The 57,553-nt window shown below is 70.3% G+C and carries 53 protein-coding genes (1 of these 53 cut by a window edge); 9 read left to right on the top strand and 44 right to left on the bottom strand.

The genetic code is table 11. The annotated features are described in order from the left end of the window. The 15 genes from pheS to ACWD0F_RS44310 form a co-directional block, all read right to left on the bottom strand. Positions 1-423 carry the start of a phenylalanine--tRNA ligase subunit alpha gene (pheS, locus tag ACWD0F_RS44380; protein ID WP_449888041.1) on the bottom strand. It extends 618 nt beyond the left edge of the window, so 423 of the gene's 1,041 nt are visible here — the first part of the coding sequence; the start codon lies at positions 421-423; its stop codon lies beyond the left edge, outside the window. 131 nt (positions 424-554) lie between these two features. Beyond that, positions 555-1,601: an ATP-binding protein gene (locus ACWD0F_RS44375; RefSeq protein WP_449888039.1), complete on the bottom strand. Its 1,047-nt coding sequence runs from the start codon at positions 1,599-1,601 to the stop codon at positions 555-557. 98 nt (positions 1,602-1,699) lie between these two features. Beyond that, positions 1,700-2,503: a TrmH family RNA methyltransferase gene (locus ACWD0F_RS44370; protein ID WP_449888005.1), complete on the bottom strand. Its 804-nt coding sequence runs from the start codon at positions 2,501-2,503 to the stop codon at positions 1,700-1,702. Positions 2,504-2,569: 66 nt separating this feature from the next. Next, entirely contained in the window at positions 2,570-2,953 is a 384-nt protein-coding gene (rplT, locus tag ACWD0F_RS44365) for a 50S ribosomal protein L20 (protein ID WP_449888004.1), read from the bottom strand. 24 nt (positions 2,954-2,977) lie between these two features. After that, entirely contained in the window at positions 2,978-3,172 is a 195-nt protein-coding gene (rpmI, locus tag ACWD0F_RS44360; RefSeq protein WP_393175469.1) for a 50S ribosomal protein L35, read from the bottom strand. A gap of 125 nt (positions 3,173-3,297) precedes the next feature. Next, positions 3,298-3,984, bottom strand: coding sequence for a translation initiation factor IF-3 (gene infC / locus ACWD0F_RS44355; RefSeq protein WP_449888002.1), 687 nt, complete (start codon positions 3,982-3,984; stop codon positions 3,298-3,300). Between the two features lie 259 nt (positions 3,985-4,243). After that, positions 4,244-5,128 (bottom strand): shikimate dehydrogenase family protein, encoded by an 885-nt coding sequence (locus ACWD0F_RS44350; protein ID WP_449888000.1) that lies wholly within the window; start codon positions 5,126-5,128, stop codon positions 4,244-4,246. Between the two features lie 153 nt (positions 5,129-5,281). Then, entirely contained in the window at positions 5,282-6,439 is a 1,158-nt protein-coding gene (gene mltG / locus ACWD0F_RS44345; RefSeq protein WP_449887998.1) for an endolytic transglycosylase MltG, read from the bottom strand. Between the two features lie 211 nt (positions 6,440-6,650). Beyond that, entirely contained in the window at positions 6,651-7,697 is a 1,047-nt protein-coding gene (gene mltG / locus ACWD0F_RS44340) for an endolytic transglycosylase MltG (RefSeq protein ID WP_449887996.1), read from the bottom strand. 377 nt (positions 7,698-8,074) lie between these two features. Continuing rightward, positions 8,075-8,554: a Holliday junction resolvase RuvX gene (ruvX, locus tag ACWD0F_RS44335; protein WP_449887994.1), complete on the bottom strand. Its 480-nt coding sequence runs from the start codon at positions 8,552-8,554 to the stop codon at positions 8,075-8,077. A gap of 1 nt (position 8,555) precedes the next feature. Continuing rightward, positions 8,556-11,240: an alanine--tRNA ligase gene (gene alaS / locus ACWD0F_RS44330; RefSeq protein WP_449887992.1), complete on the bottom strand. Its 2,685-nt coding sequence runs from the start codon at positions 11,238-11,240 to the stop codon at positions 8,556-8,558. Positions 11,241-11,257: 17 nt separating this feature from the next. Continuing rightward, complete coding sequence (locus ACWD0F_RS44325; RefSeq protein WP_449887990.1) at positions 11,258-11,488, bottom strand: hypothetical protein; 231 nt, start codon at positions 11,486-11,488, stop codon at positions 11,258-11,260. Beyond that, positions 11,485-11,874, bottom strand: a complete 390-nt coding sequence (locus ACWD0F_RS44320; protein WP_449887988.1) for a DUF948 domain-containing protein — start codon at positions 11,872-11,874, stop codon at positions 11,485-11,487. Before ACWD0F_RS44320 ends, ACWD0F_RS44325 begins: the two co-directional genes overlap by 4 nt. Before the next feature lie 159 nt (positions 11,875-12,033). Further along, positions 12,034-13,275 (bottom strand): replication-associated recombination protein A, encoded by a 1,242-nt coding sequence (locus ACWD0F_RS44315; protein ID WP_449888038.1) that lies wholly within the window; start codon positions 13,273-13,275, stop codon positions 12,034-12,036. A 69-nt stretch (positions 13,276-13,344) separates the two neighbouring features. After that, on the bottom strand, positions 13,345-13,827 hold the full coding sequence (locus ACWD0F_RS44310) for a DUF2231 domain-containing protein (protein WP_449887986.1): 483 nt from the start codon (positions 13,825-13,827) through the stop codon (positions 13,345-13,347). A gap of 165 nt (positions 13,828-13,992) precedes the next feature. On the opposite strand from ACWD0F_RS44310, the gene ACWD0F_RS44305 reads away from it, so the two are divergent. Next, positions 13,993-14,886 carry a peptidylprolyl isomerase gene (locus tag ACWD0F_RS44305; RefSeq protein WP_449887985.1) on the top strand — a complete coding sequence of 298 codons (894 nt, stop codon included), beginning with the start codon at positions 13,993-13,995 and terminating at the stop codon, positions 14,884-14,886. Between the two features lie 52 nt (positions 14,887-14,938). Here ACWD0F_RS44305 and aspS read toward each other — a convergent pair whose 3' ends face one another. From aspS to ACWD0F_RS44290, 3 genes are read right to left on the bottom strand one after another with little or no spacing between them, the layout of a single operon-like run. Continuing rightward, positions 14,939-16,675, bottom strand: coding sequence for an aspartate--tRNA ligase (aspS, locus tag ACWD0F_RS44300; RefSeq protein WP_449887984.1), 1,737 nt, complete (start codon positions 16,673-16,675; stop codon positions 14,939-14,941). Between the two features lie 55 nt (positions 16,676-16,730). After that, the gene (hisS, locus tag ACWD0F_RS44295; protein WP_449887982.1) at positions 16,731-17,990 is read right to left on the bottom strand and encodes a histidine--tRNA ligase; all 1,260 of its coding nucleotides are present in this window, start codon (positions 17,988-17,990) and stop codon (positions 16,731-16,733) included. Beyond that, positions 17,990-18,592 carry an MBL fold metallo-hydrolase gene (locus tag ACWD0F_RS44290; protein ID WP_449887980.1) on the bottom strand — a complete coding sequence of 201 codons (603 nt, stop codon included), beginning with the start codon at positions 18,590-18,592 and terminating at the stop codon, positions 17,990-17,992. The genes hisS and ACWD0F_RS44290 overlap by 1 nt, the downstream gene beginning before the upstream one ends. Between ACWD0F_RS44290 and ACWD0F_RS44285 the strand changes: the two genes are divergently transcribed. The 3 genes from ACWD0F_RS44285 to ACWD0F_RS44275 all read left to right on the top strand — a co-directional run bounded on the left by ACWD0F_RS44285 (position 18,533) and on the right by ACWD0F_RS44275 (position 22,145). Further along, positions 18,533-19,681 (top strand): peptidylprolyl isomerase, encoded by a 1,149-nt coding sequence (locus tag ACWD0F_RS44285; RefSeq protein WP_449887979.1) that lies wholly within the window; start codon positions 18,533-18,535, stop codon positions 19,679-19,681. The two genes, ACWD0F_RS44290 and ACWD0F_RS44285, sit on opposite strands and share 60 nt — an antisense overlap. Positions 19,682-19,743: 62 nt before the next feature. After that, a complete protein-coding gene (locus tag ACWD0F_RS44280; protein ID WP_449887977.1) occupies positions 19,744-20,973 on the top strand; it encodes a DUF349 domain-containing protein in 1,230 nt (409 codons plus the stop codon). Positions 20,974-21,053: 80 nt separating this feature from the next. After that, positions 21,054-22,145 (top strand): cupin domain-containing protein, encoded by a 1,092-nt coding sequence (locus ACWD0F_RS44275; protein ID WP_449887975.1) that lies wholly within the window; start codon positions 21,054-21,056, stop codon positions 22,143-22,145. Positions 22,146-22,179: 34 nt separating this feature from the next. Here the strand turns inward: ACWD0F_RS44275 and ACWD0F_RS44270 are convergent, their stop codons facing one another. The 21 genes from ACWD0F_RS44270 to pgsA all read right to left on the bottom strand — a co-directional run bounded on the left by ACWD0F_RS44270 (position 22,180) and on the right by pgsA (position 45,344). Further along, positions 22,180-24,372: a RelA/SpoT family protein gene (locus ACWD0F_RS44270; RefSeq protein WP_449887973.1), complete on the bottom strand. Its 2,193-nt coding sequence runs from the start codon at positions 24,370-24,372 to the stop codon at positions 22,180-22,182. Between the two features lie 202 nt (positions 24,373-24,574). Beyond that, positions 24,575-25,093 (bottom strand): adenine phosphoribosyltransferase, encoded by a 519-nt coding sequence (locus ACWD0F_RS44265; protein ID WP_449887971.1) that lies wholly within the window; start codon positions 25,091-25,093, stop codon positions 24,575-24,577. 287 nt (positions 25,094-25,380) lie between these two features. After that, positions 25,381-26,367, bottom strand: a complete 987-nt coding sequence (secF, locus tag ACWD0F_RS44260) for a protein translocase subunit SecF (protein ID WP_449887969.1) — start codon at positions 26,365-26,367, stop codon at positions 25,381-25,383. Position 26,368: 1 nt separating this feature from the next. Continuing rightward, a complete protein-coding gene (gene secD, locus ACWD0F_RS44255) occupies positions 26,369-28,117 on the bottom strand; it encodes a protein translocase subunit SecD (protein ID WP_449888036.1) in 1,749 nt (582 codons plus the stop codon). A 127-nt stretch (positions 28,118-28,244) separates the two neighbouring features. Then, a complete protein-coding gene (gene yajC, locus ACWD0F_RS44250) occupies positions 28,245-28,625 on the bottom strand; it encodes a preprotein translocase subunit YajC (protein WP_449887968.1) in 381 nt (126 codons plus the stop codon). A 211-nt stretch (positions 28,626-28,836) separates the two neighbouring features. Continuing rightward, complete coding sequence (gene ruvB, locus ACWD0F_RS44245; protein WP_449887966.1) at positions 28,837-29,868, bottom strand: Holliday junction branch migration DNA helicase RuvB; 1,032 nt, start codon at positions 29,866-29,868, stop codon at positions 28,837-28,839. A gap of 183 nt (positions 29,869-30,051) precedes the next feature. Beyond that, on the bottom strand, positions 30,052-30,672 hold the full coding sequence (gene ruvA, locus ACWD0F_RS44240; RefSeq protein ID WP_449887964.1) for a Holliday junction branch migration protein RuvA: 621 nt from the start codon (positions 30,670-30,672) through the stop codon (positions 30,052-30,054). A gap of 121 nt (positions 30,673-30,793) precedes the next feature. After that, a complete protein-coding gene (ruvC, locus tag ACWD0F_RS44235) occupies positions 30,794-31,327 on the bottom strand; it encodes a crossover junction endodeoxyribonuclease RuvC (RefSeq protein ID WP_449888035.1) in 534 nt (177 codons plus the stop codon). A gap of 135 nt (positions 31,328-31,462) precedes the next feature. Then, the gene (locus ACWD0F_RS44230; protein ID WP_449887962.1) at positions 31,463-32,605 is read right to left on the bottom strand and encodes a GNAT family N-acetyltransferase; all 1,143 of its coding nucleotides are present in this window, start codon (positions 32,603-32,605) and stop codon (positions 31,463-31,465) included. Between the two features lie 11 nt (positions 32,606-32,616). Then, positions 32,617-34,530 carry a hypothetical protein gene (locus ACWD0F_RS44225; RefSeq protein WP_449887960.1) on the bottom strand — a complete coding sequence of 638 codons (1,914 nt, stop codon included), beginning with the start codon at positions 34,528-34,530 and terminating at the stop codon, positions 32,617-32,619. A gap of 275 nt (positions 34,531-34,805) precedes the next feature. Continuing rightward, positions 34,806-35,558, bottom strand: coding sequence for a YebC/PmpR family DNA-binding transcriptional regulator (locus ACWD0F_RS44220; protein ID WP_449887959.1), 753 nt, complete (start codon positions 35,556-35,558; stop codon positions 34,806-34,808). Between the two features lie 3 nt (positions 35,559-35,561). Beyond that, on the bottom strand, positions 35,562-36,176 hold the full coding sequence (pdxT, locus tag ACWD0F_RS44215) for a pyridoxal 5'-phosphate synthase glutaminase subunit PdxT (RefSeq protein WP_449887957.1): 615 nt from the start codon (positions 36,174-36,176) through the stop codon (positions 35,562-35,564). Between the two features lie 44 nt (positions 36,177-36,220). After that, entirely contained in the window at positions 36,221-37,408 is a 1,188-nt protein-coding gene (locus ACWD0F_RS44210) for an MFS transporter (protein WP_449887955.1), read from the bottom strand. A gap of 43 nt (positions 37,409-37,451) precedes the next feature. Then, positions 37,452-37,916: a MarR family winged helix-turn-helix transcriptional regulator gene (locus tag ACWD0F_RS44205; RefSeq protein WP_449887953.1), complete on the bottom strand. Its 465-nt coding sequence runs from the start codon at positions 37,914-37,916 to the stop codon at positions 37,452-37,454. Positions 37,917-38,013: 97 nt separating this feature from the next. Further along, on the bottom strand, positions 38,014-39,696 hold the full coding sequence (locus ACWD0F_RS44200; RefSeq protein WP_449887951.1) for an alkaline phosphatase D family protein: 1,683 nt from the start codon (positions 39,694-39,696) through the stop codon (positions 38,014-38,016). A gap of 286 nt (positions 39,697-39,982) precedes the next feature. Next, positions 39,983-40,897: a pyridoxal 5'-phosphate synthase lyase subunit PdxS gene (pdxS, locus tag ACWD0F_RS44195; RefSeq protein WP_449887949.1), complete on the bottom strand. Its 915-nt coding sequence runs from the start codon at positions 40,895-40,897 to the stop codon at positions 39,983-39,985. A 114-nt stretch (positions 40,898-41,011) separates the two neighbouring features. Then, positions 41,012-42,025, bottom strand: a complete 1,014-nt coding sequence (locus ACWD0F_RS44190; protein ID WP_449887947.1) for a DUF3048 domain-containing protein — start codon at positions 42,023-42,025, stop codon at positions 41,012-41,014. Positions 42,026-42,087: 62 nt separating this feature from the next. Next, positions 42,088-42,630, bottom strand: a complete 543-nt coding sequence (locus tag ACWD0F_RS44185) for a hypothetical protein (protein ID WP_449887945.1) — start codon at positions 42,628-42,630, stop codon at positions 42,088-42,090. 49 nt (positions 42,631-42,679) lie between these two features. Further along, positions 42,680-43,810 (bottom strand): glycosyltransferase family 4 protein, encoded by a 1,131-nt coding sequence (locus ACWD0F_RS44180; protein WP_449887943.1) that lies wholly within the window; start codon positions 43,808-43,810, stop codon positions 42,680-42,682. Further along, complete coding sequence (locus tag ACWD0F_RS44175; protein WP_449887941.1) at positions 43,807-44,715, bottom strand: phosphatidylinositol mannoside acyltransferase; 909 nt, start codon at positions 44,713-44,715, stop codon at positions 43,807-43,809. The genes ACWD0F_RS44180 and ACWD0F_RS44175 overlap by 4 nt, the downstream gene beginning before the upstream one ends. Next, positions 44,712-45,344, bottom strand: coding sequence for a phosphatidylinositol phosphate synthase (gene pgsA, locus ACWD0F_RS44170; RefSeq protein WP_449887939.1), 633 nt, complete (start codon positions 45,342-45,344; stop codon positions 44,712-44,714). The genes ACWD0F_RS44175 and pgsA overlap by 4 nt, the downstream gene beginning before the upstream one ends. A gap of 164 nt (positions 45,345-45,508) precedes the next feature. Here pgsA and ACWD0F_RS44165 point away from each other — a divergent pair, with 164 nt between their 5' ends. Next, positions 45,509-47,647: an elongation factor G-like protein EF-G2 gene (locus ACWD0F_RS44165; RefSeq protein WP_449887937.1), complete on the top strand. Its 2,139-nt coding sequence runs from the start codon at positions 45,509-45,511 to the stop codon at positions 47,645-47,647. Positions 47,648-47,777: 130 nt separating this feature from the next. Beyond that, positions 47,778-49,334: a glycoside hydrolase family 10 protein gene (locus ACWD0F_RS44160; protein WP_449887935.1), complete on the top strand. Its 1,557-nt coding sequence runs from the start codon at positions 47,778-47,780 to the stop codon at positions 49,332-49,334. On the opposite strand, the gene ACWD0F_RS44155 is transcribed toward ACWD0F_RS44160, so the two are convergent. After that, positions 49,315-49,815, bottom strand: coding sequence for a TetR/AcrR family transcriptional regulator (locus tag ACWD0F_RS44155; RefSeq protein ID WP_449887934.1), 501 nt, complete (start codon positions 49,813-49,815; stop codon positions 49,315-49,317). The genes ACWD0F_RS44160 and ACWD0F_RS44155 overlap by 20 nt on opposite strands. Here ACWD0F_RS44155 and ACWD0F_RS44150 point away from each other — a divergent pair. Both ACWD0F_RS44150 and ACWD0F_RS44145 read left to right on the top strand, forming a co-directional pair. After that, positions 49,808-50,209: a hypothetical protein gene (locus tag ACWD0F_RS44150; RefSeq protein ID WP_449887932.1), complete on the top strand. Its 402-nt coding sequence runs from the start codon at positions 49,808-49,810 to the stop codon at positions 50,207-50,209. The two genes, ACWD0F_RS44155 and ACWD0F_RS44150, sit on opposite strands and share 8 nt — an antisense overlap. A gap of 135 nt (positions 50,210-50,344) precedes the next feature. Further along, a complete protein-coding gene (locus ACWD0F_RS44145; RefSeq protein ID WP_449887930.1) occupies positions 50,345-52,408 on the top strand; it encodes a hypothetical protein in 2,064 nt (687 codons plus the stop codon). Positions 52,409-52,503: 95 nt separating this feature from the next. Here ACWD0F_RS44145 and ACWD0F_RS44140 read toward each other — a convergent pair whose 3' ends face one another. Beyond that, positions 52,504-53,034, bottom strand: coding sequence for an HIT family protein (locus tag ACWD0F_RS44140; RefSeq protein ID WP_449887929.1), 531 nt, complete (start codon positions 53,032-53,034; stop codon positions 52,504-52,506). A gap of 77 nt (positions 53,035-53,111) precedes the next feature. Between ACWD0F_RS44140 and ACWD0F_RS44135 the strand changes: the two genes are divergently transcribed. Beyond that, positions 53,112-53,621 carry an Asp23/Gls24 family envelope stress response protein gene (locus tag ACWD0F_RS44135; RefSeq protein WP_449887927.1) on the top strand — a complete coding sequence of 170 codons (510 nt, stop codon included), beginning with the start codon at positions 53,112-53,114 and terminating at the stop codon, positions 53,619-53,621. Positions 53,622-53,810: 189 nt separating this feature from the next. Here the strand turns inward: ACWD0F_RS44135 and thrS are convergent, their stop codons facing one another. The 3 genes from thrS to ACWD0F_RS44120 form a co-directional block, all read right to left on the bottom strand. Then, entirely contained in the window at positions 53,811-55,775 is a 1,965-nt protein-coding gene (gene thrS, locus ACWD0F_RS44130) for a threonine--tRNA ligase (protein WP_449887925.1), read from the bottom strand. 63 nt (positions 55,776-55,838) lie between these two features. Continuing rightward, positions 55,839-56,444: a glycoside hydrolase family 25 protein gene (locus tag ACWD0F_RS44125; protein WP_449887924.1), complete on the bottom strand. Its 606-nt coding sequence runs from the start codon at positions 56,442-56,444 to the stop codon at positions 55,839-55,841. A gap of 30 nt (positions 56,445-56,474) precedes the next feature. Further along, positions 56,475-57,374: a TIGR03564 family F420-dependent LLM class oxidoreductase gene (locus tag ACWD0F_RS44120; RefSeq protein ID WP_449887922.1), complete on the bottom strand. Its 900-nt coding sequence runs from the start codon at positions 57,372-57,374 to the stop codon at positions 56,475-56,477. Between the last annotated feature and the right edge of the window lie 179 nt (positions 57,375-57,553).

Genomic DNA, 57,553 nt, shown 5'->3' with positions numbered 1-57,553 from the left:
CTTGGCGATGTTGAGGGCGTCGAAGTTGAACCACTCGCCTTCGAGCTCGGGCCCCTCCGCCACCTCGTAGCCCATGGCGACGAAGGCGTCGCCGATGCGCTCCTGCAGCGTGGTGAGAGGGTGGCGGGCGCCGCGCGGCCGCCGGTCCCAGGGCAGCGTGACGTCGACGCTCTCCTCGATGAGCACCCGCGCGTCGCGCTCGGCCTCCAGCTCGGCCTGGCGGGCGGCCAGCGTCTCGTTGATCGCCTTGCGGGCGCCGCCGATGCGCTTGCCCGCCTCCGCGCGGGCGGCCGGCGGCAGGGCGCCGATCTCGCGGTTGGCCAGGGCGATGGGCGAGCGGTCACCCGCGTGCGCCAGCCGGGCCTGCTTGAGTGCGTCGAGGCTGTCGGCCGCCTTGATCGCCGTGAGGGCGTCGGCCTCCATGCGGGACAGCTCGTCGGCATGCAACGGTGTCACCTCGACGGGGTCGTAGTCAGACAAGAGTGAGCTCCGTATCCAGGGCTTGAGCGGAAAAGAGTCTAGTGGGAGCCGCCCACCGGGCCCGAATCCCGCCGTCAGACGGAGGCGGCGAAGTCGGGCGTGCCGGTGGGCACGGTAAATCGGAACTCCGCCCCGCCTTCGGGCGCCCGCTGCACCGTGATCGTGCCTCCGTGCGCCTCGACCAGGCCCTTGACGATGAACAGGCCGAGCCCGGTGCCGCCGCGTCTGCGGCTGTTGCCGCCCCGCCAGAACTGCCGGAAGACGCGCGGAGCCAGCTCGGGCTCGATGCCCTCGCCCTCGTCGCGCACCGACACGGCCACTCCCCATCCGACGGACTCGATCTCGATCGTCACAGTGCCGCGCCCGTGGCGCAGCGCGTTTTCCACCAGGTTACCCAGGATCTGGTCGACCTTGTCCTGGTCGAGCCACATCTCGGGCAGGTGGTCGCCCTCGACCAGCTTGAACCGCTCTTCGGCCTCACCGGCCGCGACCCGGCCCGCGATGAGCCGGCGGGTCCTGGCCGGCACGTCCACGACCTGGCGGCGCACCTCCAGCCGCCCGGACTCGATGCGCGAGACGTCGAGCAGCTCGGTGATGAGCCTGGTGACGCGGTCGGCGTCGTTGTTGACGGTTTCGAGCATGACGCGTTTCTGCTCGTCGGTGAAGCGCGTCCACTTGGCCAGCATCGTCGCCGTGAACCCCTTGACGCTGGTCAGCGGCGAGCGCAGCTCGTGGGCCACGGTGGAGACCAGGTCGGCGCGGCTGCGCTCCAGCCGGGCGCGGGCGCCGCCGTCGCGCAGGGTGATCGTCACCCGCTCGACCTCGCCGCCGCGCTCGGGCTCGCGGACGAGCCTGGCGGCGACGTAGAGCTCCTGGCCGCCCGGCAGGTGCAGTGGCCGCTCCGGCACCCTGCTGCGGATGCGGAGCCCGCCCTCGGGGTCGAGCGCCTTCCACCAGTCGCGCCCGTCATGGTCGCGGAAGGGGAACACGTCGCTCATGGGCCTGCCGACCGCGCGCTCCATGGAGACGCCGGTGAGCCGCGCCGCCGCCCGGTTGACCGCGACCACGCAGCCGAACCTGTCGGTCACGATGAGCCCGTCGGGCAGGTCGTCGATGGCCATCGTGCACGAGGCCGCAACCACTCGCCCGTCGGTGTCTGCGCCGTGCACGACCTTGCCTCCTCCGCCTACATCGCCGACAATAGCGGGTTTCCACCCGGCTAGGGCACTCGCTGCGCTCTAGCCGACGCGTAAAGGCATACCGCCGCCGCGGTCGCCAGGTTGAGGCTCTCAGCCTGGCCGTAGATGGGCACCCGGACCACGTCGTCCGCCTCGGCGAGCACCTCCTCCGGAAGTCCCCAGGCCTCGTTGCCGAAGATCCACGCGGTGGGACCCGACAGATCGACGTCGTCGAGCGTGTGCTTGCCCGTGCCGTCCGCCGCCAGCACGCGCAGCCCCCGCTCCCTGAGTTGACGCACGGCGGAGCTCACCGGTGCACCGATGACGACGGGAAGATGGAACAGGCTGCCAGCGGAGGCGCGGACACACTTGCCGTTGTAGGGGTCGACGGAGGCGTCGGTGAAGATCACGGAGTCGGCGCCGGCGGCGTCGGCGGCCCGCAGCACGGTGCCGGCGTTGCCCGGGTCGCGCACGTGGGCCAGCATCGCGACCAGGCTCGGCGTGCCCGCCAGGGCCTCGTCGAGGGGGACGTGCACGAGCTTGCAGACGGCCACCAGCCCCTGCGGGGTCACGGTCTGGGAGAGCTCCGCCATGACCTCGCCGCTGGCCCGGTGCACGGGGACGCCCTGGAGCGTGGCCTCGGTGATCAACTCGGGATGGCGCAGCTCGGCCTCGGCGGTGCTGAACAGCTCCAGCGTCACGCCGTCGAGCTTGAGGGCCTCGCGCACGGCCTGCGGCCCCTCGGCCAGGAACCTGCGGTCCTGGTCCCTGAAGGCCCGCTTGGTGAGCCGCCTGGCCGCCTTCACCCTCGGCGACCTCACGTTGGTCAGCTCGGACCCCGCCATGCACTCCCCCTGGTGGATACGGCAAAGGGCCCACCGTCGCCGGCGGGCCCCTCGATTAACTGCGCTTCAGCTCGCGGCCGGAGCGTTCACGTCCGCCGGGAGCGCCTTCTTGGCGGCCTCGACGAGCGTGGCGAAAGTCTGGCTGTCGTTGACCGCCAGGTCAGCGAGGATCTTGCGGTCGACCTCGATGTTGGCCAGACGCAGACCCTGGATCAGGCGGTTGTAGGTCATACCGTTCTGACGAGCGGCGGCGTTGATCCGCTGGATCCACAGACGACGGAAATTGCCCTTCCGGTCCTTCCGGTCCCGGTAGGCGTACGTCATCGAGTGGAGCATCTGCTCCTTGGCCTTGCGGTACAGACGCGACCGCTGACCACGGTAACCCTTCGCCCTTTCGAGGACGACCTTACGCTTCTTCTTGGCGTTGAGCGCCCGCTTCACGCGTGCCATTGTTCTTCTCCCCGGGGGTTCGCGCTACTTGCCGAGCAGCTTCTTGATCTTCTTGGAGTCGGCGTCGGAAAGGACGACCTCGTTCTTGAGACGGCGCGTCAGCGTGGACGACTTCCACTCGTTGTAGTGCGCACGGTTGGCGCGGCGGCGCTTGATCTTGCCGGTGCCGGTGACCCGGAACCGCTTCTTCGCACCGCTGTGCGTCTTCATCTTCGGCATGTCGCCGTCTCTCCTCGTTTCGGTCGTGCCACTGGCCGGGCCGGTGCTGGCCGGCCCGGTAGCGGCGTGCTTCGTCTGCCGGTGGCTTAATCGGGGTGCCGTGTAAGGCTAACCCCAACCGCAGGTCACCCTTCCTGTGCGGAAGACTCCCCGCTCTCCACGGAGGGCTCGTCGCTCTCCGGGAAGGGCTCCTCGCTGCCACGCTGGGCCTTGGCCGCGGCCTTCTCGGCCTTGGCCTCGGCCTTCTTCTTGTGCGGACCGATCACCATGATCATGTTACGGCCGTCCTGCTTGGCGTGGGACTCCACGAAACCGAGCTCCTGGACGTCGTCCGCCAGCCGCTGCAGCAACCGGAAGCCGAGCTCCGGCCGGGACTGCTCACGGCCACGGAACATGATCGTGACTTTGACCTTGTCTCCCGCCTTGAGGAACCGCACCACGTGACCCTTCTTGGTCTCGTAGTCGTGCGGGTCGATCTTCGGCCGGAGCTTGATCTCCTTGATGATCGTGTGCGCTTGATTCTTGCGCGCCTCGCGCGCCTTCATCGCGGACTCGTACTTGAACTTGCCGTAGTCCATGAGCTTGCACACGGGCGGTCGAGCCGTTGCCGCGACCTCGACGAGGTCGAGGTCGGCTTCCTGGGCGAGCTTCAGCGCGTCGTGAATGGAGACGATGCCGACCTGCTCGCCGTTCGGGCCCACGAGGCGAACCTCGGGAACTCGGATACGCTCGTTGATGCGGGGCTCAGTGCTGATGGGGCCTCCTAGGTTCGCGATCCCTACGTGCTCGTCGTACGGAAGGCTCTTCGCCACTGACGCGAAAAGCCCCGCACGTCGCGCATGCGGGGCCACTGAGCTCTTCGGCGTCATGGCCTTGAGCTCCCCGGAAGAGTCCGGCGTGATCCTTGACCCGGCCGCCTTTCGGCGACTCAGGTGGGAGGAGACCTCCGCTTGCGCGTCCAGCAAGGAGTGCCGGACCGATCAGAGAGCTACATTACCACAACCACGGGCTCTCCTCGAATCATCCCGCGTGGCCGGGAATGCCGACGCGAGCTGCGGTGACAGCCCGAGATCAAGCCCGCTGAGCCGACCGCCGGAGGATCTCCGCCTCCCCGGCGGCGCGCATGACCTCCACCGGCACATCCGTCCGCCCGGTCATCAGCTCCACCTGCCGCACCGCCTGATGCAGCAACATCCCGAACCCGCCCACCACGGTCCCGCCCCCGGCCCGCACGGCCGCCGCCGCGCGCGTCGGCCAGGGCGCGTAGACGACGTCGAAGAGCGCGGGCACCCCCGCGAGCCGGTCGGCGAAGACGTCGGCCGCCCCGCTGGGCAGGGTCGAGACCACCAGATCCACCCCGGTCAGGGCGTCGAGCTTGTCGAACGTCTCCACCGCCAGCGCCACGCCCAGCCGCTCGGCCACCCCGGCCGTCTCCCCCGCCCTGGACGGCTCACGCACCAGCAGGGTCGCCGAGAACAGCCCCAGGTCCCGCAGCGCCGCCAGCGCGGAGGCCGCCGTGGCGCCGCCGCCCAGCACGGTCGCCGAGCGCGGCGCCGGCACCCCCGCCTCGGCCAGCGCCCGCACGATGCCGCAGACGTCGGTGTTGTCGCCGTGGCCCTTCCCGTCGCGGAACACCACGGTGTTGGCCCCGCCGACCTCGACGGCCAGCTCGGACACGGTGTCGAGCAGGGGCAGCACGGCCCGCTTGAGCGGCATGGTGAGCGAGAGCCCCGCCCAGGCGTCCTCGTCACCGGCCACGTCGCGGCGCGGCGCACCTCCGGCGGCCACCTGCCCGCGCACGGGCACGAGCTCCGCCAGCAATCCGGGCAACCGCGCCTCGTCGCACTCCAGGGCCTCATAACGCCAGCCGTCGAGGCCCATCGCCCGATAGGCGGCCCGGTGCAGGTAAGGCGAGAGCGAATGGCCGATGGGTGACCCCATCACGGCAGCGCGCATCCCCACTCCTTCCGAACGACAGAAACCTTATCGCCAACGCGCGACCACGCGGCGGGCCGCAACGCGCCTCACGGCGAGAGGGCGAAGCCGCACAGAAAGAAGGGTCGCCGCGCACGGAAACGGTGTCAGGCGGGCCTGAAGCCCGCCTGACGATCAGCCCCCGTTGCGTTCGTACTCGGCCAGCAGCGCCTGGCGTTCGGCATCCGTGGTGGCGAACTTGGTGACCGGGCTCTTGGGGTCGGTGGCGACGAAAAAGAGCCAGCTGCCCTTCGCCGGGTTCAGCGCCGCCTCGATGGCGTGGTCACCCGGGTTGGCGATCGGCCCCGGCGGCAGGCCGATGCGCTCGTACGTGTTGTACGGATGCTTGATGTGCGTCTCCGCGAAGGTGGCCGCGGTGCCGTACTTGTTCAGCGCGTACATCACCGTGCTGTCCATCGCCAGCTTCATCTCGGGCTCGTGGGTGAGCCGGTTGTAGATGACGCGGGAGATCTTCGGCATGTCCTCGTGCCGGCCGGCCTCCGCCTGGATGATGCTGGCGATGACGATGATGTCGTGCGGCGTGCGGCCGAGCTCCTTGGCGCCGGCTTCGAGGTCGGTCCGCTCGGCCGTCTGGTTGAAGCGCTTGACCATGGCCGCCAGCATCTGCGACGGCGTGGTCTTCGGCTGGAACTCGTACGTGGCGGGGAAGGCGTACCCCTCCAGCTTGCCCTTGGCGTAGGGCGGCAGGTCGAGCTCGCCGACATCCTTGGCCGCTGCGGTGAACTCCTTGATCGGCTTCTTGGTCTCCTTGGCCAGCGTGGTCAGGGTGTCGGACAGCCGCAGGCCTTCCTTGATCGTCACCGTCTCCAGCAGGCGGTTGTTCGGGACGAGCTGCGCCACCGCGGCGGCGGCCGACATGTTCTTGCGCAGCTGGTACTCGCCGGGCTGCAGCTTGTCGCTCATGTTCGCGTTCGCGATGGCGTTGGTGAACGCCTTGGCGCTCGCCACGACCCCCTGCCGCTCCAGCTCCAGCGCCACGTCCGAGGCGCTCTGGCCGTCCTTGATCTCCACGACGACCTCGCCGCTGCCCTGACCGCTGTAGTCGTCGGGCACGAGCGCGTCGCTGAGCCAGAGATAGCCGTAGTAGCCGCCACCGCCGATGATGCCCGCCAGCACGACGAAGGCGAGCAGCGGCGCCATGAACCCGCCCCGGTTGCGGCGCCTGCGCCGCCGGCGCCCGTTGCCGCGCTTGGCGGAGCCACGCGTGCGGCGCCGGGGCCGACCTTCGTCGTCCTCGGCGCCGAGCAGAGTGTTCAGATCGAGATCGCTCATAGATGCGCTGGCCAATCTCCCGGTACGGCCGGCCAGGCGTCGAGCGGAGCTGCCGAACCGGCTGGAGTAACCGAGCGGAACTGGGGGAACCGCTGGGCAGGCTTTGACGACCAGCGGAGATCACTCTGGGTAGCCATGCTAGCGGACCAGAAGAGGACGAATGCCCCGTTTTGGGGTTTTCGTGCGAGGACAGAGGGGGTCCTGTCGAACATCAGCCCGTCCCGAGGTTCTTGTTCAACTCTTCCCGGTATCTCACGAACTCGCTCTCTTTGTTGGTGAATTTGGTGATTCTATGCGCCGGATCCGTCGTCACAAACCAGTGCCAATCGCCCTCTGCGGGGTTCAGGGCTGCTATCAGCGCCTTCTCTCCAGGATTGGCGATCGGTCCAGGAGGCAGCCCTTTGCGGCGGTAGGTGTTGAAGGGAGAGTTGACTTTGGTGTCGCTCTCCGTGACTTTGATGGTCCGGCGATTCTGCGCGTACAGCACCGTGCTGTCGATCTCCAGCGGGGTGCCCTTCGCCAGGCGGTTGTAGATCACCCGGGAGATCTTCGGGTAGTCCTCGTCGGTCCCGCCCTCAGCCTGGATCATGCTGGCCACGGTGACGGCCTGCAGCGGCGTCAGGTTCACCCGGGCGGCCTGCTCCTCCAGGCCCACCTGCCGGGCCGCGGCGTGGAAGCGCTCGGCCATCGCCGCCAGCACGTCCACGGCCGTGTCCCCCGGCTCGATCTCGTAGGTGGCGGGGAACAGGAACCCCTCCAGGCCCTGGGCGTATTTGGGCAGCCCGACGAGAGCCCGGTCGACGCCCTGCAACTCCTTGAGCGCCAGCCCGGTCTGCTGGGCGACGCGGCGCAGCACCTCGCTCACTCGCATGCCCTCGGGCAGCGTGACCCGCCGCACGACCCTGGAGGCGGGCGCGAGCAGCAGGTCGAGCGCCGCTCCCGCCGCCATGCCCTTGCGCAGCCGGTAGTGCCCCGGCCGCAGCCGGTCGCTCAGCGCCCGGTCCTCGGCCACGTTCACGAAGGACTGCGCGCTGGCCACCACCCCGGCGTCGGCCAGCGCGGAGCCGATGGCGGCCGCGCTGGAGCCGGGAACGATGCGCACGGTCACCGCGCCGTTGCCCGGCCCGTCGTAGTCGTCGGGACTGAGGTACGGCTTGAGCACCGCGATCGCCCCGCCGCCCAGAGCCAGCAGCCCGGCGACCAGCCCGGCCGAGAGCAATCCGGCCTTACGCATGGCCCGCCCACGCTGCGCGGGCACCGCGACGACCTCCGCATCGCCGGCGTCACCAGCCCCGTGTGAGCCTCCGGCACCACCAGCCCGGTCCGGGCCTCCGGCGTCAGCCAGGTCCGAACCTCCCGCACCACCAGCCTGGTGCGGGTCGTCGGCACCATCAGCCTGGTGCGGGCCTCCAGCGCCACCAACTCGGTGCGGGTCTTCGGCGCCACCAGCGCCCAGAGTGTCACCGGTGCCAAGGACGCCGTCCGAGCCGGCACCCGCAGCACCCCCGGCATCAGCGGCGGCGCCATCCCCGGCAGCACCGGTCACAGCGTCGACGTCACCCGTGTCCGCGCCGTCCTCGGAACGGAACGGGATCACGTCGCCGAGGTCGTCCCCGTCTTCGGGTGGAGTGCCGTTCACGACGCAGGTCCGTCGGCCGCTGTAGGCGGTTCGACGGGCCTGCCCGGTGGTCTTTCCGTGGCACGCTCGTTGTCGAGCGCGTCCTGCAGCAGCACGACCGCGGCCGCCTGGTCGACGACACCCCGCTGCTTCTTGGCCTTGACGCCGCTGGCCCGCAGCCCGTGCTGGGCGGCCACCGTGGTCAGCCGCTCGTCGAAGAGCCGTACGGGCGTCGGCGCGAGCCGGGCCGCGAGGGCGACGGCGAAGTCACGCGCCAGCGCGGCCGCCGGCCCCTCACGCCCGGACAGCGACCTGGGCAGCCCGACCACGACCTCGATCGCCTCGTGCTCATCGACGATCGCGGCGATGCGGGCGAGGTCGCCCTTGCCGCGCCTGACGGTCTCGACCGGCGTGGCCAGCATCCCCGAGGGGTCACTGCGGGCCACGCCGACGCGTACGGAGCCGACGTCGACGCCGATCCGTGAGCCGAACCTCATGTCAGCCGCGCTGGCCGGTGATCTGGTCGGCGATGGTCTGGTCGACCACGCGCAGCGCGTCGCCGATCGCCTCCGGCCGTGTGCCGCCACCCTGCGCGACATCGTCCTTGCCGCCACCGCCACCCCCAAGAGCCTTGGCGGCGACGCCGACCAGTTGCCCGGCCTTGAGCCCGCGCTCGCGTCCCGCCTCGTTGACCGTGGCAACGACCACGGGCCGGTCGGAGGGGGCACCGGCGATCACGATGACCGCCGGCCGGTCAGCCGGGATTCTGCCACGCACGTCAAGCGCGAGCTTACGCAGGTCGTCGGCGCCGGTGCCATCAGGCGCGCGGTGTGTCACGACGGAGACTCCGTGCAGGTCACGAGCCTGGGTCGCCAGGTCGCCGGCCACCAGGAGCACCTGCGCCGAGCGAACCTTCTCCAGCTCCTTCTCCGCCGTGCGCAGCCGGGTGACGATGCCCTCGATGCGCTCGGGCAGCTCCTCGCGGCGCGCCTTGAGCTGCTCGGTGAGCTGCGCCACCAGCACGCTCTCGCGGGCCAGGAAGCGGAAGGCGTCGATGCCGACGAGCGCCTCGACGCGGCGCACGCCCGCGCCGACCGACTGCTCGCCCAGCACCTTGACCAGGCCGAGCTGGCCGGAGCTGTGGACGTGGGTGCCGCCGCACAACTCGCGGGAGTAGTCGCCGATCTCGACCACGCGGACCTCGTCGCCGTACTTCTCGCCGAACATGGCCAGCGCGCCCATCGCCCTGGCCTCCGCCTGCGAGGTGTAGAAGGCGTTGACCTTGAGGTCGTTGATGAGGATGGCGTTGACCTCGTCCTCGACGTCACGCAGCACGCTCGGCGGCACGGCTCCCGCCGCGGTGAAGTCGAAGCGGAAGCGGCCGGGGGAGTTTTCCGAGCCGGCCTGGGCCGCCGTCTCGCCCAGCGCGTTCTTGAAGCCGCGGTGCACGAGGTGGGTGGCGCTGTGGCTGCGCGAGATCGCGCGGCGGCGCTCCAGATCGATCTCCGCCTGCGCGTCCTCGCCGACCTTGAGCTCGCCGCTGCGGATCTTGCCGCGGTGCACGACGAGGCCCGCGAGCGGCGACTGCACGTCGGTGATCTCCACCTCGGCGCCGCTGGTGCGGATCACGCCCTGGTCGGCGAGCTGGCCACCGCCCTCGGCGTAGAACGGCGTGCGCGCGAGCACGACCTCCACGGTCGTGCCGGCGCCCACCGCGGGCACGGGCACGCCGTCGACGAGGATGGCGACGATGCTGGTGTCGGCCTCGGTCTGGTCGTAGCCCAGGAACTCGATCTTGCCCGCCGTCTCCAGCAACTGCCCGAAGACGGAAATGTCGGCGTTGCCGGTCTTCTTCGCCGCCGCGTCCGCCTTGGCCCGCTGCCGCTGCTCCTTCATGAGGCGGCGGAAGCCCTCCTCGTCGACCGTGAGCCCGTGCTCGGACGCCATCTCCAGCGTCAGGTCGATCGGGAAGCCGTAGGTGTCGTGGAGCTGGAAGGCCTGGTCGCCGGAGAGCGTGGACGCGGACTTGCGCTTGGTCTCCTCGACGGCCACGTCGAAGATCGCGGTGCCGGTGCGGAGCGTGCCCAGGAAGCTCGTCTCCTCCGCGTCCACGACCGCGTGGATCTGCGGCGCGTCGTTCTTGAGCTCGGGGTACTGCTCGCCCATCACGTTGATCGCGACTTCGGTCAGCTCGTGCATGTAGCGCTCGTCGCCGGAGCCGAGCAGCCGCAGGTTGCGCACGGACCGGCGCAGGATGCGGCGCAGCACGTAGCCGCGGCCCTCGTTGCCGGGCATGACGCCGTCGGCGACCAGCATGGTGCCGGTGCGGACGTGGTCGGCGATCACCCGCAGGCTGACGTCGGCGCGGTGGTCGCGCCCGTAGCGGGTCTTGGTGAGCTCGGCCGCCTTGTCGAGGATCTTGTAGGTGGTGTCGATCTCGTAGAGGTTGTCGACGCCCTGCAGGATCGTCGCCATGCGCTCCAGGCCCATGCCGGTGTCGATGTTCTTGGCCGGCAGCTCGCCCGCCACGTCAAAGTCGATCTTGCTGCGGACCTGGCTGAGCTGATACTGCATGAAGACGAGGTTCCACACCTCGAGGTAGCGGTCCTCGTCGGCGACGGGCCCGCCCTCCTTGCCGTATTCGGCACCGCGGTCGTAGTAGATCTCCGAGCAGGGGCCGCCGGGACCGGCCACGCCCATGTGCCAGTAGTTGTCCTCCAGGCCGCGGCGCTGGATGCGCTCGTCGGGCACGCCGACGCGGTTGCGCCAGATGTCGTACGCCTCGTCGTCGTCGTGATAGACGGTCGCCCAGAGCCGATCCTCGGGAAAGCCGAAACCTCCGTCGGACTCCGACTTGGTGAGCAGCTCCCACGCGAACGGGATCACTTCGGCCTTGAAGTAGTCACCGAAGGAGAAGTTGCCCAGCATCTGGAAGAACGTGGCATGCCGCGTGGTCTTGCCGACCTCTTCGATGTCGGGGGTGCGCACACACTTCTGCGCAGTGGCCAGCCGGGACGCCGGAGGCTTGCGCTGCCCCAGGAAGTACGGCTTGAACGGCACCATACCGGCAGGAACGAGGAGCAGCGTGGGGTCCTCAGCGATCAGGCTGGCCGAGGGCACTACCTTGTGCCCACGCTCCTCGAAGAAGCGCAGGAAGCGGCGGGCTATCTCTGCCGACTCCATCTTGGCCATCCTTTGCGTTAGTGGTTGTCTTCAGCGTTGCCGAGCTCGAAGCGCGCCCGCAACTGTGTTTCGCGCTCGGCGGCCTCGCCGAGCGCGTCGGAAGTAAAGTCTCTCACCTGCCGGAGCATCCCCGCCGCGCCCTGGGCGGTCCTGCGGGCGACATGGTCGGGGTGCAGCGCCTGCAACCTGCGCATCACCCAGAAGGCGAGGAACGCGCCGAGCGACAGGTAGAACAGCCTTCTGATCATCGCGCCCGCCTCGGCCGCACGGTCTTGGGCCTGGACGGCCGGCGGGCCTCGATGGCGCGGCGCACGCCGTAGCCGAGCGACGACACCTTGATCAGCGGCCCGGTGAACATGGTCTGCGTGACCGCGCTCAGCTTGGCGGCGTGCCCGCTGACCTGCTTGACGTCCTTGGCGATGGCCTCGACGGCGATCAGCTGCCTGTTGGTCTCGTTGACCGTGACGCTCATGTCGTCGAGCAGCGGCGTCAGGCGGTCGTTCAGCTCGGAGACCGCCTTGCTGGTCTCGGTGAGCAGCCGGGCCAGCTTGACGAGCACCATGGACAGAACGCAGACCAGGACCACCCAGCCCGTGGCAGCGATCAACCCCGCGACCTCTCCAGCGGTAAGCATCCGCGCATCTCCCTCGTAAGCTGGGCCGGAACGGCATGACCCTATCGCGTTCGAGTGACAACATTAGTGAGGAAGCCGGGCACGATGAGGCCGCCACGACGGCTCCTGGCACTTCCGTGACCGCCTTCATCAGGGCGGCACCCGTGAAAAAGCGCGGTGTCAGGCGCCGCGCAGGAAGTCGCGGATCCTGGCCCATCGGTCGGCCACCGGAGCCTCCGCCCCGTGCCGCGTCGGCTCGTAGTAGCGCCGCTCGCGCACCTGCTCGGGCGCGTAGTCCTGGCGCACCAGCCCATGGTCGAAGTCGTGCGGGTATTTGTAGCCGTCGCCGTGCCCGAGCTTGGCCGCCCCCGGATAGTGGCCGTCGCGCAGATGGCCGGGCACCTGCCCGATCAGCCCGCGCCGCACGTCGCCGATGGCCGCCCCGATGGCCTTGACCACGGCGTTGGACTTGGGGGCCATGGCGCAGTGGATGACCGCGTGCGCGAGGTTGATCTGCCCCTCCGGCAGCCCGATGAGCTGCACCGCCTGCGCGGCGGCGACCGCCGTCTGCAGGCACGCGGGGTCGGCCATGCCGACGTCCTCGGAGGCGAAGATGACGATGCGGCGGGCGATGAAGCGCGGGTCCTCCCCCGCCTCGATCATGCGGGCGAGGTAGTGGAGTGCCGCGTCGGCGTCGGATCCGCGCATCGACTTGATGAACGCGCTGATCACGTCGTAGTGCTGGTCGCCCTGCCGGTCGTAGCGCACGGCGGCCTTGTCGACGGCCTTCTCCACCACCTCGACGGTGATGTCGTCGGCCAGCAGCGCGGCCGCCTCCAGGTAGGTCAGCGATCTGCGCGCGTCGCCGCCCGCGAGGCGTACGAGATGCTCCGATGCCTCGGCGGCGAGCGTGGCGCGCTCGCCCAGGCCACGCGGGTCGGACACGGCCCGCCGCAACACCGCGCGGACGTCGTCGTCGGACAAGGACTCCAGCGTGAGCAGCAGCGAGCGCGACAACAGCGGCGAGATGACCGAGAAGAACGGGTTTTCGGTGGTGGCGCCGATGAAGGTGACCCAGCGGTTCTCCACGGCGGGCAGCAGCGCGTCCTGCTGGGCCTTGTTGAAGCGGTGCACCTCGTCCACGAACAGCACCGTCTGCCGGCCGGACATGCCCAGCTCACGCCGGGCGCCCTCGATGGCGGCCCGCACGTCCTTGACTCCGGCCGAGACGGCGGAGATCTCGACGAAACGGCGCTCGGTGACGTTGGAGACGACGTAGGCGAGGGTGGTCTTGCCGGTGCCCGGCGGCCCCCACAGGAACAACGACATGGGCGCCTCGCTCTCGACCAGGCGCCGCAGCGGGGTGCCGGGGCCGAGCAGGTGCCGCTGGCCGATCACCTCGTCGAGCGTGCGCGGGCGCATCCGCACCGCGAGGGGCTGCGGGGTGGCCTCCTCAGCCGCCGAGTCGAACAGGCTATCCACACCGCGAGATTACATGCCCCACACGGCCCTCGCGCCGGAGTCGCCCGCCTGGAAGACGAAGTAGGCGGCCACCGCGGCCACCGCGAGCGTCAGCCCCGACAGGGTCAGCGTCACGGGACGGCCGAACCGGTCGCCGCCGACCGACGCGCGGGCCGGGCGGGTGGCGACCACGAGCAGCACGGCCGCCACGGCGAGCCCGAGCACCGACAGCAGCAGCGGGGTGGCGAAGCTCTCGTGGGTGGAGATGCGGGTTCCGAGCTCGCCGTCCACGGTGGCGAAGCGGGCCACCTTGAGGCTCTCGCCGCTCTGCTTGGCCGCGAACACCGACACGGGCGCGGCCAGGGAGAGCAGGACCACCGCCCACGCCAGGTACGTACGCCAGCGGGGCAGCAGCGCGTAGACCGCCGCGACGGCGACGAGCAGCGGGGTCAGCACCACGGCGAAGTGGATGATCAGCGCATGGGCCGGCAGGCCCAGGATCTGGTCGAACATGGGGTCTCCTTAGTGCTCATTTCAACTACGCTTCCGGGCACCATAAGGTTCGCGACCCCTTCGACCACACTCGGCAGGCTTTTCCACTTACGTCCGGCACATCACGAAGGCCGGTAGCATGCGCGGAGTTGTTTGGTCATGAGTCGGCAAAATGAAGGAGAAGCGGTGAGCGGCGAAGACCGCCAGAGCGAGCTGGCGCGCGAGCACAAGGAGCGGCAGGAGAAGCGCGCGGCCGAACAGACCTCCAAGGGGAGGCGCAACACCTTCATCGGCGCGGGCGTGGCCGTGGTCGTGGTCGCCGGCGGCATCTTCGCGGCGACCACCCTGGTGGGCAACGACGGCAACAAGACGGCCTCGGCGGCGAGCACGCCCTCGGCCTCCGCCTCGGCCTCCACGTCCCCGGGGCCGACGGAGCTCCCGACCACCACGCCCAAGAAGCCGGGCTCGATCTCCTGCACCTACAAGCGTGACAATTCGGTTCCCCACAAGTACGTGGGGCTGCCCGGCAAGAAGCCCAACATGAAGCTCAGCACGATGACCGTGAGCACGAACCACGGCGACGTCGTCATCGAGGTCGACCCGAACTCCAGCCCGTGCTCGGTCAACTCGATGTCGTTCCTGGCCAAGAAGGGCTTCTACAACGACACCAAGTGCCACCGGCTGGTGACGCCGGAGACGGCCGGGCTGTTCCTGCTGCAGTGCGGCGACCCGCAGGCCAAGGCCGACGGCAAGAACCCCACGGACGGCCAGGGCAACGCGGGCTACGTGTTCGGCGACGAGGCCGTCGGCGTCGTCCCCTACACCAAGGGCGTGGTGTTCCTGACGCAGCCGACGGACGCGGCCGGGCAGAACAGCAGCCAGTTCGCCATCTCGTTGTCGGACGAGAACGCCCAGCTGGAGCCGCAGTACTCGGTGCTGGGCATCGTGAAGTCCGGCCTGGACATCATCGAGAAGGTCGCCAAGGACGGCGTCCTGGTCAACCCCGACGACATCACGGGCGACGGCGGGTCCACCGCGCCGAAGAACCCGATCATCATCAAGAAGGTCACGGTCAAGTAAGCGCGTACGAAAAACGGCAGGCACCGCGGTGCCTGCCGTTTTTTCGTGCGTCCTACACCTCGGCCTTCGGCTTGGCGTCGACGCCCGCCTCCTTGCGCTGCTCCGGCGTGATCGCCGTGGGCGCGGCGGTGAGCGGATCGAACCCGGAGGCCGTCTTCGGGAACGCGATCACGTCACGGATCGAGTCGCCGCCCGACAACAACATGCAGATCCGGTCCCAGCCGTAGGCGATGCCTCCGTGCGGCGGGGGGCCGTACTTGAACGCCTCCAGCAGGAAGCCGAACTTGCTCTCGGCCTCCTCCTTGGAGATGCCCAGCACGTCGAAGACGCGCTGCTGCATCTCGGCCCGGTGGATACGGATCGAGCCGCCGCCGATCTCCATGCCGTTGCAGACCATGTCGTAGGCGTAGGCCAGGGCCTCGTCCGGCTTGTCCTGGAAGTTGTCGGCCCACTCCGGCTTGGGGCCGGTGAACGGGTGGTGCACGGCCGTCCAGCCGCCCTCGCCGTCCTCCTCGAACATGGGCGCGTCCACGACCCACAGGAACGACCACAACGACTCGTCGATCAGGCCGCAGCGGCGGCCGATCTCCAGCCGGGCCGCGCCGAGCAGGTCGCGCGAGGCGCTCCTGGCGCCGGCCGCGAAGAAGATCGCGTCGCCCGGCTCGGCTCCGACCTGCGCGGCGAGCCCGGAGAGCTCCTCCTGTGACAGGTTCTTCGCCACCGGGCCGCCGAGCGTGCCGTCCTCCTGGACGAGCACGTAGGCCAGGCCCTTGGCGCCGCGCGAGCGGGCCCAGTCCTGCCAGCCGTCGAGCTCCTTGCGGGTCTGCGAGGCTCCGCCGGGCATGACGACGGCGCCGACGTAGTCGGCCTGGAAGACGCGGAAGGGCGTGCTCGCGAAGTAGCCGGTCATCTCGACGAGCTCCTGGCCGAAGCGCAGGTCGGGCTTGTCGGAGCCGTAGCGGGCCATCGCGTCGGCGTAGGTCATGCGCGGCAGCGGCAGCGGCAGCTCGTAGCCGGCGATCTCCCGCCACAGCCGGCCGATCAGCTTCTCGCCGACCTCGATGACGTCCTCCTGGTCGACGAAGGACATCTCGACGTCGATCTGGGTGAACTCCGGCTGCCTGTCGGCCCGCAGGTCCTCGTCGCGGTAGCACTTGGCGAGCTGGTAGTAGCGCTCCAGGCCGGCCACCTGCAGGAGCTGCTTGAAGAGCTGCGGCGACTGCGGCAGGGCGTACCAGTTGCCCGGCTGCAGGCGGACGGGCACCAGGAAGTCGCGCGCGCCCTCCGGCGTGGAACGGGTCAGGGTGGGCGTCTCGACGTAGACGAAGCCGAGCTCGTGCATCACCTCGTTGGCCAGGTAGGTGGCCTTGGAGCGGGTGCGCATCGCGCTCGCCACCTGCTGGCGGCGGATGTCGAGGTAGCGGTACTTCAGCCGCGCCTCCTCCGACACCCCCACGTTGCCCTCGATCGGGAACGGCAGCGGCGCCGACTCGCTCAGCACCTCGACCCGATCGGCCACGACCTCGATCGCGCCGGTGGGCAGGTCGGGGTTCGCGTTGCCCTCGGGGCGCACCCGGACCTGGCCGACGACCTGCACGCAGTATTCGGCGCGCAGGTCGTGGGCGTGGTCCTCCTCGCGGAAGACCACCTGCGCCGAGCCGGAGGCGTCACGCAGGTCGATGAAGACGACGCCGCCGTGGTCGCGGCGGCGGGCCACCCATCCCGCGAGCGTCACCTGCTGGCCGGCATGCTCCTCGCGGAGCGACCCGGCCGTATGCGTGCGGATCACTGCACATTCCTCTCGTACGGATAGGGAAGGGGCGGCAGCGGCCCTGACGCGCCGATCACTGCACTTTCCCCTTCAAGAAGTCGACGACCTGAGCCAGCGGGACCTGGGTCTGCTCGGCGGTGGTCAGGTCTTTCACTTGCACGGCCTCGGCCGCCAGGTCACGCTCGCCCAGGATCAGCGCGAACCGGGCGCCCGAGCGGTCGGCACCCTTCATCGCGCCCTTGAGCCCCTTGCCGCCGTAGGACATGTCGGCGCTGACGCCCGCCTCGCGCAGCCCGGCGATGAGCAGGAACATCCGGCGGCGGGCTTCGTCACCCAGCGGGACACCGTACACCTGGACACGCGGCTGCGCGTCCTCGTCGATCAGACCCTCGGCCTCCATGGCCAGGAACGTCCGGTCGACGCCGAGCGCCCACCCCACGCCCGACAGCGGGGGGCCGTCGAGCATCTCGCTGAGCCCGTCGTAGCGTCCGCCGCCGCCGACCGCCGACTGCGAGCCGAGCCCGTCGTGCACGAACTCGAACGTGGTGCGGGTGTAGTAGTCGAGCCCGCGGACCAGTCGGGGATCGTCCTCGAACGCGACGCCGGCGGCGGTCAGCAGGGCCCGGACCTCCTCGTGGTAGGCCTTGCAGGCCGCGCACAGGTGGTCGACCACCAGCGGGGCGCCGGCGAGCTGGGCCTGGACCTCGGGCCGCTTGTCGTCGAGCACGCGCAGCGGGTTGATCTCGATGCGCGCCCTGGTGTCCTCGTCGAGGTCGAGCCCGCGCAGGAACTCCTGCAGCGCGGTGCGGTAGGCGGGACGGCACGTCCTGTCGCCGAGCGTGTTGAGCAGCAGGCGCACGCCCTTGAGCCCGAGCGAGGCGAAGCCACGGGCGCCCAGCAGGATCATCTCGGCGTCGAGCGCCGGCTCCTCGGAGCCGAGCGCCTCGGCTCCGACCTGCCAGAAGTGGCGGTAGCGGCCCTTCTGGGAACGCTCGTAGCGGAACTGGCTGCCGGAATACCACAACTTCACCGGGAGCTGGCCGATGTGCAGGTTGTGCTGGAGCACCGCGCGCACGACCGAGGCCGTGCCCTCGGGGCGCAGCGTGAGGGAGCGGCCCGCCTTGTCGGGGAAGGTGTACATCTCCTTGGAGACGATGTCGGTCGACTCGCCTACGCCCCTGGCGAACAACTGTGTGTCCTCGAAGACAGGCGTCTCGATGTAGCCGTAGCCCGCCAGGCGCAGCGGCTCGGCGAGCGCCTCGCGCACGGCGAGAACCCGCTCGGAGCGGGGCGGCAGCCAGTCGAAGGTGCCTTTCGGTGCTTGGAAGCTCATTAGATCCCTCGTGTGGGACCGGCGTGCGGCGCTGCTTCCTTCAAGTATGGGTTGGTCGAGCGCTCGCGGCCGATCGTGGTCTGTGGTCCGTGGCCCGGCAGGACGACCGTATCGTCAGGCAGCGGCAGACACTTGGTAGCCAGGCTGCGCAGGATGGTCGGGTAGTCGCCCCCGGGAAGGTCGGTGCGTCCGATGGAGCCGGCGAACAGCAGGTCACCCGCGAACATGATCTCGTCGCCGGGCAGCCGGAAGGTCACCGACCCCTTGGTATGGCCGGGCGTGTGATCGACCACGAGCTCGAGGCCCGCCAGCGGGAGCACGGCGCCGTCGGACAGCTCGCGCACGTCGTCGGGCTCGCTCAGCGTCAGACCGGCGAACATCGAGGCGCTGGCGCCGGACCAGCCGGCGGCCGGGTCGGACAGCAGGTGGCGGTCGTCGGGGTGGATCCACGCGGGCACGTCGCGCGCGCCGCAGACCGGGGCGACCGACCAGACGTGGTCGAGGTGGCCGTGGGTGAGCAGGACCGCGACGGGCTTGAGCCGGTGCTCGCGCAGCAGCTCGTCGACGCCTTCCGTGGCGTCCTGGCCCGGATCGACGATCACGCACTCCTCGCCGGGGGCAGGCGCGACAACGTAACAATTGGTCTGGAAGGCCCCTGCGGGGAAGCCGGCGATGAGCATCTGCCTCAGGTGATCTCGTCGAAAAGCCAATGGGAATGTAACCGAAGGGTACCGGTGCGGGTCGCCGGGCTGCGAATCATTACCCGTTGGCCGATACGATTCGCCCACCTCAGTTCGTTGACTATAGGAGGCAAAGCGGTGACCACGGGGAAGGACCGGCAGAAGCAACTGGCGCGCGAGCACCATGAGCGGCAGATGCAGCGCCGCATCGAGCGCGAGCAGAAGGCCAAGCGTACGGCGATCATCGGCTCCACCGTGGGCGTGGTCATCGTCGTCGGTGGCATCGTGGCCGCGGTGGCACTGCTGGGAGGCAACGACACGTCCACCGAGGCCGCGGCCTCGCCCACGGCGTCGGCGGCCGACACCGCCGCGGCGGAGCCGGCCGCGGGCCCGAAGCCGTTCGACGCGGCCACGGGCACCTGCGACTACGTCGCCGACGCGTCCGGCGGGCAGATCAAGGACGTCGGCACGCCGCCGACGAAGGTGAAGACGACGCCGGCCAAGAAGGCGATGACGTTCAAGACGAATGTGGGCGACATCGTGGTCGAGCTCGACAACGCCAAGGCGCCGTGCACGACCAACTCGCTGGAGTTCCTGGCCGGCAAGAAGTACTACAACGGCAGCAAGTGCCACCGTCTCGGCAGCGACAAGTTCCCCATGCTGCAGTGCGGCGACCCGACGGCCAAGGCCGACGGCAAGAGCCAGGACGGCTCTGGCGGCCCCGGCTACGTGATGGCCGAGGAGAACCTCGAAGGCGCCCAGTACAAGCGCGGCGTGATGGCCATGGCCAAGACGCAGGCGAAGGGCAGCACCGGGAGCCAGTTCTTCCTCGTTTTCGGAGACATCGGGCTCACCCCGGATTACACGCCGGTGGGTACGATCACCAAGGGGCTCGACATCCTGGACAAGGTCAACAAAGCGGGCATCATCGCCGACGCCGGAGGGGACGGGACCGGGGCGCCCAAGCAAACCGTCGAAATCAAAAGCGTGACAATCGCCGGCAAGAGCTGACGTAATACAAACTAGGGACGAAGTAGTCCCGAAGGGTCTGATGGATAGTGCGGGAGGACACGGTGAGCACCGACCCGTGGGGCCGGGTAGACGACGACGGCACCGTCTACGTGCGTACGGCTGAGGGAGAGCGAGCCGTCGGCTCCTGGCAGGCGGGTGAACCCGAGGAGGCACTGGCCTACTTCCATCGCAAGTACGACGAGCTGGCCGGGCAGGTGCAACTGCTCGAACAGCGCGTCAGGGGCACCGACCTGGCTCCGGCCCAGGCGGAGGCGAACATCGCCAAGCTGCGCGAGGCCGTCGCCGACGCCCACGCCATCGGCGACCTGGCCGCGCTGACGGCCCGGCTCGACGGCCTGACGGAGCTCGTCGGCCAGCGCCGCGAGGAGGTCAAGGCGGCTCGCGAGGTGGCGCGCGCGGAGGCCAGGACGATCAAGGAGCGCATCGTCGCCGAGGCGGAGCGCATCGCGGACGAGACCACCCACTGGAAGTCGGGCGGCGAGCGCCTGCGCCAGCTCGTCGAGGAGTGGAAGGCCGCCGACCGCATCGACCGGGTCACCGAGGCCTCGCTGTGGAAGCGCCTGTCGGCCGCCCGTACGGCGTTCGCCAAGCGCCGCAAGCAGTATTTCGCGGGGCTGGACGAGCAGCGCGAAGGCGTGCGCTCGGCCAAGGAGCGCATCGTCGCCGAGGCGGAGGCGATCTCCGACTCGACCGACTGGGCCACGACCGCGGCCGTCTACCGCGAGCTGATGCAGCAGTGGAAGACCGCGGGGCGCGCCTCGCGCGAGGCCGAGGACGAGCTCTGGGCCCGCTTCAAGGGCGCCCAGGACCAGTTCTTCCAGGCGCGTTCGGCGGTGTTCGCCGAGCGCGACGCGTCGCTGGCGGCCAACGCGGAGCTCAAGGAGGTGCTGCTGACGGAGGCCGAGAAGATCCTTCCGGTCACCGACGTGCGCACCGCCCGCGGCGCGCTGCGGCACATCCTGGAGCGCTGGGAGGCCGCCGGACCCGTGCCGCGCGAGCAGCGCGACCGGCTCGAAGGCGGGCTGCGCAAGGTCGACGAGGCCGTGCGCAAGGCCGAGGACGCCGAGTGGAAGCGCTCCAACCCCGAGGCCAGGGCGCGGGCGCAGAGCACGGTCGAGCAGCTCCGCACCTCCATCGCGCAGCTGGAGACGCGGTTGTCCAAGGCGCAGGCCGCCGGGCGCGCCAAGGACGTCAAGGAGACCGAGGAGGCGCTCATCGCCCGCCGCTCGTGGCTGGAGGAGGCCGAGCGCACGCTGGCCGAGTTCAGCTAGCCCCGGTGGAGGCGCGTCACCGCCTCCACCGGGCCGCATATCCCCTGCGCGGACCGGGGAGCGCGATCTAGGCTGACGGCATGGATCCCGTCAGCGTCGCGCGCGCCCTCGTCGAAGAGATGTTCCCTGGCGCCCTGTACGCCTTCGCCGGCGGCAGCGTGCTCACCGAGCACCGCACCAGCACCTCCGATCTCGACGTCGTCGTGGTGCTCGACGGGCTGGCCCGGCCCTACCGTGAGTCGTTGCGCTGGCGGGAGTGGCCGGTGGAGTTGTTCGTGCACAGCGAGACCAGCTTGCACGCCTATCTCGACAAGGACTTCGACCGGCGTCAGCCCAGCCTGGCCCGCATGTGCGCGGAGGGCGCGGTGCTGGCCGACCGCACCGGCGGGCGGGCCAGCGACCTGCAGGCCGCCCTCGGCGAGCGGTTGTCGGCCGGTCCCGGCGGCCTGACGAGCTCGCAGGCCGAGCGCGCCCGTTACGCCCTGTCCGATCTCCTGGACGACCTGGAGGGCGCCACGGACCCCGGCGAGCGCACGTTCATCCGCTGGCAGGTGGTGCAGGAGACGGCCAGGATGGCGCTCGGTGTGGGACGCCGGTGGCAGGGCAGCGGCAAGTGGCTGCTGCGCGAGCTGCGCGCGCACGATCCGGCGCTGGCCGAGGAGCTGCTGTCCGCGCACGACGACCCTGAACGCCTGGCCGTGGTCTCCTCGGGAGTCCTGGAGCGGGCGGGAGGGCGCCTCTGGGAGGGTTACCGGGCCGAGGGCGACCCCTTCCACCGGCCGCTGCGTCACGTGCCCTCTGGGGAGCTCTCGGGCGAAACGGCACAAAGCTCCGGCATGCGCAGGCTGGCCGCCATCAGCGGCGCGTCCACCGGATCCGACCGGCTCTGGATGGGCCAGACGCACGTCGCGCCCGCGACCCGCTCATCCGACCACCACCACGGGGCCTCCGAGACGGCCATCTACGTGGTCAGCGGCACGCCGTCGTTCGTGTTCCTGGCGGACGGCGAGGAGGTGCGGCTGGACACGGGGCCGGGCGACTACATCTTCGTGCCGCCGTACGTGCCGCACCGCGAGGAGAATCCGGACCCGTCGCGGGAGGCCGTCGTCGTGATCGCGCGCAGCACCCAGGAGGCCATCGTGGTGAACCTCCCCGACCTGCGGCCCCGCTGAGGCCGAGCTCCCGGCCCCGCCGGGGCCGGGAGGCTCAGGCGCCCGCGCCGCTGACGCGGTAGACGTCGAAGACGCCCTGGATGCTGCGCACGGCCTTGAGCACGTGCCCCAGGTGCTTCGGATCGCCCATCTCGAAGGTGAACTTGCTGATCGCCACCCGGTCGCGCGACGTGGTGACCGAGGCGCTCAGGATGTTGACGTGCTGGTCGGAGAGCGTCCGCGTGACGTCGGACAGCAGGCGCGGCCGGTCGAGCGCCTCGACCTGGATGGCCACCAGGAAGACGCTGTCGTCGCTCGGCGACCAGCTCACCTCGACCAGCCGGTCGGGCTGCGTCTTGAGCTGCTGGACGTTGGTGCAGTCGCCCCGGTGGACGGACACGCCGTGCCCCCGGGTGACGAATCCTACGATCTCGTCGCCCGGCACCGGGGTGCAGCACTTGGACAGGCGTACCCAGACGTCGGCGTCGCCCGCCACGACCACGCCCGCGCCGCCCCCGCCCCGGGGACGGCCGCGCGGCCGGGTGGGCAGCGAGGTCTCGGCGATGTCCTCTTCCGCGCTGTCGACGCCGCCGATCGAGGCGACGAGCTTCTGCACGACGGCCTGGGCCGCGATGTGGCCCTCCCCCACGGCCGCGTACAGCGCGGACACGTCGGGATAGCGCAGGTCGCGGGCCAGCGCCAGGAGCGTCTCGCCGGACATGAGCCGCTGCAGCGGCAGGCCCTGCTTGCGCATGGCCCGCCCGATGGCCTCCTTGCCGGCCTCGATCGCGGTCTCGCGGCGCTCCTTGGAGAACCACTGCCGGATCTTGTTGCGGGCCCGGCCGGACTTGACGAACTTCAGCCAGTCGCGCGACGGCCCGGCGTCGGGTGACTTGGAGGTGAAGATCTCGACCGTGTCGCCGTTGCCCAGCCGCGACTCCAGCGGCACCAGCCGGCCGTTGACCCGGGCGCCGATGCAGCGGTGACCCACCTCGGTGTGCACGGCGTAGGCGAAGTCGACCGGCGTGGCGCCCTCGGGCAGCGGGATGACCTGCCCCTTCGGCGTGAACACGTAGACCTCGGAGACCGACAGGTCGAAGCGCAGCGACTCCAGGAACTCGCCCGGGTCGGAGGTCTCCTTCTGCCAGTCGAGGAGCTGGCGCAGCCAGGCCATGTCGCTGCCGGGCTTGACCTTGCCCGTGGGGCCGGGGGCGCCGACCTCCTCTTTGTACTTCCAGTGCGCGGCCACGCCGTATTCGGCCCTGTGGTGCATGCCGTGGGTGCGGATCTGCAGCTCCACCGGCTTGCCCTCGGGGCCGATCACCGTGGTGTGCAGCGACTGGTACATGTTGAACTTGGGCATCGCTATGTAGTCTTTGAACCGCCCGGGCACCGGGTTCCACCGGGCGTGGATGGTGCCGAGCGCGGCATAGCAGTCGCGCACGCTGTCTACCAGCACGCGGATGCCCACCAGGTCGTAGATGTCGTCGAACGCCACGTCCCGCGCGATCATCTTCTGGTAGACCGAGTAGTAGTGCTTCGGCCGGCCCTTGACCACGGCGCGGATCTTCGCCTCGCGCAGGTCGCCGGAGACCTTCTCGATGACCTCCTGCAGGAACAGGTCGCGCCGCGGCGCCCGCTCCGACACCATGCGCGCGATCTCGTCGTAGCGCTTGGGGTAGAGCATGGCGAAGGCGAGGTCTTCGAGCTCCCACTTGATGGTGTTCATGCCCAGCCGGTGGGCCAGCGGCGCGAAGATCTCCAGCGTCTCGCGCGACTTCTGGTGCCTCTTGTGCTCGGGCAGGTAGCGCATGGTGCGCATGTTGTGCAGCCGGTCGGCCAGCTTGATGATCAGCACCCGGATGTCGCGCGACATGGCGACGACCATCTTGCGCACGGTCTCGGCCTGCGCCGCGTCGCCGAACTTGACCTTGTCGAGCTTGGTGACGCCGTCGACCAGGGACCCGATCGTGTCGCCGAAGTCGCCGCGCAACTCGTCGAGGCCGTAGGCGGTGTCCTCCACCGTGTCGTGCAGCAGCGCCGCGCAGAGCGTCTCGTCGTCGGTGCCGAGCTCGGCCAGGATGGTGGCCACGGCCAGCGGATGGGTGATGTACGGGTCGCCGGACTTTCGCTTCTGGTCGCGGTGGTGGTAGGCGGCGACGTCATAGGCGCGCTCGATCACGCGCAGGTCGGCCTTGGGATGGGTGGCTCGCACGGTCCGGAACAACGGCTCCAGCACCGGATTCATGGCCCCACCCCCAAACCGCCTTCGACGCACCGCCGGAACGCCGGGCGCCTCGGCATTGCCCGAGTCGGTTACGTCAGGCACGACCACATCACGGGGCACACAGACTCCTCACGCAATGGCTCCCTCCGCGATTGCTCCTCACGTCCGGGTCCAGATCCCCCAGTGTATCCAGGCGGCGAACCCGGACCGCCGGGGACCCGGCTCAGACGATCACGAGAGAGTGCAACTCCACTCCCGGCAACCGCTCACGTCCCTTGAGGAAGGCCAGCTCCATGAGCACGGCGATGCCGGCGACCTGGGCCCCGGCCCGCTCCACCAATTCCACGGCCGCCTTCGCGGTGCCCCCGGTGGCCAGCACGTCGTCGACGATGAGAACCCGGTCGCCAGGCGTGAAGGCGTCGCGGTGGACCTCGATCGTCGCGGAGCCGTACTCCAGATCGTAGGACTCCGCCCAGGTCGCGGCGGGCAGTTTCCCCTTCTTGCGCACCGGCACGAACCCGGCGGACGCCCGGTAGGCCACCGGCGCGGCGAGGATGAAGCCGCGGGCCTCGATGCCCACGATCTTGTCGACCTGCTGGAGCCCGGCCAGCGCCTCCACCACGGCGGCCATCGCGACCGGGTCGGCCAGGAGCGGGGTGATGTCCTTGAACACGACTCCCGGCTGGGGGTAGTCGGGGATGTCCCTGATCCGGTCAAGAATCAGAGCGCTCAGCTCACTCATGGGCGTTTCCTCGCATTTCTCCAGCTCCCGATGCGCCGGGCTCCATGATGGTGCATCCCGGCACCCCCTCGGACCGCCTCCGGCGCCGAGGGGCTCCAGGACCGAGCCCGGCCCTGGAGCCCCAGGATGGCCTGGACGCGTCTGAGAGCGCCTCCAAGCTTCGAACGTGCTCAACAGGCACTCTTTCCCCGCACCGGATCCGCCAGGGCGTCCTCAGACGTCTGTGCGGACGCGACGACGCCCCCGCCCCGGTGCGGGGCGAGGGCGTCGGCTGCGCACGGGGCCGGTCAGCCCTTGGCTACCGCCGCGCTTTTGGAGCTCTTGCTCTTGCCGGTCGAGGAGGCGAGCCTCCTGGCGATGGCCTGGTACTTCGGCTCGCGCTCCTTCAGCGTCACCAGCAGCGGCGTGGCCACGCACAGCGACGAGTAGGTGCCGACGAGCATGCCGACGAACAGGGCCAGCGACAGGTCCTTCAGCGTGCCCGCGCCGAGCAGCGTGGTGCCGATGAACAGGATCGCCGCCACCGGCAGGATCGCGACCAGCGAGGTGTTCAGCGATCTGATCAGCGTGTGGTTCAGCGCGTTGTTGGCCGCCATCGAGTACGTCTGCTTGGACGTGTGCCCCAGCTTGGCCGTGACTTCCTTGATCATGTCGAACACCACGACCGCGTCGTAGAGCGAATAACCGAGGATGGTCAGGAAGCCCAGCAGCGTCGCGGGCGTGACCTCGAAGCCCGACCAGGCGTAGATGCCGGCCGTGATGACGAGGTCGTGGATGAGCGCGACGATGGCCGCCAGCGCCATCTTCGGCTCGAACGCCATCGACAGGTACAAGATGATCGCGACCATGAACACGCCCAGGCCCAGCCAGGCCTTCTGGGACACCTCACCGCCCCAGGACGCGCCGATCGACTGGATGTCGACCTGGTTGGCGGGCACGTTGAAGTCCTTGGCGATGGCGGTCTGCACCTGGTTGAGTGTGGTCTCCGACAACGACTCGGTGGTGACCCGCCAGCGGCTGCCGGTCGTCTGCACGATCGGCTGGTGCACGCCCTCTTCGACGAAGGCGGTGCGGATCTGCTCGATGTTGGCGGCGGGCGCCTTGAAGGAGAAGACCGACCCGCCCGTGAACTCCACGCCCAGGTTGAGCCCGTTGAACAGCAGGCCCGCCAGCGAGATCGCGAGCAGCAAGCCGGAAAGGCTGTACCACAACTTCCACTTGCCGACGAAGTCGACGTCGATCTCGCCGCGGTAGAGGCGACGCCCCAATCCCATCTCAGGCCTCCTGCGGAGTGGTCGTGCGGCCGGCCGTGCTGCCGGTCTCGCTCATGCGCTCGGCGTCGAGACCGGACAGCGGATGCCCCTTGGCGAAGAACTTGACCCGCGCCAGCAAGGCGATGAACGGCTTGGTGAACATGAACACCACCACGATGTCGATCAGCGTGGTCAGGCCCATCGCGAACGCGAACCCGGCCACACCGCCCACCGCCAGGAAGTACAGCACGATCGCGGCGATGAACATGACGGCGTCGGCGATCAAAATCGTGCGCCGGGCGCGGACCCAGGCCACCTCGACCGCCGCGCGAAGCGACCGCCGCCCTTCCTTCATCTCATCACGTATACGTTCGAAGTACACGATGAAGGAGTCGGCGGTGATGCCGATGGAGACCACCAAGCCGATGATGTGCGGCAGTGACAACCGGAAGCCGGCGTTGTGGCCGAGGACGACCACGGCCGTGTACGTGATGATCGAGGCCACCACGAGGCTCAGCACCGCCACGATGCCCAGGCCGCGGTAGTAGAGCATCGAGTAGACGACCACGAGCGCGAGGCCGATGATGCCCGCGATGAGGCCGCCCTCAAGCTGGTCCTGGCCCAGGGTCGAGGAGACCGTGTCGATCGAGCTGCGGTTGAACTTCAGCGGCAGCGCGCCGTACTTGAGCTGCTCGGCCAGGTTGGTGGAGCTGATCTGGTCGAAGCCGCCGGTGATCTCGGCCCGGCCGCCGGGGATCGGGCTGATGATGTTGGGCGCGGTGATGACGACGCCGTCGAGCACGACCGCGACCTGGTTGCGCGGCTCCTGGGCGTTGTAGGCGGCCGTGGTGAGCTTGCTCCACTCGGCCGCGCCCTTGCTCTTGAAGTCGAGCTGGACGAGCCACTCGGTGGTGCCCTGGCGCACACCCGACGAGGCCGAGGCGATGTCGGTGCCGACCACCTTGGCGACGTCGAGCACGTACTTGTAGCTGCCGTCGGACTCACAGGCGGCGTACTGCTTGGCCGGGTCGTCCTGGACGCCCTGGCCGCGCTTCTGCGGGTCGGCGCAGTCGAGCTTGCTGAACTGGGCCAGCACCGCGGGATCGATGCCCTCGGTGTTGATGCCCGCGTTCGGGTCCGCAGGGGGCGCGCTCGCCTGGCCGGTGGGCGACGCCGACGGCGTGGCCTTGGCCTCCTGGCCCTTCTTGGTGTCCTGCTTCTGCCCGGTCTTCCCGGTCGACGGCTCGGTGGACGGCTGCGTCGACGACTGGGCCGACGCGGACGCGGCAGGCGTCGGCGCGGTCAGGGCCGACGACAGCGCCTTGCCGGTCGGAGAGGTGCTGGGCTGCGGCGCGGAAGCGGACGCCGACGGCTTGGCCGGCTGAGAGGCGGACGGCTTGGCCGGCTGGCTCGCGGAGGCCGACGGCGATCCGCTCGGCGTGGGCGCGTTGGTGGCCAGGTTTTGCGGGACCTGAGTGGCCGCGATGGCCAGCACCTGGCGGAATCGCAGCTCCGCGGTGGTGGCGACCAGCTTGATGGCCTCGCCCTGCCCGACGCCCGGGATGGAGATGATGATGTTGTCGCCTGACTTGGCGACCTCCGCGTCGGAAATGCCGTTGCCGTTGACTCGGTCGCGGATGATGTTGACCGCGCGGTCAAGGATCTCCTCGGGGGGAGCCGCGTTGTTCTGCGTCACCGGAGACAGAGTCACCGTCGTGCCGCCGGCGAGGTCGAGTCCCAGCTTCGGCGTGTACGCCTGCTGCAGGAACATCGTCCCGCCCAGGGCGAGGATGAGCGCCAGCAGCAGCAGGAGCGTACGCCCCGGTCGGCTGTGGCGGCTGGTCGATCGGGCCACTGGTCGTCAGTTCTTTCAGATAGAGGTTTGTCGCAGAGCTTAGTCAGGACTGCTTGGTGCTGGAGTCCTGGTCGCCGTTGCGGTCCACGGTGGCCTCGGACTCCTTCGTGCCCTCTTCGTCGTCGTGCGCGGCCGGCTCGTCGGCCACGATCGTGTCGCCGGGCGTGATGACCCGGCCGATCGCGGCCTTCACCCAGCGGGTCTCGATCCCTGGCGCCACCTCGAGGACCACGTCCTCATTGTCCACCGTGACCACGGTGGCGAACAGCCCCGTCGTGGTCATGACCCGCGCGCCCGGGGCCAGGGAGTTCTGCATCTTGACCGCTTCTTGCTGGCGCTTGCGCTGCGGGCGGATCAGCAGGAAGTAGAACACCACCACCAGAAGAATCAGCGGCAGGATACTTCCGAGTTGTCCCATGTCCATAAGGGGCGACCTTCCATTGTCGTACAAGAAGTTGACACCGGCCTCGCGCCGGAAATTCCGTGCGTTGCTTCGGGCCGCGCCGCTCAGCCCGTCAGCCTACACAGCCAGCCAAGCCACGGAGTGTAGGCGCTTGTTGCGAAACGCGGCAACGAGGCAGCGTTTCGGCGCGCGGGGAAGTTCCCAATTTGAAACGGTTGCAACCGTTCTGTAATCAGTCGAAAAGCGCGGCTCCGAAGGCGTCCGGAGGCGGCGTCATGCCGAGATGGTTCCACGCCGCCGCGGTCGCGACCCGGCCGCGCGGGGTCCTGGCCAGCAGACCTTGGCGTACGAGGAAGGGCTCGGCCACCACTTCGACGGTCTCCGGCTCCTCCCCCACGGCCACCGCGAGCGTCGACAACCCCACCGGCCCCCCGCCGAACTTCCGCAACAGCGCGCCGAGCACCGCCCGGTCGAGCCGGTCGAGCCCTTCGGGGTCGACTTCGTAAAGATTGAGCGCCGCTGAGGCGATGTCCCGGTTGATCAGCCCGTCGGCGCGCACGTCGGCGAAGTCCCGCACCCGCCGCAGCAGCCGGTTGGCGATGCGGGGCGTGCCCCTGGAGCGCCTGGCGATCTCGTGGGCGCCCTCGGGCGGCAGCGCGACGCCGAGCAGCCTGGCCGAGCGGTAGAGAACCTGTTCGAGCTCGCCGACGTCGTAGAAGTCCATGTGGGCGGTGAAGCCGAACCTGTCACGCAGCGGCGCCGGCAGCAGCCCGGCCCGGGTGGTGGCGCCGACGAGCGTGAACGACGCGATGTCGAGGGGGATGGCGGTGGCACCCGGACCCTTGCCGACGACGATGTCGACCCGGAAGTCCTCCATGGCGAGGTAGAGCATCTCCTCGGCGGGCCTGGCCATCCGGTGGATCTCGTCGATGAACAGCACCTCGCCCTCGGCCAGCGTCGACAGGATGGCCGCGAGGTCGCCGGCGCGCTCCAGGGCGGGGCCGGAGGTGATCCTGAGCGGGGCGTTGAGCTCGGCTGCGACGATCATGGCCAGGGTGGTCTTGCCGAGCCCTGGGGAGCCGCTCATCAGCACGTGGTCGGGCGGCCGCTGCCGCCGCATGGCGCTCTCCAGAACAAGGGACAACTGCTCGCGCACCCGGCCCTGGCCGATGAACTCGCTCAGCCGCTTGGGGCGCAGCGCCGCCTCGATCTGCAGCTCGTCGCCGCCGGCATCGGGCGACACAAGCTCCCGCTCAAACTCCACGCCGCCTCCCGCCCATCCCCGTCCGCGACCACGTCCTCGTCCGCACGGCCGGCTCGGCGCTACGAGCCGAGTCGCCGTTCACCGCAGTATCGGTGCCACCATAGGCGCCAATCGTCACATCCAAATCAGCACCACCGCGCGCACTGGCCGTCACGGCGGAATCGGGGTCACCGCAGGTGTCGGTCATCGGACGCTCAGCGATCGCAGTGCGGCCTTGAGGAGGGCGGCGATCTGCGGCTGCCGGCCCGCCACGAGATCGGCGTCGGCCTCGGGCTCCACCACGGCGATGGCCTCATCGGCGTCCTTGCTGGAGTAGCCCAGGCCCACCAGCCCGGAGTGGACCTGCTCGCGCCACACGGCCACCCGCCGCTCTCCGTTGAGCGCGGCGTTGACGGCCTCCTCCGGCGTGCCGAGCCGGTCCTTGAGCTCCAGCACGATGCGCTGGGCGCCTTTCTGCCCGATCCCCGGCACCTGGGTGAGCGCCTTGAGGTCGGCACTGGCCACCGCCACCCGCAGCGCGTTGGGCGTGTGCACGGCCAGCATCGCCAGTGCCAGCTTGGGCCCGACACCGCTGGCCGTCTGCAGCAGCTCGAACACGGCCCGCTCGTCGTCGGCGGCGAAACCGTACAGGGTGAGGGACTCCTCACGCACCACGAGCGACGTGGCCAGGCGCGCGGCCTCGCCCACCCGCAGCGTGGCGAGCGTGCCCGGGGTGCAGTGGGTGAGGATGCCGACACCGCCGACCTCGATCACGGCTCCGTCGGGAGCGACGGCCGCCACCTTGCCCGCCACTGACGCGATCACAGCCCGCCGTCCTTCCGCCGAACTCCCCTGGCCGGCACGCGGTCGCAGGCTCTCTCAGCCGCCCCGCCCGTCACCACCGGCACCTTCACAGCCCGACATCCTCTCGCACCAGCCGGTGCCGTCATGGCCGGAGGGACTTTCGGGGGGTGGCCTTGGCGACGGCTGCGGCGATGCGGTGCTGGGCGCCGCCACGCCAGACGTGGCAGATGGCCAGGGCGAGCGCGTCCGCCGCGTCGGCCGGCTTGGGCATCTCCGTCAGGCGGAGCAGGCGGGTGACCATGACGCCGATCTGCTTCTTGTCGGCGGTGCCGCTGCCGGTGATGGCGGCCTTGACCTCGGACGGCGTGTGCAGCGCCACGGGCAGGCCGCGCCTGGCCGCGCAGAGCATCGCGATGCCCGCCGCCTGGGCGGTGCCCATGACGGTGCGCACGTTGTGCTGGCTGAACACCCGCTCGACCGCGACCGCGTCGGGCCGGACGTCGTCGAGCCACTGCTCGATGCCCGCCTCGATGCCGACCAGCCGGGCGCCGAGCTCCTCGTCGGCTCCGGTGCGCACCACCCCGACGGCCACCATCGTCAGCGGCGCGCCCGGACGTCCTTCGACAGCTCCCAGGCCGCACCGGGTCAGCCCCGGATCGACGCCCAACACCCGCACCGGCATGCCCTCCCCGCGCCCCGCCGAACATCTGTTCGGCACGAGACTCTACTCCCGCCGACGTGGCCGCGCATCGCCAAAGGCCTTGTGTTGCGGGAAGTCCGGCTTTCTCTCGGTCGAGTACGACGGGTTCGGTCAGAAGTAGTCGAGCATGTACGGCTTGGCGGCGAAGACCGTGTCGAGGGCCTCGTCGTAGCGGTCGTCGCCGGACATGAGCCCGCTCAGCCGCAACGTGGCCGTGGGGATGCCGGCGTACAGGGCGGAGAAGCCGTTCAGGCTGAGGACGGCGCCCGGCTCACCGGCGGGCGTGGCCGTGCCCGAGCCGCCGGAGACCTCCAGGCGCCAGGTGCCGCCGCTCCCGAACGGATCGCCCACGGTGAGGACGGCGTCGCAGACGGCGTGCGACGGGAAGCCCCTGCGCTCCACCGCCGCGGCCACGTCCAGCACCCTGAACATCCACCGCACCTGCTTGACCTGATCCATCGACCGCTCGCGCAGCAGCCACAACACCGGGTCGTCGGGAGCCACGGGCGCGATGACGTGCTGGACGATCGAGGACGAGGTGCCCACCAGGGACCACAACGCCCGGGCGGTCTCGGCGGAGCCGGCGACGAGGCTGCCGACCTCGATGTCGTCGCCGTGCCACCGGTAGATGACGTAACCGTCGTCGGCGAGGTAGAGGAAGTCGTCCTCGTCGCCGAGCCAGCGGCCCCAGGTGCCCTCGTCCCAGGAGACGGGGCCGCTCGCGCGGGCGGCCCCGTGCACGCGGTGCAGGACGGAGACGATCTCGGCGGCGTCGGCGGGGCCCATCCGGCGCAGCTTGACCTGCCCGGAGGGCCGGATCTGGCGCAGCGCCTCGGCGGAGAGCGTCACCTTGTGCTGGGCTCCCGCGTGCTCATAGCCGACCGAACGGTAGATGGGCGTGGTGGCGGGATAGAGCGCGGAGACCGCGTCGCCGAGCTCGGCGCACCGGTCGATGACGGCCCGCATGAGCCGGGTGCCGACGCCGCGGCCCCGGTCCTCCGGGCTGACGGTGACCCCGGCGATCCCGGCCATCGGCTGCGGCCTGCCGTGCCACCACTGGGTGAAGGCGCGCAGCCGCGCGGCGGCGGCCAGCCGGGAGCCGTCGAACACCCCCAGGTAGCGGCCCTCGCTCAGCACCGGCGTCACGGCTCGGCGCCAGTTGTCCCGGTCGGCCTCGGTCAGGGGGCCGAACGCCCGCTTGCGAAGATCGAGCACGCCGTCGAGGTCATCAGGTGTAACGTCACGGATTTCCACGAGAGACCAACCTATGCGGCAGGCGTCCGCGCCTGCGAACCCTTTGTCGTGATGACGAGCCGGTCGAGGTAGAGCAGGTGCGCCGCCACGGCGGCCACCAGCGCGACGGCGACCACGACCAGCGGCGTGGCGGCCCCCACGGCCGGCGTGGAGGCGCCGAAGCCGCCGATCTGCGCCATCTGCGCGACCGGGGCGGTGAACAGGGCGGGCTTCTGGGCGACGAGCATCGGCCAGAGCAGGTCCTGGGCGTTCATCAGCGCGACGGCTCCGGCCAGGATGCCCGCCATGGGCAGCGACGGCAGGAACACGCCGCCGAAGAAGTCCCGGCCGGCCCGCTCGGTCAGACCCTTGCAGAGCAGGGTGAGCACCAGCAGTGCGGGGACGCTCACCAGCACGGGCGGCAGGAGGGCGGCGAAGGTGTCGATGAGGCCGAGGTTGCGCATGTTCTGCCAGTTGGCGACGCCGAGGGGGCCGGTGCTGACGAACAACCAGGGGGCGAACAGCAGCAGCAGCCACTCGCTGTGGCGCCCGAGCGGGCGCAACCCGCCGATGCCGAGGGCGGCCAGGTAGGCGACGCCCACGGAGACGAGCGCGCCGGCGGCGGCGGGCACCCAGGTGTTCACCTGAGTGCGCAGGTCGCCGCCCTCGGCGGCGAGCGAGGCGAGCACGCCGTCGATCCAGGGCCAGGCGCACACGAGGGCGGCGGCCACGAAGACGACCAGCGCCGTCACGCCGAGGGCCACGCCGGCGGCGCGCGGCGACCGGTCGCGCGCGTCTCCCGCGGCCCCGGTCGTCTGCAGCGCGTCCCTGGCGGCCCGGGGCGTGACGGTGACGCGCATGCGGGAGGCCACCGCCACGATGGTCGCGACGATGCCCAGCACGCCGAGGATCACCCCCGTGAAGGCCGCGACGGACGCGCCAGGGCCGAACTGGGCCGCTCTGAAGGCATAGTCGTACTGGAGGCCCGCGAGCGTCTCTGTGACGCGCTGAGGGCCGCCCCGGGTCAGCACGAGGCCGATCGAGAACGCCTGGAGCCCCACGGCGACGACGGAGAGCGCGACCAGGATCCCCACCACGATCATCGCCCCCGCAGCCCCACGGCCGCGCGACGCGGCGCCCGCCGGCACGACGTCGGACGGCACGTACTGCCGGTCCTGCAGGGCGCCGGGATGCAGGCCACCGGACCGCTGCGGGCCAGGGTGCAGGGCAGCGGACTGCTGCGGGCCAAGGTGCACGGCGCCGGACTGTAGAGGGCCGGGGTGCATGGGGCCCGCGTGCGCAGGGCCGGGGTGGGCGGGGCCGGGGAAGGGAGCCGGCTGGAACGGGTCCGGCGACGAGGCGCCGGACGGCTGGAGGCCGGGTGCCGCCGGGGTGCCGGCGCGCAGAGCCGGCAGGAACGCGGTCACCGCGAGCGAGCAGACGATCCCGAACGTGGCCACCGCGACGACGAGCCGGAGCGTTCCAGGGGCGGTGGCCGGCTCGCGCAGTCCTTCGACCAGGCTCAGCAGGCCGGGCGCGTCCGGCACCAGCCCCCGCAGCCAGGCCGCGGCCACCCCCACCGGCGAGAACGTGACGATGGCCAGCGACAACGCGATCCGCCCCGCTCGTCGCGGCCAGGTGCCCGCCCGGTCGAGCGCCAGCGCCAGTAACGGCGCCACCACCACGGCGACCAGCAGCGGGATCACGATCAGCGAGACGGTGAAGCCGAGCGCCCGCCAGAACGTGTCGTCGCCGAGCAGTTCGGTGTAGTTGGCTGTCCCCACATAGGTGCTCTCCCGCAGGACGCCTCCGCTGTGGAGGCTGAGCCAGATCGTCTGGGCCGTCGGCAGCACGAGCGTGATCAGGGTGCCGAGCACCGCGGGCACGACGAGCAGCCAGCCGAGAGCGGGAGCGGAGGTCTGGGGAGGAGGGGCGGGGGAAGTCACGTCGCCCGACCCTACGCTGCCCCGGGCCCTCGCGCACGCCAAGGACACGCCCGATCGCGTACGGCGAAACAGGTCGCGGCGTCCACCCCACGAAGGCCGGCAAGCGCGGAGCAAGCGCCCAAGCCGAGCACGAGCCGGCCACCGTACCGACACGAAGAGGCAGCTCAAGCAGGCGTAGCCAAGCCACCGTACCGGTGTGAACAGGCAGCTCGAGCGGGCGCGGCCAGGCGAAGAGGGCCCGGTGGGGACCGAGCCCTCGCGGGAGGCCGAGCCGGCTAGTCCAGCGCCGCCAGCACGTCGTCCGACACGTCGAAGTTGGCGAAGACGTTCTGCACGTCGTCGCTGTCCTCCAGCGCGTCGATGAGGCGGAAGACCTTCTTGGCCCCGTCCTCGTCGAGCGGCACGCTCATCGTGGGCAGGAACCCGGACTCGGCCGAGTCGTAGTCGATCCCGGCCTCCTGCAGCGCCTTGCGCACCGGCACCAGGTCCCCGGCCTCCGAGACGACCTCGAAGGAGTCGCCCAGGTCGTTGACCTCCTCGGCGCCCGCTTCGAGCACGGCCATCAGCACGGTGTCCTCGTCGAGCCCGGCCTCCTTGGGCACGAGCACCACGCCCTTGCGGTTGAACATGTAGGAGACGGACCCGGGGTCGGCCAGCGAGCCCCCGTTGCGGGTCAGCGCGACGCGGACCTCGGAGGCGGCGCGGTTGCGGTTGTCGGTGAGGCACTCGATGAGCACCGCGACGCCGCCGGGCGCGTAGCCCTCGTACATGATGGTCTGCCAGTCGGCGCCGCCGGCCTCCAGGCCGCCGCCACGCTTGCGCGCCCGCTCGATGTTGTCGTTGGGCACGGAGTTCTTCTTCGCCTTGAAGATGGCGTCGAAGAGGGTGGGGTTGGCGTCCGGGTCAGGGCCACCGGTCCGGGCCGCCACCTCGATGTTCTTGATGAGCTTCGCGAACAGCTTGCCGCGCTTGGCGTCGAGCGCGGCCTTCTTGTGCTTCGTCGTCGCCCATTTGGAGTGGCCGGACATTACCTAGAGCTCCCTCACCATGTCTACGAAGTAACGGTGCACGCGGACGTCCCCGGTGAGCTCGGGATGGAACGACGTCGCGAGCAACGGCCCTTGACGGACCGCGACGATCCTATCCCCAGGCTCGCACCTGCCCAGCACTTCGACGTCGCCGCCGACGGAGTCGACCCAGGGCGCGCGGATGAAGACGGCGTGCACCCGGCCCCCCGCGAAGTCCAGATCTCTCTCGAAGGAGTCGACCTGCCGGCCGAAGGCGTTGCGCCTGACCACCATGTCGATGCCGCCGATCGTCTCCTGCCCGGCGGCGCCGTCCTCGATGCGGTCGGCCAGCATGATCATGCCGGCGCAGGAGCCGTAGGCGGGCATGCCCTCCTTGATGCGCATGCGCAGCGGCTGCAGCATGTCGAAGGTCTCGGCGAGCTTCCACATGGTGGTCGACTCGCCGCCGGGGATCACGAGGCCGTCGACCGCGTCCAGCTCAGCGGGCCTGCGTACGGCCGTGGCCGTCGCGCCGGCCTCCTGGAGCATGCGCGCATGCTCGCGCACGTCTCCCTGGAGAGCGAGTACACCGATCGTGGGCACAGTCGATCCTTCCGTCGAGTCCGGGTTTCGATGCATTAAACACCAGGACGCCCTGGCATCTTCCAACCGGGCCACCGGGCTCAGCCGGCGGGCACGGCCGCGGCGTCGTGGAGGGTGTGGCCGGCGTCCACGCGGGACAGGGCGCGCAGGTGGTGGCGCCTGGTGTACAGGACGGCCATGCCGATCACGCAGCAGACGGCGCCGAGCACGTACGGGACCGAGATGCCGATCTCCTCGCCCAGCTTGGTGGCGATGAAGGGCGCCAGCGCGCCGCCCATCCAGCGGACGAAGTTGTAGCCCGCGGACGCGACCGGCCTGGGCGCGTCGGAGACCTCCATGGCCGATTCGGTGAACACCGTGTTGTTCAGGCCGATGGGGATGCCCGACAGGACGGTGAACACGATGATGCCCGCGTGCAGGCCCGCGTACCCGGACAGCGCGATGCCGATCTGGAGGACGGCGAGCAGGGCCAGGGCCAGGTGCAGGACGTTCACCGAGCCGATCCGGCGTTGCAGCGGCGGCGCGCCGAACACCGAGGCCAGCGCCACGCAGACGCCCCAGCCGAAGAAGACGGCGCCGATGCCGTAGGGGGACATGTTCAGGATGAACGGGGTGAAGGCCAGGAGCGTGAAGAACGCGAAGTTGTAGAACAGCGCGCTGAAGGCCGTGGTGGACAGGCCGCCGTGGGCCAGGGCCCTGATGGGGGCGCTGAGCCTGGTCTTCACGGCCGGCTTGGGCTGGGCCTTCAGCAGGGTGGCGATCAGCACGAGGCCGACGGCCATGAGGGTGGCGGTGCCGAAGAACGGGGCCCGCCAGTTCCAGTCGCCGAGCAGGGCGCCGACCAGGGGGCCGGTGGACAGGCCCAGGCCGAGCGCGGCCTCGTACAGGATGATGGCCGACTCCGCGCCGCCGCTGGCGGCGCCGACGATCACGGCCAGGGCGGTGGCCACGAACAGCGCGTTGCCCAGACCCCAGCCGGCGCGGAAGCCGATGAGCTCGGCGACGCTGGTGGAGGTGCCGGCGAGCGCGGCGAACACGATCACCAGCGCCAGCCCGGCCAGCAGCGTGCGCTTGCCGCCGATGCGGCTGGAGACCCAGCCGGTGATCAGCATGGCCACGGCCGTCACCAGGAAGTAGCTGGTGAACAACAGTGACACCTGGCTCGGCGTGGCGCTCAGCCCCTGGGCGATGGACGGGAGGATGGGATCGACCAGGCCGATGCCCATGAAGGCCACGACCGCGGCGAACGCGGTGGCCCAGACGGACATCGGCTGGCGAAGGATTCCGCCGCCGGTTTGCATGGTGCTCCTATCAGTCGTTGTCGGGGTGGCCCGGCCTCTTCAAGGCGCCGGGGCGTGGAGGACCGAGTTTCGCCAGAACCGGCAGCGCGGCCGCCAGGGCGGCCCGCTCCTGTTCGGTGAGGGCGGCCAGCTCCTGGGTGAGGTGCCCGATCCTGGCCTGGCGTACGGCGAGCAGCCTCGCGCGGCCCTCGCCGGTGAGCTCGACGGTCCTGACCCGGGCGTCGGCGGGATCCGACCCGCGTGCCACCAGCCCCGCCTCCTCCAGCCTGTTGATCTGGACGGTCATGGTGGGAAGCTGCACGGCGTGCTCCTCCGCCAGCTCGGTCATCCTGCGCGGGGCCCACTCCAGCGAGCCGAGCACGGAGTATTGCTGGCTGGTGACGGGCTGGCCGGCCGCCGTGCGCCTGAGCAGGAGGACCAGGTGCCGCAGCACCGATGAGACCTGCTGGGCCAGCTGGGTGGGATCGTCCCTCATACTTAGCCCAACTAAGTTAGCCTGGCTAATATTCCGGCCGGAAGAAGGCCGGACCAGGTCACGCCCGGTCCGGCCGCGGTGCTACGGGTGCTCGGGGCTACGGGCGCTCGGTCTCCAGGCGCACCGTCTCCTCCGCCGTGATCTGCCCCGGGGTGCGCATCGTCGGATCCAGCGGCCGCAGGTACGTCTGCCGCACCCCCGGCACGCGATCCTCCACCACGAACGTGGCCCGCGTGTAGACCTCGGACCCCGGAGTCTGGACCTGCGGCACCACCTTGAAGTCCGCGGTCATCGCCGCGCGCTCGATCTTCGTCAGCACGTATCCGCGCTGGTTGTTGTAGAACTTCAGATGCGGGTTGATCGCCAGGAACGGATGCGTCCCCGGGTCGGAGTCGCCGCCGTTCCCGCCGGTGGAGATCGAGGTCGCCACCAGCTCGGAGCCGACCGTGGGCCCGGTCGGGTCGTCGTAGTCGAGCTTGAGGTCGCTGGCCCAGTGCGCGTGCACGTCGCCGGTCAGCACCACCGGATTGCGCACCTGCGCGTCGACCCAGCCCTGGGTGATGCGCTGCCGGGAGGCCACGTAGCCGTCCCAGGAGTCCTGGCTGGTGACCTTGGCGGGCCCGGCGTTGTTGTCACGCTGGGCGAAGAACACCTGCTGCCCGAGGATGTCCCATTGCGCCCGCGAGTGGCGGAAGCCGTCCAGGAGCCACTCCTCCTGCGGAGCCCCCGTGATGGAACGCGCCGGATCGACGGCGGCCGGGCAGTCGCGGTAGCCGTCGCCGCAGCCCTGGTCGTCGCGGTACTGCCGGGTGTCGAGCATGTGGAAGGTGGCCATGCGGCCCCATTGGACGCGCCGGTAGAGCTGCATGTCGATGCCGCGCGGAATGGAGGTGCGGCGCAGCGGCATGTTCTCGTAGTACGCCCGGAAGGCGGCCTCGCGCCTGGCCAGGAAGCCGGGCTGGGGCACCTCGGGCTTCTCGGGCACCTCGTCGGCCCAGTTGTTGTCGACCTCGTGGTCGTCCCACACGACCAGCCACGGCGCGGCGGCGTGCGCGGCCTGCAGGTCGGCGTCGGCCTTGTACTGCGCGTGGCGCTGGCGGTAGCCGGCCAGCGTCTCGGTCTCCGGGCCCTCGTGGTCGCGGACGTTGCCGCCGGGGATGGTGTAGGTGTTCCTGGTGTACTCGTACTGGTAGTCGCCCAGGTGCAGGATGAGGTCGGGGCACTCCTCGGCGAGCCTGCGGTAGGACGTGAAGTAGCCGTGCTCGTACTGGGCGCAGGAGACGAAGGCCATGGCGAGCGCGCCGCCGTAGGACAGGGGGTGCGGCGCGGTGCGGGTGCGGCCGATCGGCGAGACGTACGGGCCGACGCGGAAGCGGTACCAGTATTCGCGGTCGGGGCTGAGCCCCCGCACCTCGACGTGGACGCTGTGACCCCATTCGGGGGCGGCCACGGACACGCCGGAGCGGACGACGCGGCGGCCGCGCTCGTCGGAGCAGACCTGCCACAACACGGGGAACAGCCGCTGCGGCATGCCGCCGAACCCGTCCTCGGCCAGGGGTTCCTGGGCGAGGCGGGTCCACAACACGAAGCCCTCGTGATCGGGGTCTCCGGAGGCGACGCCGAGCGTGAACGGGTCGGTGCGCAGTCCGCGCGAGGCCAGGCCCTGGGCCGTCTCGGCCGCCGGGTCCGGGTCGGCGTGGGCGGCGGTGACGGGGATGGCCGCGGCGGCGCCGGCAGCTAACCCGGTGACGAGGAAGTGTCTCCGATTCAGGTTGGACACGGGTGACTCCTGGGACGATGAGGGGTGCGGGACGCCCGTAGCCTGACTGAGAATCATGACTACGTGATGAACACCACACAACACGAAAAAGACGACATCCTTCGCGGATGTCGCCTTCTCCGGCAATTTTCACCGTCACCTGGTCAGTGCGGCCCTCGCTCCCGGCGGCGTGCGCCACCGGGCGCTGCCCAGCGTGGCGCCCCCGCCGGGCGAAGATCGATGATCTCCGCCCACGCAGCTGATCGTGCCACACGAAAAGAGCTGTGACCTGCGGCGACGCGCCGATTTACCAGCCGCGCTCGGCCAGGCGGTGCGGCTGCGGGATTTCGTCGACGTTGATGCCGACCATGGCCTCGCCGAGGCCGCGTGAGACCTTGGCGATGACATCGGGGTCGTCGTAGAAGGTGGTGGCCTTCACGATGGCGGCGGCGCGCTTGGCCGGGTCGCCGGACTTGAAGATGCCCGAGCCCACGAACACGCCCTCGGCGCCGAGCTGCATCATCATCGCGGCGTCGGCCGGGGTGGCGATGCCGCCCGCGGTGAACAGCACGACCGGCAGCTTGCCGGCCTTGGCCACCTCGACGACGAGGTCGTAGGGGGCCTGGAGCTCCTTGGCCGCGACGTAGAGCTCGTCCTCGGGCAGCGAGGTGAGCCGCTTGAGCTCGCCGCGGATCGTGCGCATGTGGGTGACGGCGTTGGAGACGTCACCGGTGCCGGCCTCGCCCTTGGAGCGGATCATGGCCGCGCCCTCGGTGATGCGGCGCAGGGCCTCGCCCAGATTGGTGGCCCCGCACACGAACGGCACGGTGAACTGCCACTTGTCGATGTGGTTGGCGTAGTCGGCCGGGGTGAGCACCTCGGACTCGTCCACGTAGTCCACGCCCAGGGCCTGCAGCACCCTGGCCTCGGTGAAGTGGCCGATGCGGGCCTTGGCCATCACGGGGATCGACACGGCGGCGATGATGCCGTCGATCATGTCGGGGTCGCTCATCCGGGACACGCCACCCTGGGCGCGAATGTCGGCGGGCACCCGCTCAAGGGCCATGACCGCGACCGCTCCGGCGTCCTCAGCGATCTTGGCCTGCTCGGGTGTGACGACGTCCATGATGACGCCGCCCTTGAGCATCTCGGCCATGCCGCGCTTGACGCGGGCGGTTCCGGTGACGGGGGTGCTCTCTGGCGTGCTGCTGGACACGGTCATCCTCACGGGCTCTCACGGCGGTCAGTAAGTTCTCAACCCCATCGTAGGTCCTGAGGGACCCCTACCCCGACATGCCAAGATGTCATGATTTTTCGCCATATATCGACAGGATGGCTAGGGGATGACGGGCTTGCGGCTGGCGAGGGCCACCCAGACCTGGCCGGGTGCGAAGTTCATCGGCTCGCCGCTCTCCGTGGTGAACGTCGTACCGCCCTTCTCCGATTCCCGCTCCCAGTTCGCCGTGAAAGCTTTACCGTCGCGCAGCACGACCGCCTTGCCCTTGCCCGTGGTGTGCACGAGCGGCGTGTAGCTCTGGTTCTTGTCGTGGAACTCCGAGCGCTCGGTCTTGGTGTACTGCACGACGATCGTGGGCGCGCCGAGCTGCCCGCCCTCGGCGGCCATGTCCTTCTTGCCGTCCTGCCAGATCAGCCACTGCTTCTTCGCCGCCGACCAGGCGAAGGTGAAGCGCGCGGCGGGCCACTTGACGGTGTACGACTTCTTGTCCACGCCCCCCTCGGCCGGGGCCTCGCCGAAGGTGTAGCCGATGTCCTTGGCCTTGCTCGCCTTGGGCGCCTTGGCCAGGAGCTGCTTGGTGGTGGCGAACAGGTTGTAGGGAGCGAAGCGGCCGGACTCGCGGTAGTAGGCGGCCGGGTTGCGGGTGTCGCCGACGTCGAACAACGACGCCTCGGCGATGAACGGCAACATCTTCGTCTGCGCGCCCGAGTAGGAGAAGGCCGGCTTGCCGAACTGCGGCGCGAGGTGCAGGTCGGAGATGCGGGCGCTGCGGACGGGCCCCACCTTGGCGGGCACCTTGGAGGAGAAGATCGCCATGAGCCGGGTCAGGCCCGCCTCGACCTGCTCGATGTAGACGATGTCCGCGCTCTTCAGGCCGAGCTGCGGCTTGCCGGCCGCGGTGTTCTCGATCTTGACGGCGAGCACCGGCTTGAGCGCGTCGTACGGCCGGCCGGTGAACGGATGGGCCGGCACCTCCTCCGGCTCCTCGCTCGGCGCGGCCGTGGCGGCCTGTGGCGCCTTGCCGGCGGCGGGCTCCTCCGAGGAGCAGGCGGCCGCGGACAGCAGCACAGCCGCTCCGGCCAGCCAGATCATCATCGTCCGGGGTAGCCGCACGTGTAACACTCCTCGCTTCAGCCCTGAAAACGGATGAAGCTTACTGGCTCCCACAAATTAGGTCATTCAGTTGCCATAGTCGCAGGCGGATTGTCATCAATCTCGAAGAATCGGGGGTATTCCGTGTGCCCGGCCAGACGCAGCGTCCTGGCGAGCCACCGGCGCTGGGCCGTCCGCGTGACGCCGACCGCGTTGTTGTAGAAGCGGCGCGAGTAGACCACCTTGGCGACGGCCGTGTCGAGCTCCTCCAGCAGGTCGCCGCCGCCGCGGGCCTCCGACAGCTGCTCCCTGAACCGCTCCTGGTCCACCACCGCGCGCAGCGTCCGCGACAGGTCGCTCTCGGCGTGCTCGCGCTCCTCCGGGCCCGCCGACCTGGCCTCGTGCGCAGCGGCGGCCAGCACCAGGGACGTGGCCGGGTCGAGCAGGCGCGAGCCGGCCAGCTCCAGCACCACCGCCCTGCGCCCCATCAGCGCCGCGTCCAGCGCCTCCTGGGCCAGCTCCAGCCGGATGTGCAGGCGGTCGAGCCGGCCCGCCCGCCAGGAGACGTAGACGGCCGTGAGCACCACGACGATGCCCGCGATCAGCACGATCATGGTCGATGTCACAGGCCGGCCCCGCCCGCTGTCACAACTCTGCCTCCACCGACTCGCGCGATCACAGGTCTTCCTCCACGCGGCCCGCGCCGCTCGTGGTGACCGTCTCGTAGACGCGCACGACGTCCCGCGCGACCGTGGACCAGTCGTACTTGCGGACCGCCACCAGCGCCTCCGCGGCCAGCTTGGCCCGCCGCTCCGGCGCGTCGAGCAGCGCGCCGGCCTCGCGTGCCAGCGACGCCGGGTCGCCGTTGGCGAACAACGCCCCGGCCTGCCCCTCCCCCAGCACCTTGCGGAAGGCCGGGATGTCGCTGGCCAGCACCGTCGCCCCGGACGCCATGGCCTCGGCCAGCACGATGCCGAAGCTCTCCCCGCGCGTGTTGGGCGCGCAGAACACGTCGACCGAGTGGTAGGCGCGGATCTTGTCCGTCTCGCTGACCATGCCCAGCACCGTCACCCGGTCGTGGAAGGCCTTCGGCACCCGCTCGTAGACGTCCTTCGCGTCGCCGGGACCGGCGATCAGCAGCTTGAGCCCCGGCCGCTCGGCGGCCAGCGTCTTGAACGCGTCGAGCAGGATCGGCAGGCCCTTGCGCTCCTCGTCCATGCGGCCGAGGAAGCCCATCGTGGCGCCGTCGGGCCTCCAGCCGTCCAGCGGCTCGGCCTCGGTGTAGCGGGAGACGGTCACGCCGTTCGGAATGAGCACGGTGTCGCCGCCGAACTGCTCGACCAGGCTCTTGCGGGCCGCGTCGGAGACCGCGATGCGCCCGCTCAGCTTCTCCAGCGCGCTGCGCAGCAGCGGCTCGGCCACCGCGATCGCCCGCGATCGCGAGAACGAGGCGTGGAACGTGGCCACGATCGGCCCCTTGGCCGCCCAGCAGGCCAGCACGCCCAGGCTCGGGATCAGCGGCTCGTGGATGTGCAGCACGTCGAAGCCGCCCGTACGCACCCAGCGCCGCACCCGCGCGGCCGACAGGAACCCGAACGACATCCGGGCCACCGACCCGTTGTACGGCACCGGAACCGCGCGCCCGGCCCCCGTCACATAGGGCGGCAGCTCGTCGTCGTCGGCCGCCGGCGCGATCACCGACACGTCGTGCCCCTGCGCGATCAGCGCCTGGGCCAGGTCGTCGATGTGCTGTTTGACCCCGCCCGGCATCTCCCACGCGTAGGGGCACACGATGCCCACCCTCATCGAGGCAGGTCTTCCAGCCAGAGCCGCTGCATCATGTGCCAATCCTCCGGATGCTGGGAGATGCCCTTCTCGAAGACGTCGGCCAGGCTCTGCGCCACCGCCGCCACCTTCTCCTGCCGGGTGCCCTCGGCCGGGACCGGGATCTCCTCGTGGATGTGGATGCCCCAGTCGTCGCCCACGTTGTAGACGATGGCCGGCAGCAGCGCGGCCCCGGTCTGCACGGCCAGCAGCGGCGGCCCCGCGGGCACCTTGGTCGTCGCGCCGAAGAAGCGCACCTCGACCCCGCTCTTGGTCAGGTCGCGCTCGGCGGGCAGGCACACGACCCCGCCCTTGCGCACCCGCGTGGCCAGGGTCCCGAAGTTGTGCCCGTCACCGCCGGTGAGCGGCAGCACCTCCATGCCGAGCCCTTCGCGGAAGGCCACGTAGCGGCGGAACAGCGACTCCGGCCGCAACCGCTCGGCCACGGTGGCGAACGGATGCCCCACGCCCACCAGCCAGGCGCCCGCCTGGTCCCAGTTGCCCATGTGCGGCAGCGCCAGCACCACGCCCCGGCCGCCGGCGACCGTGTTGTGCACGTGCTCGGCCCCGATGACGTGGGTGCGGCGGACGATCTCCGCGCTGCTCATGGACGGCAGCCGGAAGACCTCGTGGAAGTAGCGGAGGTAGGAGCGCATGCCGGCCCTGCTCAGCTCGCGGATCTCGCGGCCGCCGGCGTCGAGGCCGGTCACCCTGGCCAGGTTGGACTCCAGCCGGCGGACGGACTTGCCCCGCCGGCTCCACACCCGGTCGGCGAGGAAGCGGAACACCGCGGCCGTCGGGCGCTCGGGCAGCAGCGGCACGAGCTTCCAGCCGGTCGCGAATCCCGCGGCCACGACACGATCGCTGACAGAGGCCTTCTCGCTCATCTCTCCCTCGTCTGCTGGTCCCTGGGCTGCTGGTCCCGGGTCTGCTGGTAGACGGTCAGCACGCGCTGCCCGACGGTGACGACGCTCGCCGCCGCGAGCAGCCACATCCCCGCGGGCAGGAGATAGGGGACGCCGAGCCCCGAGAAGCAGGTCGCGACCAGCGCCACGACCAGCCGCTCCGGCCGCTCGGCCAGCCCCACGTCGGCCGTGAGCCCGAGCCCCTCGGCCCTGGCCTTGGCGTAGGAGACCAGAGCGCCCGCGATCAGGCACAGCAGCGTCACCGCGGCCATCAGCGTGTCGTGTCCGGAGATGAAATACAAGATCAGGCCGGCGAAGATGGCGGCGTCGGCGACCCGGTCGAGCGTCGAGTCGAGGAAGGCCCCCCAGGTGCTGCCCCCCTTGCCGCCGAGCCGGGCCACCACGCCGTCGAGCAGGTCGAACAGCACGAAGAAGGTGATCGCCAGGGCGCCCACGGTGAGCTGCCCCAACGGGAAGAAGAGCAGGGCGGACACGACGGTGCCGAGGGTGCCGACCGCCGTGACGGCGTCCGGGCCGATCCCGCGGCCGACGAGAGCCCTGCCCAGCGGGGTGAGTATCCGGGTCATGGCCGGGCGCAGGAGTTTGAGCATCGCGGTCCGATCGTAGGCTATCTCGCGCCCGGGAACTTTCTTTGCCCCGGCCCCCTTGTGATATTCGCCACAGAGGTATTTGGTGAACACACCGCGTCCATGCGGTTCCGCACCCTCACCGCGGGCGTGGCGTTGGAAGTCATCCGACGAACGCGGGAGGCGATGTGGCGGAAAGAAACTCAGGCGGCGCCGTAGGAGCCGCGGGCAGGGCACCCGCGGCCGACAGGGCGGACGCGATACGCAACGTCGTGCTCGTCGGCCACTCGGGAGCGGGTAAGACCACCCTCGTCGAGCAGTTGCTCACCATCACGGGCACCGTGCAGCGGGCGGGACGCGTGGAGGACGGCACCACCGTCAGCGACTTCGACGAGGTCGAGATCCGGCAGCAGCGGTCGGTCAACCTGGCCGTGGCGCCGCTGATGCACAACGGCATCAAGATCAACCTTCTCGACACCCCCGGCTACGCCGACTTCGTCGGCGATCTGCGCGCCGGGCTGCGCGCGGCGGACGCCGCGCTCTTCGTGGTGTCGGCCGCCGACGGCATCGACGGGCTCACGCAGATGTTGTGGGAGGAGTGCTCCCAGGTCGGCATGCCGCGCGCGGTGGTGATCACCAAGATCGACCACCAGCGGGCCGACTTCGACGAGGTGCTGGCCACCTGCCAGGACATCTTCGGCGACGGCGTCGCCCCCCTCTATCTCCCGGTGATCACCAATGGGCACGTCAACGGGCTGATCGGCCTGCTGACGCAGAAGTTCTACAACTACGCCACCGGCAAGCGCACGGAGAAGGAGCCGGGTGCGGAGTACGAGTCGCAGATCGAGGAGCACCGCGGCGTCCTGATCGAGGGGATCATCCAGGAGAGCGAGGACGAGTCGCTCATGGAGCGATACCTCGAAGGTGATCCCATCGACACCAAGGCCCTCATCGACGACCTGGAGAAGGCGGTCGCCCGCGGCAGCTTCTACCCGGTGCTGTGCAGCGGGCTCGGGGTCGGCTCCCAGGAGCTGCTGGAGCTCATCACCCAGGGCTTCCCCTCGCCCCTCGAACACCCCATACCCGAGATCACCGACCTGTCCGGAAAACCGGTCAAGGGCATCTCCTGCGAGGACACCGGCCCCTTGGTGGCCGAGGTCGTCAAGACCACCAGCGACCCGTACGTCGGCCGCATCAGCCTCGTCCGCGTCTTCTCCGGCACCCTGCGCCCCGACATGACCGTGCACGTGTCCGGGCACGGCATGGCCGACCGCGGCCACGAGGACCACGACGTGGACGAGCGCATCGGCACCCTGACCAGCCCGCTGGGCAAGGTGCAGCGCGGCGCGGCCAAGGGCATGGCGGGCGACATCGTGGCGGTGGCCAAGCTGTCGCGGGCCGAGACCGGCGACACGCTCTCCGACGTCGAGCGCCCGCTGCTGATGACCGCCTGGGACATGCCCGAGCCGCTGCTGCCCGTGGCGATCACGGCCAAGTCCAAGGCCGACGAGGACAAGCTCTCGCAGGCGCTCGGCCGGCTGGTGGCCGAGGATCCCACGCTGCGCCTGGAGAACAACGCCGAGACCAGGCAGCTCGTCCTGTGGTGCATGGGTGAGGCGCACACCGACGTGCTGCTCGACCGCCTGTCCAAGCGCCACGGCGTCGAGGTCGAGCGGATCGAGCTGCGGGTGCCGCTGCGCGAGACGTTCGGCGGCAAGTGCCAGGCGATGGGCCGCAACGTCAAGCAGACCGGCGGCCACGGCCAGTTCGCGATCTGCCACCTGGAGGTCGAGCCGCTGCCGTCCGGCGGGGGCTTCGAGTTCGTCGACAAGATCGTGGGCGGCGTGGTGCCGCGCCAGTTCATCCCGTCGGTGGAAAAGGGGGTGCGGGCCCAGATGGAGCGGGGCGTCGTCGCCGGCTATCCGATGGTGGACGTGCGCGTCACCCTGTACGACGGCAAGGCGCACTCCGTCGACTCCTCCGACATGGCCTTCCAGATCGCCGGCCAGCTCGCGTTGAAGGAGGCGGCGGCCAAGGTGCCGACGCTGCTGCTGGAGCCCGTGGACGAGCTGTCGGTGCTGGTGGCCGACGACCATGTGGGGTCGGTGATGTCCGACCTGTCCTCGCGGCGCGGGCGGGTGCTCGGCACCGAGCCCGTGGGCACGGGACGCACTCTGGTGAAGGCGGAGGTGCCGGAGCTGGAGATCACGCGCTACGCCATCGATCTGAGATCGATGTCACACGGCACCGGGACCTTCCAGCGCACGTTCCTGCGTTACGAACCCCTGCCGCAGAACCTCGCCAGCAGGATGGCGGCGACGGACTAGCCGTCGCACGAGCCGGGAGGGATTTCCTCCCTCCCGGCCCAGCCGTTTACTTATGTCACAAAAGAGTCACGACTTTATTTCTTTTTTCAGACCCGGGCAGCCCTGAGCGGCTGTCAGACTGGTTCCTATTATGCGAACCGGACGCCCACTCCTAGCCGCTGCCGCTCTCGCCGCCGTCGCCACCGGCGCCGCCTTCCTGTTCGGCCCCGGGGCCGGAGAGAGCCCCGCAGCGAGCAAGAAGAAGACGGCCATCGCGGCCCCTGCCGCCGCGCCGTGCAAGGCCGACGCCCGTTATCCCAAGCGCGAGCTGCGCGGGGTGTGGATCGCCACGACCCAGAACATCGACTGGCCCGCCAAGCCCGGCCTCAGCTCCGACCAGCAGAAGGCCGGCTACACGAAGATCCTCGACAGCGCCGCCAAGCGCCGGCTCAACGCGGTCTACGTCCAGGTCCGGCCCGCCTCCGACGCGATCTTCAAGTCCTCGCTGGAGCCGTGGTCGCAGTATCTGACGGGCACGGCGGGCAAGGATCCGGGCTGGGATCCGCTGCCGTTCCTCATCGAGGAGGCGCACAAGCGCGGCATGGAGTTCCACGCCTGGTTCAACCCCTACCGCGCCTCCTACGGCGACAGCACGGCCAAGCTGCCGGCCGGCCATCCCGCGCGCCAGAACCCCGACTGGGTGATCAAGTACGGCGGCCGCCTCTACTACAACCCCGGCCTGCCCGCCGTCCGCGAACACGTGATCAAGGTCATCGACGACGTGGTGGACCGTTACGACATCGACGGCGTGCACTTCGACGACTACTTCTATCCCTATCCCGCGCCGGGCGAGACGTTCGACGACGCGGCCGCCTTCAAGAAGTACGGCGACGGCAAGAAGCTCGCCGCCTGGCGGCGCGACAACGTCAACAAGCTCGTCGCCCAAGTCGACCGGAGCGTCCACGAGGCCAAGCCGTACATCAAGTTCGGCATCAGCCCGTTCGGCATCTGGCGCAACAAGGCCCAGGACCCGTCGGGCTCGGCCACGAACGGCATGTCCGCCTACGACTCGATCTACGCCGACGCGCGCGCCTGGATCGAGGACGGCACCGTCGACTACGTGCTGCCCCAGCTCTACTGGCCGCGTGGCTTCAAGGCCGCCGACTACACCACGCTGGTCCGCTGGTGGGCCGACGAGGTCAAGGGCAGCGGCGTGCACCTGTACATCGGGCAGGCGCTCTACCGGGTCGGCGCCAAGGACGACAAGGCCTGGACCATTCCGGGTGAGCTGGCCGCGCAGGTGGGCGTGAACCGCCGGTACAAGCCGGTCAAGGGTGAGGTCTACTTCAGCGCCAAGCAGTTGCTCACCAACCCGCTGGGCGCGATCGACCTGGTCGCCAAGACCTACTACAGCCGGCCCGCGCTGCTGCCGATCATCAAGAAGCTCGGCGGCGAGGCCCCGCCCCCGCCGGCGGACGCCAAGGCCGACGGCACCACGCTGTCGTGGACGCCCTCCCAGAGGGCTCGGGCGTACGCCGTCTACCAGGAGCCGAAGTCGGGCAAGGACTGCCACACCACCGACGCCCGCAGCCTGATCGCCATCGTGACCAGCCCGTCGTACACGGCGCCGGCGGCGGGGACCTACCTCATCACCTCGCTCGACCGCCTGCAGCACGAGAGCGACGCGGTCAGGGTGAAGGCGGGCTAGCGGTGAGCGCGAGGCTGCCGGGCAGGGCTCCGACGGCCTCGCGGAACCGGGCCGCCAGCTCCTCCCGGCTCTTGGCGGCCCCCGGATCGGCCGCCCAGCCGGACAGCGCGTAGCGGAAGGCGGCCACCAGCATGTCCATCACCAGGCGGGCGCGCGGGTCGGCCGCCTGGGTCGTCAGCCAGGGACGCATGACGTCCATGGCCGCCTGCGTCGTGCGCTCGCAGAAGTGCAGGCTGTGGCCGTCGATGGACGGGGTCTCCCTCGACAGCCGGTAGCTGAGCAGCGCCCGGCGGGCCCAGTCGTCGCCCGCCATGCCGTCCAGCGTGGCCAGCAGCGCGTCGCGGGCCGGCTCCAGCACCGGCCGCCCGTCGGGCTCCGTCGTCTCCAGCTCCGTCAGGAAGCCGCGCCACATGTCCTCCAGCGGGGCCATGGCGACCTCCTCCTTGCTGGCGAACGTGCGGAAGAAGGTGCGTTTGGACACCTCGACCTCGTCGCACCGCCGCGCTGGGCACCGCTCCCGCCGGCGCCGATCCCGGCGCGCTCAGCACCGTGCCCGTCGCGGGCGCCAGCGCGCCTTCGGCAAGCTGGCGCCCGGCGGGACGCTGATCGCGGTCGGGCACGCGACGGAGGAGCCGGAGAGCTTCCCGCCGGGCGCCTTCTACGGCGGCCAAGGGCGGCACGGGCGGTCGATCGTCACGTTCTTCCTGCTGGACGGCGTGCCGCTCGGGCCGGACCTGACGTGGCTGGCCGGCCGGGTGGCGGCCGGGGCCCTCGACCCGGCCATCGCGTGGCGGGGCGGGTGGGACAAGGCCGGTGCGGCCGTCAGCGCCCTGCTGGAGCGCCGCCTGCACGGCAAGGCCGTCCTGGACCTTTGACCGGCCCGGCGTCATTCACCGCAACCGCGCATCGTGATGTCCGCCACATGAGAGGGTAGTCGGGCCCGGTGGCGCCGGAACAGGAACTGGCCTCTGCCGTGCCACGGAAATCATCGATCACGGGAGGTCATCCGGGTGCGACGCACGGTGATCCTGCTGGCCGCGCTGCTGGCCGGTCAGGTCATGTTCGCGGCCACGGCGCGAGCGGACGACGGCGCGGAACGGGTGGCGCTCATCGGCGTGTCCGGCCTGCACTGGAACGACCTCACCCCGACCGGCACCCCCAACCTGTGGGAGCTGGCCGGGTCGAGCGCCATCGGCTCGTTGTCGATCCGCACGGTCGGCGGCGTGACCTGCCCGTACGACGGCTGGCTGACCGTGTCGGCCGGCACCAGGTCGGCCGTCGGCTACGGCTGCGGCGCTCCCCCGCTGCCCGAGGCGAGCGGCGGAGGCGCGTCCATCCCCGATTACCGCTATCTGATCGACGTGGCCGGGCAGCGTAACGCCGGCCTGCTGGGCGAGACGCTGAAGGCGGCCGGCCAGTGCTCGATCGCGATCGGCCCCGGCGCCGCGCTGGCCCTGGCCGACCGCCAGGGCGTGGTGGCGCGCTACCACGACTCCCCGCTCCAGGTGCGGACCGCCGACCTCCAGCAGTGCCGGATGATCGCCATGGACGTGGACGACCTGATCCGCCCCTACCTGACCGGCGACCGGCTGCCCAAGGTGCCCGACCAGCTCGGCCCCGCCGAACGGCGCGAGGCGCTGCGGCTGGCCGACGCCAAGGCCGGCGCGCTGCTGTCGGTCCTGCCCGAGGACACCACGGTGCTGCTCGCGGGCCTGTCCGACCACGGCTCCGTGCCGCATCTGCGGGTGGCCGCGCTGCGCGAGCCCGGCGCGCAGGGACGGCTGCTCGGCGCCGCCTCCACTCACCGCGAGGACATCTCGATCCTGACCGACCTGACCGCCACCGCGCTGACCGAGCTGGGCGTCCCGGTGCCGGCCGCCGTGGTGGGCGGGCCGCTCCAGGTGGGCGAGCACGGCGCCACGCTCGAACGCCTGCGCCGCGCCGACGCCACCGCCCAGTCGATCCGCTCGGTGAAGGGCGTCTACTTCACGGCCGTGGCGGTGCTGCAGGTCCTGTTCTACCTGATCGCGTTCCTGCTGCTGCGCCGCCGCAAGGGCCTGGCCGCGATCCGCCTGGCCGCCGTCGCGCTGGCCTCCCTGCCGGCCGCCAGCTACCTCGTCAACCTGCTGCCCTGGTCGAGCGTGCCCCACCTCATCGCCGGAGTGCTCGGGTGGTCGGCGCTCATCACGGCGGTGGCGTTCGCGGGGCCGTGGCGGCGCCGGCCGCTCGGCCCGCTCGCCGTGGTCGCCGGGACCACCGCGCTGACCCTCGCCGGCGACCTGCTGACCGGCACGACGTTGCAGCTCAACAGCGTCATGGGCTACGGCGCCGACGTCGGCGCCCGCTACTACGGGCTGGGCAACATCCCGTTCGCGCTGCTGGCGACCGGCACCCTGCTGGCCGCCACGGCGATCGCGCACCGGTGGCCGGGCAAGGTGGGCGTGGCCGCGATCGTGTCGCTGGGGGCGTTCGCGATGGTGCTCGGCGGGTCCGGGATGGGCAGCGACTTCGGCGGGGTCATCGCGTTCGTGCCCGGCATCGCGGTGACCGCGCTGATCCTGGCCGGCAAGCGGGTCTCGCTGGTGAAGCTGGGGGCGTTCTGCGTGGCCGGCGGGGTGATCGTGATGGCGTTCGCCTGGATCAACTACCTGCGGCCCGCCGCCGAGCAGACGCATCTGGGCAGGTTCGTGGGGCAGGTGCTGACCGGGGAGGCGTTCGACGTCATCTGGCGCAAGCTGCACGCCATGCTGGCCACCCTGCTCAGCCCCAACCTGATGCCCATCGTGATCGCGGCCGTGGCGTTCCTCGTCTACGCGATCCTGCGGCCCGAGCAGGCCTCGGCCGGGGTGGTGCCCGCCGCCTTCGAGCACTCACCCGCGCTGCGGGCCGGGCTGATCGGCACGCTCGTCAGCGGGGTGGTGGGCATGCTCGTCAACGACTCGGGGGCGGCCGTGCTCTCCATGGCGCTGGCGCTGGCCGTGCCGCTGCTGCTGGCGACCGGCATCGGAGCGCTGACGCGCGACCGGGAGGGGGTCGCCGAGCCGGTGACGGACTTGGCGCCCGCGACGAAGTGACGCCCCCGACGCGGAGGACGACCGCCGACGATCGGTCCCACGTGACGCGGCCGGACACGGCGGCCGGTCCCACGTGACGCGCCTCGGGGCGGCGGTCAGTCCCAGGCTTCGGCGAGGAGGCGGCGGGTTTCGCGCAGGAGTTGCGGCAGGACCTTGGTCTGGGCGACGACCGGCATGAAGTTGGTGTCGCCGCCCCACCGGGGCACCACGTGCTGGTGCAGGTGGGCGGCGATGCCCGCGCCCGCGACGTGGCCGAGGTTCATCCCGACGTTGAAGCCCTGCGCGCCGCTGGCCTTGCGCAGCGCGCGCAGTGACTCCTGGGTGAACTCCCCCAGCTCGACCGTTTCCTGCGCGGTCAGCTCGGCGTAGTCGGAGACATGCCGGTAGGGCACGACCATCAGGTGGCCGGAGTTGTAGGGGTAGAGGTTGAGCACGGCGTACACGCTCTGCCCTCTGGCGACGACCAGGCCGTCCTCATCGCTCATCTTGGGGATCGCGTCGAACGGGCAGCCGTCGTCCGGGCCGGTGCCCGTCGGCTTGTTCTCGCCCTTGATGTAGGCCATGCGATGCGGGGTCCACAGACGCTGGAAGTTGTCGGGGGCCCCGGCCCCTGCCTGATCGTGCATAACTAGCAGCATAGGACCACGGACAAACGGGGGGCTCTTCCGGCACAATCCCAAGCACCCGCCTACAGGAGGCCGCGATGAGTGACACATTAGCCGAGCACCCCGCCCCGTCCCCCGTTCCGGGCCCGGTGCCCACGCCCGCCGACGTTCCACCCTCCTATACCGAGGCGCCCACGGGCGGCGCGGTCGTCAAGGGGCGGATCAAGGTCGCCGACGAGGTCGTCGAGAAGGTCGCCGCGCTGGCGGCGCTGGAGGTGACCGGGGTCGCCGACATGGGCGGCGACCTGGCCAGGGCCTTCGAGTCCGTACGCGACCGCATCGGCATCGGCTCGCGCCGTGGCACCCAGGGGGTCAGCGCGCAGATCCAGGACCGTCAGGTGGCGGTGAGCCTGACGATCGTGGTGGAGTACGGGCACGTCGTGCTGGACGTCGCCTCCGAGGTCAAGACGAACGTGGCCAAGAGCGTGAGCCGGATGCTGGGCATGCGGGTCGTGGAGGTCAACGTGACGGTGGACGACGTACGGCTGCCCGGCCAGAGCCGCGAGCCGGGCCAGGACGGCTTCGAGGACGACCCCTCCGCCACCTGACGACGATGACGGGGATGAGCGCTTCCCGGCCCGGGCGTCTGGGTGCTGATCGACTTCATCATGATCCTCATCGGCGAGTTCACCGACAAGCAGGGTCAGCCGCCGGCCAAGTGAGCCCGGCCGGCGGAGCCGCGCAGGTGGCGGCTCCGCCGTTCCCGGAGCCGCAGCGGCTCCGGGAACGGGCCGGGGTCAGACCTGGACGCGGCGCTCGACCGCGTCGACGATCTCGGCGACCGCCTCGTCGACCGGGACGCCGTTCTTCTGCTCCCCGTTGCGGTAGCGGAACGACACCGCGCCGTTGGCGATGTCGTCGTCACCGGCGAGCAGCATGAAGGGCACCTTGGACTTCTGCGCGTTGCGGATCTTCTTCTGCATGCGGTCGTCGGAGGCGTCGACGTCGATGCGGATGCCGTGCTCGCGCAGCCGCTTGGCGACGTCCTGCAGGTAGGGGGCGTGGGCGTCGGCGATCGGAATGCCGACCACCTGCACCGGCGACAACCACACGGGGAAGGCGCCCGCGTAGTGCTCGGTGAGCACGCCGAGGAAACGCTCGACGGAGCCGAACAGCGCGCGGTGGATCATGACAGGGGTCTGCCGGCTGCCGTCGGCCGCCTGGTATTCGAGACCGAAGCGCTTGGGCTGGTTGAGGTCGAGCTGGATGGTGGACAACTGCCAGGTGCGGCCGATCGCGTCCTTGGCCTGCACGGAGATCTTCGGCCCGTAGAAGGCCGCGCCGCCCGGGTCGTCGACCAGCGCCAGCCCCGACTCGGTGGCGACCTGGCGCAGCGCCGCGGTCGCCTCCTCCCACTCGGCGGGCTCGCCGATGAACTTCTCGGAGTCGTCACGGGTGGACAGCTCCAGGTAGAAGTCCGAAAGACCGAAGTCACGCAGCACGCTGAGCACGAACCTCAGCAGCGACTTGATCTCATCGGCCATCTGCTCCCTGGTGGTGTAGATGTGCGCGTCGTCCTGCGTCATCCCGCGCACCCGGGTCAGCCCGTGCACCACGCCCGACTTCTCATACCGGTAGACCGAGCCGAACTCGCACAACCGCAGCGGCAGCTCACGGTAGGAACGCCCGCGCGCCCGGAAGATCAGGTTGTGCATCGGGCAGTTCATCGGCTTGACGCGGTATTCGATGCCCTCCAGCTCGAAGGCCGGGAACATGTCGTCGGCATACCAGGGAAGGTGCCCCGAGGTCTCGAACAGCGACGACTTGGTGATGTGCGGCGTGTTGACGAACTCGTAGCCCGCCTCGGCCTGCCGCCTGCGCATGTAGTCTTCCATCTCCTTGCGGATGATCCCGCCCTTGGGATGGAAGAGGGGCAGGCCGCTGCCGAGCTCCGCGGGGAAGCTGAACAGGTCGAGCTCCACGCCCAGCTTGCGATGGTCGCGCTTCTCGGCCTCCTCCAGCAGCTTGAGGTATTCGTCCTGCTTGTCGCGGGACTCCCACGCGGTGCCGTAGACCCGCTGGAGCTGCGGGTTCTTCTCGCTGCCCCGCCAGTAGGCGCCGCCGGAGCGCATGAGCTTGAAGGCCGGGATGGACCGGGTGGACGGCACGTGCGGGCCGCGGCACAGATCCTTCCACCGCAGATCGCCGCTCTTGGGGTCGAGGTTGTCGTAGATGGTGAGCTGCCCGGCGCCGACCTCGACGGACTCCTCGTCGGCCGCGCCGCCCTTGAGCCCGATCAGCTCCAGCTTGTAGGGCTCGCCGGCCAGCTCCGCGCGGGCCTCCTCGTCGGAGACGGCCCGGCGGGAGAACAACTGCCCCTGCTTGACGATCTCGCGCATGCGCTTCTCGATGCGCTTGAGGTCGTCGGGCTGGAAGGCGTGCTCGACGTCGAAGTCGTAGTAGAAGCCGTTGTCGACGGGCGGGCCGATGCCCAGCTTGGCCTCGGGGAACAGCTCCTGCACGGCCTGCGCCATGACGTGGGCGGTGGAGTGGCGGACGATCGCCCTGCCCTCGTCGCTGGAGACCTCGATCGGCTCGACCACGTCGCCGTCGGCCAGCGGATGGGCCAGGTCACGCGCCTCGCCGCCGACCCGGGCCGCGATGACCGTGCGTCCGTCGGCTTCGAGCGCCTCACCGGCCGTCGTGCCGGCCGCGACCACACGCTCGGCTCCGGCGAGGGTGATGCGTAGCTCGGCTGACACGGTGACTCCCTTGGATCGCCTCGATGCCCGGCACCGAGGCAGGTTCGATGGTGGACACCGATGCTATCGCGGGTCAAACCCCAGGCTTGTCAGGTCCTGCCGGGTGCCGTGGAAGACGTTGCGGTCGATGGGGCTGTTGACGTACTGGTGGATGGTCCAGTCACGCCAGGGCCGCGGCACCGCGGGCATGCCACGCGACTTCTGGGGGCTGGCGATCCAGAGCGGATATTCGGCCAGGCCCGCGCAGTTTCCGGCGTTCGCGAACGAGTGGAAGGTGTAGATGAACGGCCGCACGCCGCAGTGCCGCTCGACGTGATGGCACCAGCGGCGCGCGTAGCGGGCGACCTGCTCGGGCCGCAGCCCGTCGCTGGTCTCCAGGTCGAGCGCCACCAGGTCGCCGCGGCGCAGCCCGCCGGCCGACCTGATGGTGCCCAGGAAGTGGCGCGCCTGCTGGATCGGGTCGCCCTTGGGCCTGGCGAAGTGGTAGGCCCCGCAGACGATCCAGCTCTCGCGCATGCCGTTCCAGTTGCGCCTGAACCATTTGTCGGTGTAGTCGCCGCCCTCCGTGGCCTTCGCGAAGGCGAAGGCCACGCCGTCCTCCGCGTGGTCGGACCAGTCGACGGTGCCCTGCCAGTTCGACACATCGATGCCCTGCAGCAAGCGCTTCACCTTGTCGGAGTTTATTGAGACCTCTCCTGATCAGCCCTTCGCCGCGCCGATCAGCAGGTTGCGGGTGCGCTCGGTGTTGGCGAACGGTGAGGCGACGAAGTCGGTCACCCCGGCCCGCTCCAGCTCGCCGAGCTTGGCCAGCACCGTCTCCTCGTCGCCGACGATCGCCACGTCGCCCGGGCCCGCCGCGCCTTCCCTGTCGAGCATCGCACGATAGGACGGAAGCTGACCGTACATCGCGAAGATCTCGTTGGCCCGCTGGACGGCGGCGGCCGGGTCGTCGGTGACGCAGATCGGCAGCCCGCAGACGATGCGCGGCGGCTCGCGGCCCGCCTCGGCCGCCGCGGCCGTGATGGTCGGCGCGATGTGCTCGGCGACCGTCTTGGGGCCCGTCATCCACAGAACGGTGCCGTCGGCCACGGTGCCCGCGAGCTTGAGCATGCGCGGGCCGAGCGCGGCGACCAGGATCGGCAGGCCGGCGCCCGGTGTGGTCAGCTTGAGCTCGGCCTTGAGCGTCTCGCCCTCGAACTTGACCTGCTCGCCCCTGCTGGCGGGCACCAGGATGCTGAGATATTCCTTCATGTGCCGGCCCGGGCGGTCGAAGTCGTAACCGAACATGTTCTCGATGACGATCTTGTGCGACAGGCCGATGCCCAGCGCGAACCGCCCGCCGAGCGCGGCGTTGGCCGTCATGGCCTGCTGAGCGAGTACGGCGGGATGGCGCGGGTAGGTCGGCACGACGGCGGTGCCGAGCTCGATCGGGGGCGCCTGGGCCCCCGCCGCGGCGAGGGCGGTGATGGCGTCCAGGCCGAAGATGTTCGACAGCCAGGCGGAGCTGAAGCCGTCGCCGGCCGCCTGGGTGATCTGATCACGCAGGTCGCCGATGGGGTCGGAGCTTTTACGCTCACCAAGGAAATATCCATAACGCATAGGAACAGAACTCCGTTCTGGTGACTGACGCGAATGTACCTTCCCACGCCGCCCCGCGATCACCCACCGAACGGAGACGGATTTTTGACTTGCTCTCCGCCCTGAGGACGGAGATTCCCGTGCCGCTCACGCGGCAGTTCGTGCCGCTGACGCGGCCCGTGCTGTGGAACGGGGTGCTT

Source organism: Nonomuraea sp. NPDC002799, assembly GCF_053592075.1.
The sequence above is the reverse complement of the archived record's forward strand: the minus strand, read 5'-3'. Positions and strand labels throughout refer to the sequence as shown.

Coding starts and splice junctions, on each gene's coding strand:
- ACWD0F_RS44375 (WP_449888039.1), bottom strand. CDS start 1,601: ATGGCCATCGACGACCTGCCCGACGGGCTCATCGTGACCGACAGGTTC.
- ACWD0F_RS44370 (WP_449888005.1), bottom strand. CDS start 2,503: ATGGCGGGGTCCGAGCTGACCAACGTGAGGTCGCCGAGGGTGAAGGCG.
- rplT (WP_449888004.1), bottom strand. CDS start 2,953: ATGGCACGCGTGAAGCGGGCGCTCAACGCCAAGAAGAAGCGTAAGGTC.
- rpmI (WP_393175469.1), bottom strand. CDS start 3,172: ATGCCGAAGATGAAGACGCACAGCGGTGCGAAGAAGCGGTTCCGGGTC.
- ACWD0F_RS44350 (WP_449888000.1), bottom strand. CDS start 5,128: ATGCGCGCTGCCGTGATGGGGTCACCCATCGGCCATTCGCTCTCGCCT.
- mltG (WP_449887998.1), bottom strand. CDS start 6,439: ATGAGCGATCTCGATCTGAACACTCTGCTCGGCGCCGAGGACGACGAA.
- ruvX (WP_449887994.1), bottom strand. CDS start 8,554: ATGAGGTTCGGCTCACGGATCGGCGTCGACGTCGGCTCCGTACGCGTC.
- alaS (WP_449887992.1), bottom strand. CDS start 11,240: ATGGAGTCGGCAGAGATAGCCCGCCGCTTCCTGCGCTTCTTCGAGGAG.
- ACWD0F_RS44325 (WP_449887990.1), bottom strand. CDS start 11,488: ATGATCAGAAGGCTGTTCTACCTGTCGCTCGGCGCGTTCCTCGCCTTC.
- ACWD0F_RS44320 (WP_449887988.1), bottom strand. CDS start 11,874: ATGCTTACCGCTGGAGAGGTCGCGGGGTTGATCGCTGCCACGGGCTGG.
- ACWD0F_RS44315 (WP_449888038.1), bottom strand. CDS start 13,275: ATGCGCCCGCGCACGCTCGACGAGGTGATCGGCCAGCGGCACCTGCTC.
- ACWD0F_RS44310 (WP_449887986.1), bottom strand. CDS start 13,827: ATGTTCGACCAGATCCTGGGCCTGCCGGCCCATGCGCTGATCATCCAC.
- hisS (WP_449887982.1), bottom strand. CDS start 17,990: ATGAGCTTCCAAGCACCGAAAGGCACCTTCGACTGGCTGCCGCCCCGC.
- ACWD0F_RS44275 (WP_449887975.1), top strand. CDS start 21,054: ATGGATCCCGTCAGCGTCGCGCGCGCCCTCGTCGAAGAGATGTTCCCT.
- ACWD0F_RS44270 (WP_449887973.1), bottom strand. CDS start 24,372: ATGAATCCGGTGCTGGAGCCGTTGTTCCGGACCGTGCGAGCCACCCAT.
- ACWD0F_RS44265 (WP_449887971.1), bottom strand. CDS start 25,093: ATGAGTGAGCTGAGCGCTCTGATTCTTGACCGGATCAGGGACATCCCC.
- secF (WP_449887969.1), bottom strand. CDS start 26,367: ATGGGATTGGGGCGTCGCCTCTACCGCGGCGAGATCGACGTCGACTTC.
- secD (WP_449888036.1), bottom strand. CDS start 28,117: ATGTTCCTGCAGCAGGCGTACACGCCGAAGCTGGGACTCGACCTCGCC.
- yajC (WP_449887968.1), bottom strand. CDS start 28,625: ATGGACATGGGACAACTCGGAAGTATCCTGCCGCTGATTCTTCTGGTG.
- ACWD0F_RS44220 (WP_449887959.1), bottom strand. CDS start 35,558: ATGTCCGGCCACTCCAAATGGGCGACGACGAAGCACAAGAAGGCCGCG.
- pdxT (WP_449887957.1), bottom strand. CDS start 36,176: ATGCATCGAAACCCGGACTCGACGGAAGGATCGACTGTGCCCACGATC.
- ACWD0F_RS44210 (WP_449887955.1), bottom strand. CDS start 37,408: ATGTCCGTCTGGGCCACCGCGTTCGCCGCGGTCGTGGCCTTCATGGGC.
- ACWD0F_RS44205 (WP_449887953.1), bottom strand. CDS start 37,916: ATGAGGGACGATCCCACCCAGCTGGCCCAGCAGGTCTCATCGGTGCTG.
- pdxS (WP_449887949.1), bottom strand. CDS start 40,897: ATGACCGTGTCCAGCAGCACGCCAGAGAGCACCCCCGTCACCGGAACC.
- ACWD0F_RS44180 (WP_449887943.1), bottom strand. CDS start 43,810: ATGAGGGTGGGCATCGTGTGCCCCTACGCGTGGGAGATGCCGGGCGGG.
- ACWD0F_RS44175 (WP_449887941.1), bottom strand. CDS start 44,715: ATGAGCGAGAAGGCCTCTGTCAGCGATCGTGTCGTGGCCGCGGGATTC.
- pgsA (WP_449887939.1), bottom strand. CDS start 45,344: ATGCTCAAACTCCTGCGCCCGGCCATGACCCGGATACTCACCCCGCTG.
- ACWD0F_RS44160 (WP_449887935.1), top strand. CDS start 47,778: ATGCGAACCGGACGCCCACTCCTAGCCGCTGCCGCTCTCGCCGCCGTC.
- ACWD0F_RS44140 (WP_449887929.1), bottom strand. CDS start 53,034: ATGCACGATCAGGCAGGGGCCGGGGCCCCCGACAACTTCCAGCGTCTG.
- ACWD0F_RS44135 (WP_449887927.1), top strand. CDS start 53,112: ATGAGTGACACATTAGCCGAGCACCCCGCCCCGTCCCCCGTTCCGGGC.
- ACWD0F_RS44120 (WP_449887922.1), bottom strand. CDS start 57,374: ATGCGTTATGGATATTTCCTTGGTGAGCGTAAAAGCTCCGACCCCATC.